The organism is Paraburkholderia sp. RL17-373-BIF-A (genome assembly GCF_046030175.1).
Classification (GTDB): Bacteria; Pseudomonadota; Gammaproteobacteria; order Burkholderiales; family Burkholderiaceae; genus Paraburkholderia.
Genome location: NZ_JARESO010000040.1, coordinates 1 through 56,607, shown reverse-complemented (window position 1 = coordinate 56,607; position 56,607 = coordinate 1). Strand labels below are relative to the sequence as shown.

Below are 56,607 nucleotides of genomic sequence, written 5' to 3'. Positions count from 1 at the left end.
ATAGCCTGGGCAAACCGGTGTTCGCTCCGCACGTGCAGGTGGTCGAAGACCCGCACGTCGCCCGTGCCATGGGCAGCGCGCCGTTCGACGAAGAAGGCGTGCGCACCAAACAGCGTTCGGTGGTGAAGGACGGCGTGGTGGAGGGTTATTTCCTGTCTACCTACTCGGCGCGCAAGCTCGGCATGCAAACCACCGGCAATGCCGGCGGCTCGCACAATCTGTCGCTGCGGAGCTCGAATACGCGTCCGGAAGACGACTTCGAAGAGATGCTGCGCAAGCTCGGTACGGGCCTGTTGCTGACCGAACTGATGGGGCAGGGCGTGAACTACGTGACGGGCGACTATTCGCGCGGCGCGTCGGGCTTCTGGGTCGAGAACGGCAAGATCCAGTATCCGGTCGAGGAGATCACGGTGGCGAGCACGCTGCAGGAGATGTTCCACCACATCGTCGCGATCGGCGCGGATACGATCACGCGCGGCACCAAGCAGACCGGCTCGGTGTTGATCGAGCGGATGACGATCGCGGGGCAATAACAGGGTTCAGCCGCTGTTCGGCGCGCAAGTTGATTGGCCTGCGGGCCCGTAGAAACGAAAACGCCACGCAATTGATTGCGTGGCGTTTTTTTATGTCAGGCGCCTTTGCGCTTGTACGTCACGAACGCGTAGTCGAAATCGTTCGGCGCATCGGCGCGATGCGTTTCATGCGCGACTTCTACCCACTCGTTTTCATCGAGTTCGGGGAATGTGGCGTCGCCTTCGAAGTCGGCGGAAATCTCGGTGATGATCAGCTTGTCCGCCTGCCGCAAACCTTCCGCATACAACTGCGCGCCGCCGATCAGAAACGCTTCCGGCGCCTGATCCTGAGCGGCGAGCTTGAGCGCGTCTTCGAGCGTGGTGGCGGCGTCGCAGCCCTGAAAGCGCCGCGTGGCATCCCGTGTCACGACGATGTTGCGGCGTCCCGGCAACGGCCGGCCGATCGACTCATGCGTCTTGCGGCCCATGATGATGGGCGCGCCCATGGTCGTGCGCTTGAAGAACGCGAGGTCTTCAGGAAGTCGCCAGGGCAACTGGTTGTCGCGGCCGATCACGCCGTTGTTGGCGCGAGCGACGATCAAGGTGAGCGTCGTCATCGAATGGAAAGGGGAACGTAACCGGACTGATTCTACCTGACGCGCGGCCCCGCGCCGCGGCGGCGGGTTTCGGCCCGGCGGCGGCCGGTGCGGCCGCAGCGCAGCCGGCCGGGACGCGCCGTGCAAACCACGCGCGCGCCGCAGCCGGACGCGGCTGCCAGATCACGCGGCTTCACTCAGCTTCACGAGACGCCGCCGGCCATGCCCAGCCCGCGCCGCCTCATTCCTGCGCGCTGTCGTCCGCGGCGAATGCCGCCTTCTCGTCGGCGGCGCTCAATTCGCGCAAGCCGTGCTGACCCATCAGCCGGTACAGCGTCACGCGCGAGATACTCAGATCCATCGCCGCCTCGTTCAACCGGTGACGGTGACGCAGCAGCGCCGCTTCGATCGCGCGCTTCTCGGCGGCCTCGCGGGCTTGCGAGAGCGTCATGGTCTGCTGCGCGGTGAAGTGCGCGAGATCGAGGTCGTCGGCGGAAATCAGCTTGTTCTCCGCCATCACGATCGCGCGGCGCACCCGGTTGATCAGCTCGCGGACGTTGCCGGGCCAGTTGTAGTTGTAGAGCGCCTCGATCGCCGACGGCGTGAAGCCGCGGATCTTGCGCGCGCTGTCGGTCTTGAACTTGTGCAGGATGTGCTGCGCGAGAATCTCGATGTCCTTGCCGCGCGCGCGCAGCGGCGGCTCGTCTACACGCAGCACGCAGAGCCGATGGAACAGGTCGGCGCGGAACTGGCCGTCGCGCATCGCGACTTCCAGATCGACGTGCGTCGCGGAAATGATCCGCACGTCGACCGGAATCGATTCGCGTCCGCCGAGCCGCTCGATCTTGCCTTCCTGCAAAAAGCGCAGCAGGCTCGCCTGGCTCTCGAGCGGCAGGTCGCCGATTTCGTCGAGCAGCAGCGTGCCGCCGTCGGCGGCTTCGACGCGACCGATCTTGCGTTGATTCGCGCCGGTGAACGCGCCGCGTTCATAGCCGAATAATTCGGATTGCAGCAGATGGTGCGGAATCGCGCCGCAATTGATCGCGATGAACGGCGCCTTGCGGCGCGGCGAACGCTCGTGGATCGCGAGCGCGGTCAGCTCCTTGCCGGTGCCCGACTCGCCGGAGATGAACACGCTCGCGTCGGTGTTCGCCACCTTGCGAATGGTGCGAAAGAGTTGCTGCATGGCTTCGCAGGTGCCGACCATTTCCTCGTCGCCCGACTCGCTCACGGGCGGCGCGACTTCGGGATCGCACAGCGTCACCATGCCGAACGCGTGCCCGACCAGATAGTCGACCGTGGTGTGGGCCACCGGCACCTTGACGAAATCGAAGCAGTAGTGGCGCACGAGTCGCCGCACCACGGGATCGTTGAGCCGTTCGTTGGTGGCGAGCGCGATCCAGCCGACTTGCTGCTGGCGCAGGCTCGCTTCGAGTCCGGCGAGGTCGCGCGGCGGAAAGCTCGCCAGATCGACGATGCCCGCGCAAGCCACATCGGGATTCACCAGACGGCCGAGCTCATGCGCCGAGCGCGCCGCCACGACGTGCCAGCCGCGGCTTTTCAGATGGGCAATCAGCGCGCCGTCCGGTGTACGCGCGCGGCAAACGCGCTGCCGGATGCGGCAACGAGAACGGCTGCGGCAATAAGAGTGCGCTTCATGATTCGCTCCGATACTTTAAATGTCATCAGTTAAAAAAAAGTGCCCGCCGGGGGACGGAGCACAAAACTGTTTGCCGTGGCATTACCGGCGCCGGCTGTCTGGTTGATCTGCACGATTCCGCTGACGTTCTTGAATGCATCGCTGGAGATGGTTCCCTCGCGTACGCTATGAACCCCGACTGATTGCCCCAGACCTCCGTTTTTCGGGGCCGTCGCGGATAGCTCCCCATCCGAGACGGTCTCGACTCCGAGCGCCGCAGTGCCCAATTGAGTGCTGTTGCGCTGCAGATTTCCTGCTCCGGCTGACTGGTTCACCAGCACGGCACCGGAAGAATTCGAGAAAGCATTGGCTTCGATCGACGCCCGCGCGTTCGTGACCTTCGCGGCCACCGTGGCGCTTTGCACGCTGGCGTTATCGTTGCCGACCACGCCGCCGGTCGACACCGTGATCTGGTTGGCCTGCGCGTTGTTCAGACCGGCCGTTTCGTTGACGGCGAACGCGCCCGTCACGCCGGCTGCGGCGCCGTTGGCGATGGTCGAGGTGGCGCCGATCGTCGGTACCGACTGCGCGTGGGCGTGGCTCGCCACCAAGGCGGCGCCCATGCAGACGCACAGCGCCGCTTGCAGCGAACGGAGCTTGAGCTGGCTAATGAGCGGATTCACGAGCGGGCTCATTTCAACCCTCCGAGCGCGCCAGTGAGCGTGTTCGACAGCGGTGCCAGCGCGCCCGTCACCGACGAGCTGATGGTCCCGCCGATGCCCGGCGCGGGCAGGCCGATGCCGCCGGAATTGAGCGCCACGTTGTTGCCGGTGGCTTTGCCGCTGAGGATCTGGGTGACCGCCTGCATGCCGGTGCCGCCGAGCACGCCGCCGGCTGCCACTCCGCTGGACCCGTGCGCATTCGTCAGATCGGTATCGCCCACGATCGTGGCGACCGCCGGATTGAATGAGTTGGCCGGGAAAGTGGTGGCGCGCACGGCGACCGGGTCCTGACTCTTCGGCACCGGTACGAATGCATCGCGCGGTGTAATCGTGCGCTCGACGATGATGTCGCCCGGATTGACGGCCTGCTGCGCGATGGCGTCGACGGTAAAAGAGGCGCTGAGCAGGACCAGGACGCTTGCCAGTGCCGCCGGCAACGAGGTGTGCGCCGACACGCGCGACCTGAGTGCGCGCGGCGTCCGGATGGAGGTAGTCATGTCGGTCCTTGCTTGCGTCTTGTGTTTTCTTGTTCGCGGGCGGTGTGTCCGCCACACCGCCACCCCTGTTTTTTGCTTCGTTAATTTGTTCGGCTACTTTCTTTGGTAGTTGGCGACGTTGCCCTGTGCGGCGCGCGCCGCGTCGATCGGAATCGGCAAGGGCGAGGGCGGGGCGATCTCGTCCCACAGCGTCACGCTGTTGCCGCTGCCGCCGTTGCCGCGCATGAGTTGCGGTGTGGTGGCGACCATCACCATGCCGACCGCGCCGCCGCGTTGCCGCGAGAGCACCTGGTCGTCGAGCGAAAAATCGTTCACGGATGCACCATCGGCCGGAATGCTCAGCACGTTGGCGGCAAGCGGGGGGAAAGCGATGGCGGTGCGCGTCGTCGTGTCGGATGAAGAGGGCGCGGCGATCGTGGTGTTCGCGAAGGTGGCGGAGCCTGGGTCGGCGGATTCCGTCAGCGTGGCGGATGGAGCCTCTCCGGCTTCCTGTGCGTTGGCGCCAATGGGCAGCACGATTAGTGCGATGGCGGTGCAGAGTGCCGCGCATGGTGCAACCTTGCCCAGATCGATGCGGAAAGCGAGTCGCATGATGTGTCTCCTTGGTGCATGACATTTAGCGAAACGTGTGCCATCGCTCGCAATCCATTGATGCATCGGCAGGCGAGTCAAAACGCGGGAGTCACAATTGAGAAAACGGACAAAAACGTTTCAGCGTTGAAACGGTGAGCAGGAAATACCTGTAATTCGTTAATCCGGCCGGTACGAACTACCATGGGGTCTACGCCAGGAAAAGCGCTTCCACTAATGATTTATTCGTCGGCTGAATAAGTCTTTATCGCCCGCGCAGCGGCGCTGGGTAAGGAGTGCGCGATTAAATTCGCATAATTGTTTTCCAAGCGGCGCGCGTATAGTAAGCTCTCGAAAAAGAGCTTCAGATTTAAAAAAGCCCGCTAACGGGCCGTCTCAAACACACACGCCGCTTTCTTGGGGATCAGCTGTCCGCACGGAATGGAATGGCCGTTCGGTTTTTGCTATATCGCGAATCCCGAACGAGTCAGCGTGTCTGAACTTGTTTCAGGTGCGTGCGTCATCCTTAACGTTCGTTGACGAGAGGATCTGAATAATGGAACCCGCAACGCGGCAACTGATTTACGTTTCGCGCGATCCGAGCGCGGAGCTGAATACTCGGTTTCACCAGCGCGGCTGGCATGTGGAAGTCGTAGGGTCGGCGCGCGACGTGCGCCGGGCAGTTCGCGCCGGAATGGCGGCTGGCGGCCTGCTTGATCTGTCTAGCGAATTTCAGCCACACGAAATCGCCGCCTTCGAATCCTGCCTGACCATGCCGAACGTCGGCTGGGTCGCGGCCACCATGCCGGGGCAATTGCAGGACGCCGCGTTGCGCCGGCTCGTGCGCGACTATTGTTTCGACTACGTGACGGTGCCGTATTCTGGCGACAGGATCGTCGATTCGGTCGGTCACGCCTACGGCATGATCTCCCTCGGCGAAACGGCTTCCAACGATGCCTCGCAAGGCGCCGAAGGCGAAATGGTCGGCTCGTGCGACGCCATGCTCGCGCTGTTCCGTTCTATCCGCAAAGTGGCGATGACCGACGCACCGGTGTTCATCTCGGGCGAATCGGGCACCGGCAAGGAACTGACAGCGGTCGCGATTCACGAACGCTCGGCGCGGCGCAATGCGCCTTTCGTGCCGATCAACTGCGGCGCGATTCCGCCGCATCTGCTGCAATCCGAACTATTCGGCTACGAACGCGGCGCGTTCACCGGCGCCAATCAGCGCAAGATCGGCCGGGTGGAAGCGGCGAACGGCGGCACGCTCTTTCTCGACGAAATCGGCGACCTGCCGCTCGAAAGCCAGGCGAGCCTGCTGCGCTTCCTGCAGGAGCGCAAGGTGGAGCGGCTGGGCGGGCACGGCGCGATCGACGTCGACGTGCGGATCATCTCAGCCACCCACGTGGATATGACCGCGGCGATGATCGAAGGGCGGTTCCGTTCCGACCTCTACCACCGCCTGTGCGTGTTGCAGATCGACGAACCGCCGCTGCGCGCGCGCGGCAAGGATATCGAACTGCTGGCGCGGCACATGCTGGAACGTTTCAAGAAAGATGCAAGCCGCCGCTTGCGCGGCTTCGCGCCGGACGCGATCGCGGCGCTGCATAACTACGGCTGGCCGGGCAATGTGCGCGAGTTGATCAACCGCGTGCGGCGCGCCATCGTGATGTCGGAAGGGCGCGCGATCACGGCGCGCGATCTCGAACTCGCGGAATACGTGGAGATCGTGCCGGTGTCGCTCGCGCAGGCGCGCGAAGCGGCCGAACGTCAGGCGATCGAACTGGCGCTGTTGCGTCACCGCGGGCGTCTCGGCGACGCCGCGCAGGAACTCGGCATCTCGCGCGTCACGTTGTACCGGCTGCTGTGCTCGCACGGCATGCGCCATATGGAAGGGGAGCCGCTCGCCACGCCGCACGGCGAATTGCCGGCTTCGGTGCCGCATCTGTAAATCGTTTGACGGGCCTCGCGGGTCTCGTGGGCCGGTAAACGATTTCAGTGGTTCGTCCAGCGCGCATCGAGCGGTCCTGTGACTGGCCGCGTGCCGTCCTCTCGCCCCAACCTCGCACTACCTCGCGTCACCTTTTCCCTCGATATTTTCGATGCCGCGCGCCGTGACCGGGCGTCGTCCCGTCGCGCTTGTTAAAATCGGGTTTTCCGCTCAATCTCCGTGGCGCCCGGATCGACCCGGTCAGCGTCTCGTCGAAGGAACCCGAATGAAACAATACCTCGACCTCGTCCGCACGATTCTCGACACCGGCACGTGGCAGGAGAACCGCACTGGCATCCGCACCATCAGCATGCCGGGCGCGATGTTGCGCTTCGACCTTCAGGAAGGTTTTCCCGCGGTCACCACGAAGAAGCTGGCGTTCAAATCGGCGGTGGGCGAACTGGTCGGGTTCCTGCGCGCCTCGCGCAGCGCCGCGGATTTCCGCGACCTCGGCTGCAAGGTGTGGGACGCGAACGCCAACCAGAATCCACAATGGCTCGCGAATCCCTATCGCCAAGGGCCGGACGATCTCGGCGACGTGTATGGCGTGCAGTGGCGCCAGTGGCCGGCCTACAAGGTGCTGGACGCGACCGCGAGCGCGCAGCTTGCCGATGCGACCGCACGCGGCTTCCAGGTGGTGACTGAATTCGATGAAGACGGCAGCCGCAAAGTGCTGTTGTACAAAGCGATCGACCAGCTGCGCCAGTGCCTCGACACGATCATGCAGAACCCGGCCGATCGGCGCATTTTGTTTCATGCGTGGAATCCTGCCGTGCTGGATCAGATCGCGTTGCCGGCTTGCCATCTGCTCTATCAGTTCCTGCCGAACGTGGTGCGCAAGGAAATTTCGCTGTGCCTGTACATTCGCAGCAACGACGTCGGGCTCGGCACGCCGTTCAATCTGACCGAAGGCGCGGCGTTGCTGCATCTGGTCGGTCGCCTGACGGGGTACACGCCGCGCTGGTTCACCTATTTCATCGGCGACGCGCATATCTACGAGAATCAGCTCGACATGTTGCAGCAGCAGCTCAAGCGCGAGCCGTACGAAAGCCCGGCCTTGGCGATCTCGGAGCGCGTGCCGGAGTACGCGAAAACCGGTGTGTACGAGCCGGAATGGCTTGAAAAGATCGAGCCGTCGGATTTCTCGCTGGTCGGCTATCGGCATCACGAGCCGCTCACGGCGCCGATGGCTGTTTGATCGTCGGTCGGGTCGGTAAGCGGCCCGCTCGCACGAAGAAAAACCGCCGCGATGCGAATCGCGGCGGTTTTTTTATGCTCCCTGCCAGTTGGCAGGCGGAAGATGCTCAGCCTTTGTGATGCTCGTCGCGGTTGCCGCCGCCTGAATGCTGTTCGCCGTGCTGCGGCTGCGCTTGAGGGTGTGGCTGCTGCGCCTGCTGCGGACGCGGCTGCTGCTGTTGCGGCTGCGGATGAAACTCCGGCCGAGGTTGTTGCTGCACCTGCTGCTGGCGCGGCTCGGGACGCGGCTGCTGTTGCTGCTGCTGTTGCGGCTGCGGATGAAACTCCGGTCGAGGCTGTTGCTGCGCCTGTTGCTGGCGTGGCTCGGGGCGCGGCTCCTGACGCGGCTGCTGCATCGGTTGCTGCATGGGCTGCGGATGATATTCCTGACGCGGTTGTTGCTGCGCCTGGACTTCCGCCGGACGCGGCGCCTGCGGCTCAGGCTGACGTTGCACCTGGACCTGCGGCTGCTGTGGCGGCCGAATCTCCTGCTGACGCGCCTGCTGCTGTTGTTGCTGGACCGCCGGGTTCTCGACCGGGCGTGGCGCGCCGTGCTGCTGCGCACCGGGTTGTTGCGCAAACTCCGGCCGTCCCGCTTGCGGCTGCGGACCGCTGCGCTGCTGGGCTTGCTGTGCCTGCTGCGCCATCGGCGTATGCGGCTGAGTCCAGGCCGGCTCGTGCCGCCCGTTCACACCTGGCTGCTGACCCGCCTGCTGCGGCATACCGCGCTGCTGCTGCTGTTGCCCCATCGCCGCCGGATTGCCGATGTTCGCTTGCGGCGGACGCGGCACACCGTTCGACGGATGTCCCATCTCACCAGGCTGCGGCCGCTGATTGGCGATTTGCGGCGGCATGCCCGGCCGCGCTTGCGGTTCGCCGCCATGCGGCGCCTCACCCGGCCGCTGTCCGGTCTGCTGTTGCATACCGTTAGGTCCAACAACCGGCGCGCCCGGCGCCATCCCCGGCGCACGTCCGGCGATATGCGACTGCACGACCCGCACGTTCTGCACCGGCAGCGCGCTCGGTCCGCCCGCCATATGCGCCGGCACCGAGGTTCGAACGATAGGCTGACCGGCGCCCGGCACCCGCCCGCCGCTTTGCGCGAAACGCTGCGCGAGACTGTCGTGGTAAGCCGCCGGCATCGCCGGACTACGGGTCGCCACGACCGGACGCGTCATCACCGCCGCGGGTGGGCGGTAATTCGCGTTGCGCAGGCCTGGCCCGAAGCTCTCGCGCACCGGCGCGATTCCCGGCCCGCCCGGGTTGATCTGCGCATTGCGCCATTGCCGCGGATCGACCTTCTGGGCGAAGCGCCCAACCGGCTGGCCGTGCACGAAGGCCGTCGCCGGCACCGCGGTCACGCCGCCCGGCGCGCGGTAGTTGATATACGTGTTGTGAATGTTGGTCACATTCACGTTGCGGTTGTAGTTGTTGACGATCGTCGTCCGGTTGACGCGGTTGTAGTAGCCCGGGCTCCAGTGATCGTGATTGCCCCAGTGCGGATGCCACGGCTCGCCTGGGCCGAGCGGGAACCACGCGACACCGGCCGCCACCGCTCCGCCGATCGCCAGATCCACGCCCCAGTTCACGCCGCCGCCACCGCCGCCCACGAAGGCGACGAGGGCCGGTGCGTAGACGGGCGGCTCGCTGACCGCGACCGGTCCCGGCACCCATGCCCACGTATCGTCGACCTGGGCCCAGCGACCGTAGTGATAGGGCGCGAAGCCCCACGGCGCGTCGTCGACCCAGGTCCAGCCCCACGGCGCCTGCCAGACCCAATGGCCGTCGTGATACGGCGCCCAGCCGGCGGGCGTACCGCGCGGCACCCACACTTCGCCGTACTGCGGCGTGCTTTGCCACGTGCCATTGGCGTCGAGATCCTGGTAGCCGGGAATGTCGCGCGACACGTAGCGTGCCGACACCGAGCGGTCTTCCGCAGCGTCGCGGCTGGCGGCCCACTGATCGAAGCCGTCGAGACCGGGTGCGCCGTTGTCGGCGGCCTGTTGCAGGTTGGTGCCGCCGAAGCGGATCTGCTGGCCGGCCGCGACCGGCACCTGGCCGCTGTCGCCGTACACCGTGGCGCCGCCGCTGCGCACGGTGACGGTCGTGCCGCTGCCGTCCGGCGCGACGTCGACGCGATAGTCGCCGGGGCCGTCCAGGCTGAGCGCGAGATTCGGCGTATCGATCTCATAGGACGAGCCGGGCGCGAGTTCACGCACGCGCGCCGACAACGTGCCCTGCGCGACTTTGAGCTGGGCGCTGTTGTCGTCGAGATTCAGTAGATCGAGGCTGGTGGACGGGCCGAGGCGCACCGCAGTCGAGCCGATGTGCAGCTCCGAGCGCGCGTTCCGATCGTTCCACAACTGGTCGCCGGTGGTGAGCGGCCGGTTGATCTGCGCATACGACCAGTCGGTGGCGCCGGCCGGCTCGGTGGTCACGGCGCCCGCCGTGTAGTTCAGGCGCGCGACGCGGCCGGGCGGATCGGTATTCTGGGTGGCGGCGGCGTTCTGCGGCGCCTCCTGGATTTCCTGAGCGAAGGTGGCCTGGCCTGCAAAGAGGAACGTGGCGGCTGCGATCAGCGTATAGCCGATAACCCGGCGGTTCGAATGGCGGTGTGGGGTGACTGTTCTCATGATTTGGCTCCGACGGACGCGGCATCTTGCGGCATCCGTGCAGTCACTGTACCCGCGGCGTTTGTTTCAAGGCCCGCACTTTTGTAAGGCTGCCTCACCACCGTGTAACAAAAGGTCTCGATAAGGCGATTCGTAAGCTGATTGCCGATTTCGTGTAACCGCGTCAGACAGTCGGGCGTGCCTCACGCAGCGAGAAACGCATCGAAATGGCGGTGACCGGCCGGCGTGATGCGAAGGATTCGCGGCCGTTCGGTGCGCTCGACCCAGCCATGCGACGTCCACGAATCCAGCAGCGCCGCGCCGAGGGCGCCGCCCAGGTGCGGACGCCGCTCGCTCCAGTCGGGGCAGGTGCAGGCAAAGCGGCGGCGCCGGCTTTTCTGCGCCGACATGTCGATGCCCCAGTCGGCGAGGCGGGCGGCGCCCTCGGTGGTGGCTTCGAGCGACGTGCCGTGCAGCGTCAGCAGGCCGCCTTCGACCAGACGCTCGAACACGCGCACCGACAATTCGCCGGCCATATGGTCGTAGCAAGTGCGCGCGTAACGCATGTCGAGCGGCACGGTGCGCACGGGTCGCGGCACGGGACGCTGCGGCGCACTGACTTGCGCGACATTGGCCAGCGCTTCGATCGACGCGGCGATATCCGGCGACGCGATCCGAAAGTAGCGATGCCGGCCGCGAACTTCGAGCGCGAGCAGGCCGCCGTCGGTCAGACGCGCGAGATGGGCGCTGGCCGCCGATGGCGAGAGCCCGGCGATCATCGTCAGTTCGCCGGCCGGGCGGGCGCTGCCGTCCATCAGCGCCCACAGCATGGCGGCGCGGCCGGGGTCGGCGAGCAACGCGCCGATGCGGCTCAAGCCGGGAAAGTGGTTCTGTTCGTCTGCGAGAGTGGCGGGCATTTGACGTCTCCGGAGGGCGGCGCGGTCAAGCGCGCCATGCAGTCCACTGTAGCCGGCTGCGCGATTCGATGTTTCAGCTTAGCGTGAAGTGTTGAATGCAGCAGCTACGAAAACCTGGCAGGCGTCGTGGGAAGGGAAGGTGAGTACGGGCCTCAAATCGCGCTTTGGCGGCGGCGCGGGCCAGCATCGCTGCCGCTATCCAAATCGCGCTCTGGCGGCGCGCAGGACCGCCGTCGGTGCCGCGTGCCGTGCGTCGGGTGCCGGGCACGACCGCCAGGCTAGAATCAAAGTCTGTCCTAGCAGGAAACTCGCTGTCATGAAAACTCTTCTGGCCGTTGTTGCCTCGGCATTGCTGCTCAGTGCATGTGCACAGGGCGGCGGCGGTTCGGGCGCGGGCACCGGCAGCATCACGATGTACGGCACCATCGACGAAGGCATCACGGTCCGCAAATAGGCGGCTGGCGCACGCTTTTCCGGACAATGGTCACGTCTGGCAGAAATTGATGCATCATTGGCATCTCTGCCATCGACGCTCATGTGACGATCAGGTCATCTCACTTCCGCCGCCCGGGACCTTTCGATGCCGCCGTCCGCCGCTTCCGCCGCTTCCGCCGCTTCCGCCGCTTCCGCCGTTCCCACCCATCCGGCCGGCCTGCGCGACTCCGATCCGCACGACCGGCGCGCCGCGCGCGTGCTGGCCGTTTGCCAGGCGCTGTACACGTCATCGGTATCGATCGATCTGACGTTGACCGGTCTGGTCGGCTACACGCTTGCCGACGACAAGGCGCTCGCCACGCTGCCGTTCTCGCTGATCACCGTCGCCGCCGCGCTGACGACGATCTTCGCGTCGTTCCTGATGGCGCGCATCGGCCGGCGCGCGGGCTTCGTGCTCGGCGCGGGGGTCGGCGCGCTCGGCGGGGCGGTTTCGGTGTGGGCGATCTTTCATCACAGTTTCTGGGCCTTCTGCGCCGGCACGGCGACGGTCGGCGTGTTCCAGGCGTTCGCGCAGTATTACCGGCTCGCCGCCGCCGATGCGGTCGGCGTCGAAGACAAAAGCCGCGCGATTTCAACCGTGCTGGCGGGCGGCGTGGTGGCCGCCGTCTGCGGACCGCTGCTTGCCGCGTGGAGCAAGGACTGGCTGGCGCCGGTCGCATTCGCGGGTTCGTATGCGCTGGTGACAGGCTTTGGGCTTTTATCGATTGCCTTGCTGGCGCTCCTGTATCGCGACGCGGCGCCCATCGTGAGCACGACGGCGACTCACGAGGCGGCGCGGCCGCTTGGCGAGATCGTGCGGCAGCCGATCTTCGCGGCGGCGCTCGCCAACAATGCGCTCGGCTACGCCGTGATGATGTTCGTGATGACCGCGACGCCGATCGCCGCGGTCGCCTGCGGGCACACGATCGGCGACGGCGCGGCGATCATCCAGTGGCACCTGGTCGGCATGTTCGCGCCGTCGCTCTTTTCCGCGCGGCTGATCAAACGCTTCGGCGTGCTGCGGGTGATCGGCGCGGGCATTGTGCTGTCGGCGCTGTGCGGTGTGCTCGCGTTGCGTTCGACCGATCTGCCGCATTTCTACGCGGCGCTCGCCTGTCTCGGCGTGGGCTGGAATTTCATGTTCGTCGGCGGCTCGACGTTGCTCGCGCAGTCGTACCGGCCGTCGGAGCGCGCCAAGACGCAAGCGACCAGCGAATTCACGACGTTCGCGTTTTCCGCGCTGGGTTCCCTGTTTGCAGGGCAATTGCTGGCGCGCTTCGGCTGGACGACGATCAATGTCGCGATTTTTCCGCTGCTCGCGGCGGCGGCGCTGGCCACGCTCGGCTATGCGTGGTCGCGTAAGCGGCAGTTGGCCGCGGAGGTGTCCTGATGGCGGCGCGTCATATCGTTTTCGCAGTCGCACCGGATCTGGTGCTGCTCGACGCTTGCGGGCCGCTGGAGGCGTTCTGGCGCGCTGAGTTAACGGTTGCCGGGATAGCGGGAGCGAGTGTCGCCAAAGCCGTGGAAAGCGAGGAGGGAGTCGCCAGCGATGAGGGCCGATCGGGCATATCGATCAGTTCGGCCAGCTCGGGACGCAGCACGCCACAACCCGTGGCCTATCGCACGACGGTCGCGTCGATCGACGGCGGCATATTGCAGACTTTCCCCGGCCTGCCGATCGTCACCGAACGGCTCGATTCACTCGACGACCAGCCGATCGACACGCTCATCATTCCCGGCGTCCCCGTCGACGAACACTGCACGTTGCAACCGGAACTCGTCGCATGGATCCGGCGCCATGCGCCGCGTGCGCGGCGGGTGTGCTCGGTGTGCACCGGCGCGTTCTATCTGGCGGCGGCGGGCCTGCTCGACGGCCGCCGCGCGACCACGCACTGGCGCGACGCCCCGCGGCTCGCGCGCCGTTTTCCCAATGTCCATGTGGATGCCGATCCGATCTTTATCCGCGATGCCGGGCGTCACGAAGGCGATGGCGTCGTCTGGACCTCGGCGGGGGTGACGGCGGGCATCGATCTGGCACTGGCGCTGATCGAGGAGGACGTCGGCCATGCGGTCGCGATGCAGGCGGCGCGGCGCCTGGTGGTTTTCATGAAGCGGCCCGGCGGCCAGTCGCAGTACAGCGCGGCGCTGGCGGCGCAGGCCTCGGCGAATGGGCCGTTCGAGGCCTTGCATAGCTGGATGGCAGCGCATTTACGCGACGACCTGTCAGTCGAACGGCTCGCCGAGCGAACCCGGATGAGCCCGCGCACTTTCGCGCGACGCTATGTCGACGAGGTCGGCCGCACGCCGGCTAAAACCGTCTCGGCGCTGCGGCTGGAAGCGGCGTCGCGCGAGCTCGCCGAATCACGCCGGCCGCTCAAGCGAATCGCCCTCGACTGCGGCTTCGGCAGCGAACAGAACTTGCGGCGGGCGTTTTTGCGGCGTTTCGGCGTGCTACCGCTCGATTATCGCGAGCGCTTCATGTCGGCGGTCGCGCCGCGAAGCGGGGCCATTTCCGAAGTCGCGTCCGAGATTGCCGAGGCGAGCTGAGCTGGCGCACAACGAAAGCTTATCGAAAGCTTAGGCCGCACTCCCACTGGAATTCTTCCGCGCACCGCATCCCACCCACGACGGGCCAATATTGCGCTCGTATAATCGCCTCCTTTCAATGCATCCGATTGACCGGAGTCAAGATGAGCACCCCTCCCGTAGCGCCGCTGGACCGTTCCGAAACCACTTTCCGCTTTCTGGCCGAGCCGAGCTCGGTCAACTTCGGTGGCAAGGTGCACGGCGGCGCGTTGATGAAGTGGATCGACGAGACGGCGTACGCGTGCTCGGCGGTGTGGTCGGGACGCTATTGCGTGACGGTCAGCGTGGGCAATATCCGCTTTCGCCGGCCGATTCTGGTCGGCAACCTGGTCGAGTTGCGCGCCCGGGTCGTGGCCACGGGCCGCACCAGCATGCACATTCATGTTTCGGTGCAGGCAGGCGATCCGAAGGGCGGCGAACTGCTGCAAACCACGGACTGTCTGATCGTGATGGTCGCCGTCAACGAGAACGGCCAGCCAGTGCCCGTGCCGGCCTTCGTGCCGGATACGGACGAACAGAAACGCCTCGCCAGGTACGCGATAGACGTGAAGCAAGCGCTCGACGCGATCGTCGAATTGAAGCCGGAAGAGGTGGCGCAGGGGAAGGTGTAGGCGGCGCCGCAAGTGCCGCTCGCGGGCCGCGCGAAGTCGATATCCGCGCGGCCTGCTGTTGTTTCGAATCACGCTGGAGCGCAGGGAGCGCCTCAGTTCCCGGCCAAGCCGGCACGCCCCCGTGCGTGATCACGCAGTCGATTAACCCGCCGAATTGCCGACCATATCCTTCGGCTGCACCCATTCGTCGAACTGCTGCTCGGTGACAAAGCCGAGCGCGAGCGCCGAGGCCTTCAGCGTGGTGCCTTCCTTGTGCGCCTTCTTCGCGATCTTCGCGGCCTTGTCGTAGCCGATGTGCGGATTGAGCGCCGTCACCAGCATCAGCGATTCGTTGAGCAAGGTGTCGATGCGCTCGTGATTCGGCTCGATGCCGACCGCGCAGTTGTCGTTGAAACTGTGCGCGCCGTCGGCGAGCAGACGCACCGATTGCAGCAGGTTGTGCGCGATCATCGGCCGGAACACGTTCAGTTCGAAGTTGCCGCTCGCGCCGCCGATATTCACCGCGACGTCGTTGCCGAACACTTGCGAGCACAGCATCGTCAACGCTTCGGACTGGGTCGGATTGACCTTGCCCGGCATGATCGAGCTGCCCGGTTCGTTCTCCGGAATCGACAGTTCGCCCAGCCCGCAGCGCGGACCGCTTGCCAGCCAACGGACGTCGTTGGCGATCTTGTTCAGGCTCGCCGCCACCGTCTTCAACGCGCCATGCGCGAACACCAGCGCGTCGGCCGCGGCCATCACTTCGAATTTGTTCGGTGCCGAGACAAACGGCAAACCGGTCAGCTTGCCGATGGCGGCCGCGACCTTGTCAGCGAACTGCGGATGCGCGTTCAAACCGGTGCCGACCGCGGTGCCGCCCTGCGCGAGTTCGTACAGATGCGGCAGCGCCGATTCCACGTGACGAATGCCGTGCTCGAGTTGCGCGACGTAGCCTGAAAACTCCTGGCCGAGCGTGAGCGGCGTGGCGTCCTGCAAGTGCGTGCGGCCGATCTTGACGATGTCGACAAAAGCTTTCGCCTTGCCGTCGAGCGTATCGCGCAGCGTCTTCAGCGCCGGCAGCAGATGCTTGACGATCGCATACGCCGCGGCCACGTGCATGGCGGTCGGAAACACGTCGTTCGACGACTGGCCGCGATTCACGTCGTCGTTCGGATGCACCTTGCGCGCTTCGCCGCGCTCGCCGCCGAGCAGTTCGCTCGCACGATTCGCGATCACCTCGTTGAGGTTCATGTTGGTCTGCGTGCCGGAGCCGGTCTGCCACACGGCGAGCGGAAATTCATCCGGATGCTTGCCGTCGATGATCTCGTCGGCGGCCTGCATGATCGCCTTCGCCTTGCTTTCGTCGAGCACGCCGAGGCCCAGGTTGACTTCGGCGGCGGCGCGCTTGATGACGGCCAGCGCGGTGATCAGTTCAGGCGATTGCTTCTCGGTCGAAATGCGGAAGTTCTGCAGCGAGCGCTGAGTCTGCGCGCCCCATAGACGAGCGTTCGGCACGGCGATCTCGCCGAACGTGTCACGCTCCATTCGTACGTCTTCTGTCATGTTCCACTCCGCTGTTCAAAGTTCTGCGTTGACGGGCAATAGGGAGAATAGACCTGTTAGCGCATTCCGGTACAAACCGGCCTGCGGATCGAATATGTAGGTGCGGCGCATGCCGTTTTCGACGTCGGTCCACACGAGCGGCGAGAGCGGTGCGCCGATCGAGCGCAGGTAAGCGAACTGCGCCTCGTCCGCGAGCGTGACGCGATAGCTTTCCTCGGGTCCGGTGGCGCGACCGAAGATTTGCGCGACCTGTTCGGCGAGCGGCGGGCTGTGGATCACCAGCGCCAGTTCGGTGTTCAGATTGGCCGAACGCGGATCGAGGTTCATCGAGCCGATCACCAGAATCTTGCGATCGATCACATACGTCTTGGCATGCAGACTGGCGCGCGAACGCGAGCCGGCAACGCCCGCGGTCGGCGTGTTCTGCTGCGGCTTGAATTCGTATAACTCGACGCCCTGTTTCAGGAGCGGCACGCGATACGGACTGTAGCCCGCCTGCACGGCGACCGCGTCGGTGGCGGCGAGCGAATTGGTCAGCACGGCGATGCGAACGCCGCGATGCGTCAGTTCGCCGGCCGCCTTGACGCCCGCATCGTGCGGCACGAAGTAGGGCGAAATGATCAGGAAGTCTTTCTGCGCATCGCGCATCAATTCGCCGAGCCGCTGCATCGGCGGACTCACATAATCCGGCGACGGATGCACGATCTTCTCCGGCAAGTCCGCTTTGAACTCGGCCGGCGCCCAGATCAAGCCGAGTTGATCGTTGGCGATCTGCGAGGCGAGCGGAGTGGCGTTCAGCGGTTTTGCGTTGTACGGATCGGCGTTGGTGCGCCAGTGCTGACGCAACTCGTCGCGCGTCTGGTCCAATTCCTTTGCGTCGAACTTCTGCTTGTTCAGCACGCGCAACGGATAGGCGATGCTGCTGTTCCAGTAGTCGTCGAAACTCGCGGAGACGTCGGCGGTGATCGGGCCGGCGGCCAGCACGTCGAGATCGCGGAACTGCAGTGTTTCGCTCGCGCTGAAATATTCGTCGCCGAGATTGCGGCCGCCCACGATCGCCACCTGGTTGTCCGCGATCATCGCCTTGTTATGCATGCGGCGCGTGAAATGGCCGATCTGCGTGAACACGTTGGTGGTGCGTTCGAACACGCCTTCCTGCGCGCTGCCGAACGGATTGAAGACGCGAATCTCGATGTTGTCGTGCGAGTTCAAGCCCGCCATCACGCGGTCGATGTCCTTGAAATTCAGGTCGTCGACCAGCATGCGCACCCGCACGCCGTGATCGGCCGCATAGAGCGCGGCGCCGAGCAGCAGCTTGCCGGTGGTGTCCTCGTTGGCGATGTAGTACTGCATGTCGAGCGTTTTGGTCGCGGCGCGCGCGAGCGCGATGCGCATCTGCAACGCGTCGGTGCCGCTCGCGAGAACCCGGAAGCCGGATTGATCCGGATGTGCCGCTTCGAGCGGCGTGAGCGCCGTGTGCAGCGGAGTCGTTTCCGTGGCGGGGAGTGCGTGAGTGACCTCGCGGTCGAACGCGGTGGCGGGCGGTCTGGTCGCGCAGGCAGTTAAAAATACCGTTGCGCAACACAGCAGGAAGAATTGTCTCGTTGTCCCCCAAGGGGACTTCCTTCGGGGCATGCTAAACGCGCACGTGCGTTTCAGTGCGGCCCAGCTTTGATCTTGATGCGACGGCACGCTTTTCCCCTAGTTTGCAGGCTTCTCATGGCGACAGCGCGTGAGTGGCTCACGCTGTCGAGAAATGCATTCTAAGGGGAATCAGGCCGATGGGCTTTCGTTCTTGCACGCGGTCGCGGCGACGGGACTTTCGCGTTCGACTGCGCGCGTTGCGCGCTCTGCCGATACGTCGTGGACGCACCGGCAGAAGCTGCTATTGAATGCCGATCGTGCACGCTGCACGCGTCGGGGTCGTGAAGCAATCGCGACACGCGCGGCGCGCCTCGCGGCTTGCCGTTACCCGCGTCCGGCGTTCAACACCCGCTCGCCATCCATATGCGTGGAGCCTTTCGCGGGACGTCCCGCCCAGTACCCGGCGAGCAGCGAGCCCGAGAGGTTGTGCCACACCGAAAACAACGCGCCAGGCAAGGCCGCGATCGGCGTGAAATAGAGCTTGCCGAGCGTCGCGGCGAGGCCCGAGTTCTGCATGCCCACTTCGATCGCGAGCGTGCGGCACACGGCTTCGTCGAAACCGAGCAGACGGCCGCCCCAATACCCGCCGAGCAAACCGATGCCGTTATGCAGCACCACGCCCAGCATCACCACGAGGCCGACCGACGCGATGCTCTTCTGTGTGCCGCCCACCACCGCGCCGATGATCAGCACGATCGCGACCATCGAAATCAACGGCAGGATCGGTTCGATCTTGCGCACGATCTTGCCGAACAGATGATTGACGATCAGGCCGACCACGATCGGCAACGCGACGATCTGCAGGATGCTCATCAGCATGCCGTGTACGTCGACGGCGATCGACGCGTCCACATAAAGACGCGTGAGCAGCGGCGTCGCGAAGACGCCGACCAGCGTCGACAGCGCGCTGATCGTCACCGACAACGCAACGTCGCCGCGTGCCAGATAGATCATCACGTTCGACGCCGTGCCGCTTGCCACGCTACCGACCAGCACCATGCCGGCGGTGAGATCCGGCGGCATGCGCAACGCCTTGGCGATCACCCAGGCGGCCAGAGGCATGACGAGATAGTGCAGCACGATGCCGGCGACCACCGGCGCGGGCCGCGTGAAGACACGCTGGAAATCGGCGACGGAGAGCGTGACGCCCATCGCCAGCATGATGATCGTCAGAAGCGTGGTGACGTGCGGCGCGATGCCGGAGAACGAGGCGGGCGAAAAGTACGCGGCAATCGAAACGAGCACGGCCCAGAGCGGGAAAAGACGGGTGACGCGGGCAAGCATGACGTGTGGTCCTTGGTTATGTTTTAGCGCGAGAAGCAGGGTCGGTCGAGCGGCGCGCCACCAGCGGCGGCGCGCTTGCGAGAGTCTGCCGCGTGAGAGCGGCAAGCCTTGATGGCGGGTGATGAGCCTTCGGGCGGCGCTGGCCTTTTTGAGGCGCGCGAGTGGGTTTTCGGGGGCGCGGGTGCGCGTCCATTGGCCGGAACGCTGCATTTTACCGTTCGCGGCGTATTTCCCGTGCGCCGATGGTTGCGCGTGCAACCAGCCGGGCATCGTTCAAACGGAATTGGCGGGCGGTGTGGCGAGCGTGGGTGGACTGCGGCGTTGGTTCAGCTTTGAACGCGTTTGCCCGGCGCCGTGCTGGCCGCAGTGGGATGCGCTACAAGTGCGACTTCAAACCGATGTGGCAGGCGGCGCGCCGCGCATGATGAGACCAGCGGCGCTAGTTCAGCTTTGAACGCGTTTGCCCGGCGGCGTGGCGAATCCGCGCCTCAAGCTCGGCTTCAGGCGGATTTAACCGGCGACACGCCAGAGGTGGCCGGCACGCGCCGCAAGCTCAGTTTATGAAAGCGCAGCGTCATCAGCAGCGCGACGCTCGCGAGGCCGGCCGCGAGTCCCCACCACAAACCGCGCGCGCCGAGGCCGAAGTGAAACGCCAGCGTGTAGCCGGTCGGAAAACCGATCACCCAGTAGCCGAAGGCGGCGGCGATCATCGGTACGCGGGTGTCTTTCAGGCCGCGCAGACAGCCCGAGCCGACCGTCTGCATGCCATCGACGATCTGGAAGATCGCCGCCACGCCGAGCAGCGAACTCGCGAGCGTGACCGTGGCAGCGTTGGCCGGATCGTCGAGATGCAGATAGAGGCCGACGATCCAGTGCGGCGCGGCGATCAGCACGAGGCCCGACAGCGTCATGAAAGCGACGCCGAGCGCGAGCGCGACAAAACCGGCATGGCGCGCGGCGAGCGGCTGGCCGGCGCCGGACCAGAAGCCGACGCGCACGTTGGCCGCCTGGCCGATCGCGAGCGGCACCATGAAGGCCACTGAGGCCACGTTCAACGCAATCTGATGCGCGGCCAGTTGCGACTCGCCTAGCAGGCCGACCATCAGGCCGGTGGCGAGAAAGAGCGTCGACTCTACGCCGTAGGTGATCGCGACCGGCCAGCCGATGCCGAACAGTTCGCCCATCAGCGGCACGTCGGGCCGCGTGGCGACGACGAAATGGCGATAGCGCGGGCGCAAATGCAACAGCGCCATCAACACGAGCGCGCTCAACCAGACGGTGATCGAGGTCGCGGCAGCCGAGCCGAGAAAACCGAGCCGCGGCAGGCCATAAGCGCCGTGGATCAGGCCGTAATTGAGAAAACCGTTCACGCCGACGCTCACCAGCGACACCCACAACAGCCGTTTGGCCGCGCCGATCGCCGGCAGGAAAGAGCGCATCAGGCCGACCCCGATCAGGCTGCCGAGCGCGCCCCAGCGCAGCACCGCCGCATATTCGCCGACGTTGCGCGCGAGCAGCGCAGGTTCGCCGAAAGCGAGCAGGATCGGCGTGGCGAACGAGAGCAGGAAGAACGCCGGCACCGACAGCAGCACGGACAGCACAAAGCCGGTCCAGTAGATGTGCGGCACGCGGCCTTCGTCCTGAGCGCCGCGCGCGTGCGACACGCTCACGCTGACCGAGGTCAGCACGCCTTGCAGCAGCGTGACCACCACGAAAAACAGGTTCGCGCCGAGGCCGCCGGCCGCGAGCGCGTCGGGGCCGAGCGAGCCGAGCAGGATCGTGTCGGTGACGCCCATCGCCATTTGCGAGAGTTGCGCGATGGCGAGCGGCGCGGCGAGCCGCGCGGTGTCCGCCGCGTGGCGGGTCAGGGTCGGCGGCCGGGCGGCCACCCGGGTGATGCCGGATTGAGTCATGGAGCGCTTGGCGGCGGAAGTGGCGACAGCGCGACGGCGGGCGCGACGAGCGCGCGGGCGGAGGCGAGGGCGGCGGCTCGATGAGCCTTGGCGAATGCATGAGGCAGGCGCCAGCCGGGTATGTCAGCCGATTGTTTGTTTGTCGAAACTGACAGCTTATTGCTTGGGCGCGGCGATGTCGATGGAAGAGGCACGATTTTGGTGCGCACGTTGCTCCGAGTTTTCGGACTGCGGGCGACGGGCCGCGTGTCAAGCCTCGTGGACTGCGATCCGCGTATCGCCGAGCAGCACGACCTGACCCGCGCGAATCTTGCAGGTTTTACGCGTTTCGACCCGGCCGTCGACGGTGACCGCACCGTCCGCGACCATCATTTTTGCCGACCCGCCGCTGTCCGCCAGCCCCGTTATCTTCAGGAGATTGTGCAGTTCGACGTAGTCGCCGGTGAGCGTGAAATCGAGGTTGGGCATGGCGTTTGCACCTTCAGGCAAAGGGTTCGCATCATAAGCCAGAAGCTTGCCCTAGAAGAAGTTCGCGGTGCGCGCCGTCGTCGTGTGAGCATCTGCAAGCAGATGTTATGCGATTGTCGGAAAGTGAAACGTTCCGTAACGACGGTCGTAAAACACGAACTTCACTCGTAAAGTGCAGATCAGTAGGGAAAGCCTGCTGGATTTTTATCTGGTAGCAAGCAGACCGGGCGAGGCACGCAGAGCGCGCTCATGCAGTGACTCAAATGCAGCGGCTCAAATGCGCAGCGCCGGACAGCTCGCCCGCGTCACAACAACTTTAGAGAGGATTAGCCATGACCCAGATTCGTACGCTTCTGATCGGTACCGCCCTTACGGCTCTTGCTTCCACGGCCGCGCTTGCGCAGACCGCGCAACCGGCAGCGGGTACGGACGGCCAGCCGCAGGTTCAGATGCAAGGCGCCGATACCGCGACCGCCCCTGCCGCGCAGGGCGTGCAGCCGGTGACGCCGCCGCCGACGCGTCTGACGGCGTCGGGCTCGACCGATCCGCTGGTGCAGAAGCGCGACGCCAATGCGAAGGCTAACGCCGAATATCGCGCGTCGAAAAAGGCATCCAAGGCGGAGCTCAAGGATCAGCAGAAGGCCGCCAAGGTTCAGTACAAGGAACAGGTGCGCGACGCCAAGATCAACCAGAAGGCGGATAAGCAGACCGCCAACAACGAGATGAAGATGAACATGCAAGGCCAGACGGGCGACCAGTCGGACGGCGCCGACGTCAAGCACTAAGGCCGAGTTTTGATCAAGCGGCGTGGCGGCGCGCTTTGCCGCCGCGGCCGCTTTAACGGATTTTCAGGTCCGGGCATCTCGTTTCAACGGAGGTATCGCATGAGCATTACCCAGTCCACGAAGACCACGCTTGTCGCCGCGTTGATCGCGGGTTGCCTGTCGTCGGGTGCGTTCGCGCAGGCTAGCGATCCGGCCGCGGCGCCGGTTACCCATGCCGACAAGAAGGCGGCCAAGGAACAATCGAAGGCGGACAAGAAGGCGTCCGTCGCGCAGGCCAAGGCCGACAAGAAGAAGACCGATGCGCAGGCCGACGCCGACAAGGCCAGCGCCGACGCTAATGTGAAGGACGCGAAGAAGCAATAGCAGGCTTGGCGGCAGCGGCAGCGGCAGCGGCAGCGGCAGACGCGGGGCGCATGAACGTCTCGCGATGTTCTGCCGGCAAAAGATGGCCCGTGCGCATTCGTGCGACGGGCCATTCTTTTTGCGCTGGTCTTCGCCCGTGCGGCCGCTTGAAAATGCAGACAGGGCGTGCGGCTAAAAAAGGGTCGCTTGTCTGCGCTAGTTGTATGGATATACAGTATGCGTCGCCGCTCTGAATCCATCCAACGCCCAAATCAATCGTGCTCTCAGTCGCCGAATCCGCGCCTCCCTCGACGTCCCCGCCGTCCCCGACGTCCCCGACGTCCCCGACGTCCCCGACGTCCCCGACGTCCCCGACGTCCCCGACGTCCGACACCGCCGCCTGGCTGGCGAAGCTCAACGACGCGCAGCGCGAAGCCGTCGACTACGGCGCCGACACGCCCACCGCGCCGCTCGGCGCGCTACTGGTGATCGCGGGCGCCGGTTCCGGCAAGACCAACACGCTCGCGCACCGGGTCGCCAATCTGGTGGTGAAGGGCGCCGATCCGCGCCGCATCCTGCTGCTGACCTTTTCGCGCCGCGCGGCGCTCGAAATGACCCGGCGCGTCACACGCATCGCCGGCGCGGCGCTCGGTTCGCGAGCCGCGTTGGCGCAAGGACTGACGTGGTCGGGCACCTTCCATAGCGTCGGCGCGCGGCTGTTGCGCGAGTACGCGGATCTGATCGGCCTCGCGCCGGCCTTCACGATTAACGACCGCGAGGATTCCGCCGACCTGATGAACCTCGTGCGCCACGAACTCGGCTTGTCGGCGAAAGAGCGGCGTTTCCCGGCCAAGAGCACGTGCTTTGCGATTTACTCGCGCGTCGTGAACACCGGTGCGTCGCTCGGCCAGGTGCTCGACAAGGCGTTCCCGTGGTGCCGTGAATCGGAGGCCGATCTGCGCATGCTGTTCGCGGCCTACGTCGAGGCGAAACAGAAACAGAGCGTGCTCGACTACGACGACCTGCTGCTCTACTGGTCGCACATGGCCGCCGAGCCGGGAATCGCCGCCGACTTGTCGGCGCGCTTCGACCACGTACTGGTCGACGAATATCAGGACACCAACTGCTTGCAGGCGTCGATCCTGCTCGCGTTGAAGCCGGACGGCCGCGGCCTGACCGTGGTCGGCGACGACGCCCAGTCGATCTATTCGTTTCGCGGCGCGACCGTGCGCAACATTCTCGATTTCCCCGCGCACTTCGATCCACCGGCCAAACAGGTCACGCTCGAGCGCAATTACCGCTCGACCGCGCCGATCCTGGCGGCGTCGAACGCGGTGATCGAACTGGCCAGCGAGCGCTACACGAAGAATTTGTGGACCGACAAAGCGTCGGCGCAGCGCCCGCGTCTCGTGACCGTCGCCGACGAAGCCGACCAGGCACGCTACATCGTCGAGCAAGTGCTGGAAGCGCGCGAACAGGGCATGAAGCTCAAGTCGCAGGCGGTGCTGTTCCGCGCCGCGCATCACAGCGCCGCGCTGGAGATCGAACTGACCCGGCGCAACATTCCGTTCGTGAAGTTCGGCGGGTTGAAGTTTCTCGATTCGGTGCACGTGAAAGACGTGCTCGCCGTGCTGCGCTGGGCGGAAAATCCGCGCGACCGCGTGGCCGGCTTCCGCGTCGTGCAGTTGTTGCCGGGCGTCGGGCCGGCCACCGCGGCGAAGGTGCTCGACGAGATCGTCGCGCGCGCGGGCAGCGGCAATCCCGCCGACACCGCCGGCGGCGCATTGGCCGCCTTCACCGCGCCGGCTCGCGCACAAGAAGACTGGCATCCGTTCGTCAGGCTGATGTCGAGCGTGTACGGGCGCCAGACGCCGTGGCCCGCCGAGTTCGAAATGGTGCGGCGCTGGTACGAGCCGCATCTCGAGCGCAATCACGAGGACGCGGCGATCCGTCATGCGGACGTGTTGCAGATGGAGAGCATCGCGGGCACGTATCCATCGCGTGAACGCTTTCTGACCGAGTTGACGCTCGATCCACCCAACGCCACCAGCGACGAATCCGGTGTGCCGCTCATCGACGAAGACTACCTGATCCTCTCCACGATCCATTCGGCGAAGGGGCAGGAGTGGCGCAACGTGTTCGTGCTGAACGGCGTGGACGGCTGCATTCCGTCCGATCTCGGCACCGGCAGCGAAGAGGAAATCGACGAGGAGCGGCGCCTCCTCTACGTGGCGATGACGCGCGCGAAAGAGGACTTGCATATCGTCGTGCCGCAGCGCTTTTACGTGCACAACCAGACGCATATGGGCGATCGTCACGTGTGGGCGTCGCGTACGCGCTTCATTCCCGCGCATCTGATGCCGCTCTTCGACGCCTATGCATGGCCGCGCGTGCTGGTTCCGAGCGCGCCCACGGCGGCCGGGCTGGCCGCGGCGGCGCAGGCGAAGATCGAAATCGGGGCGAAACTCAGGAAGATGTGGGATTAAGAGCGCGACGGCGCGCGCTCCCGTGCGTGACAGCGGTAACGCGATCAACGTCGAGCAACGGACGCGGGTGAAGACCGTTGGCCTGGTCCGTTGGTAGGCGATACGTCTCTTGAGCGGCGGCGGGTCGCCGCCGTTGTAGAGGTTTTCGAGGGTCTTTAGCGTCAGCGCGACTGCCGTTGCTGCTGTTGCTGCGGCGCCGGCCGCGGCGGCACGAAGAAATTACGCAGCCAGGCCGCCATCCGCGAAAACACGTCGTACGGCTCTTCCACGAAAATCTCCGGCTTGAGCAGGCGCAGGAACTCCATGATCTGCTGCGCTTCCTGCTTCTGGAACGAGCCGTGCGAAATGCCGAGCCGCAGCAGCCCGCGCAGTTCGCCGAGCTTTTCGCGCGCGGTGCTACCCACGCTCGTTTCGCACGCCACCTTGGCCTCGTAGACGCGCTGACGCAGCGATTCCACCAGCCGCCACGCCGGCGTCTGCATGACTTCCTCGAGCGCCTGAATGTCCTGCGCCGCGCTCTTGATCTGCGCCGCGAGCGGGTCGATCAGCACGGCGTCGCCTTCCGCTTCCTTGACGATCGCCGCCGCCCAGTCGCGGCACTGCTTGGCGAGTTCTTCCGGCGTCCATTCCGAGCGGGCCGCGAAGCCGAAGCCGAACTCGCCCGCCTGCCGCATCAGAATCGCGACGACATCCGGAAACTCCTTGTCCAGCGTGCGTTTAGCCCAGGCGTACTGGCCGCCCTGCAACATCCGCTGAACCGCGTGTTCGGTCAGCGGCACCATATTGTCGAGCAGCTTGGCGCGCAAAAAATCCTCAAACGACGGCGTCGCGAACTGCGGATCGAGCTTCAGCGATACCCGCAGAAAAGCGTCGAAATCCTTGCGCAGTGTCGCGATGGTCTCGTCTTTGAGCGTGAGGGTGATTTGACCCATGTGTTATCCCGTTTGGTCCTGCCGCGCGGCCTCGCCACGCCGCCCGGCCACGCGGGCCATGGGAGGCGCGGCGTTCGATGCCGGCGCGCTTGATTCCTGCCTGATGCCGCGTAACCAGCGGGACGTATCCCGACGAGCGGACCTCGACTGCATAACGGCGGATTGACGGGAAACTTAAGGGAGCACGGGGCCGGGGGCGCCCGCTTTAGAGGGAAGCGTCGCCGTGCTTGCGCGCGGGTGGCGCGAGCCGGACGACGCCGATGCCGGCATGAAAGCGGCGTGCGCCTATTTGAGCACGACGCATTGCCAGACAAAAAACACGGTCAGGCCGACGGCGATGGTCAGAAGCGGCCGCCGCGTCAACGCGCTGACAACCACCGCAGCCAGCGCGCCGACCAGTTGCGGATTGCGCCACGTCAGCTCGGCGTCGCTGCCGTGCGGCGAAACCGCCATCGGCACGATGATCGCGGTCAGCACGGTGACCGGCACGAAGCCGAGGGCGGTGCGCACGAGCGGCGGAAACACCAACCGGTCGCCGAGCACGAAGACGGCGGCGCGGATCACCCACGTGATGGCCGCCATGCCGAGAATCAGGACGACGTAGTTCATCGCGACGCCTCCGCGGTTTTGCCCGTGCCGCGCAGGTTGGGCCGCGACGTCGAAAGCAGCACGCCGATCGCCACGCCGGCGAACACCGCGCCGAGCAAACCGAGCTTGTATGGCCACGCCTGCCAGAAGAAGGCCAGCGTGCCCGCGGTGACGGCGGCCGCGATATAGCGCAACGCGACGAGTTGCGGCACGACGATCGCGATGAAGGTGGCGACCATGGCGAAATCGAGGCCGAGCGATTGCAGGCCCGGAAAAGCCGCGCCGAACAGCAGGCCGGCGACGGTCCAGAGCTGCCAGTTCAGGTACATGGCCAAGCCGGCGCCGAAGAAGTAGTGCGGGCCGACCGTGCCGGGTTCGCGATGCCGGTAGTGCTCCCACGCGACGGCGAAGACTTCGTCCGTGAGCAGCGCGCCGAGCACCCAGCGCCAGCGTGTGGGCAGATGCGCGACGTGCGGCGCGAGCGTCGCGCTGTACAGCACGTGCCGCAAATTGACGACGAGCGTGGTCGCCCAGATCACGGCGAAACTCGCGTGTCCGGCGATCAGGCCGAGCGCGATGAACTGCGCGGAGCCGGCGAACACGACGAGCGACATCAACTGGCCGTGCCATAAATGGAGCGGGCCGGATGCGACGAGGGTGCCGAAAATGACGCCGAAAGGCGCCGCGCCGACCATCATCGGAATAATGTCGCGCGCGCCGGCGGTGAACTCTTTGAAATGGCCTGCGCTCGTGGGCTGGCCTGCGGTGGAATGGGTCAATCTAGCCTCCTTGATTCGGGAAGCATAGCGGCGGCGGCCGGGCGGGGCTTGTACGTTCTTGCGGATGGGGGTGGTTTGATGCGGGAGCGTGGGCGCCAGGCCGTGTCTTGCGCCGGAATGAGCACGTAGCGTGGCACGCAGAGGTTGCAAACAACCCGTGCGTCAGCACCCCGTCAAACGCCTTGCCAGCGTCCCGGCGGCACGCCGAACATGCGCCGGAAGTGTCGCGTGAAATGGCTCTGGTCGGTGAAGCCGCTGGCGGCGGCGACATCTGTGACGGAAACGCCGGCGCGCAGTGGCGCGAGCGCGCGCTGCAAGCGCACCTGGTTGCGCCACGCGTGGGGCGGCAGACCGGTCGTTTGGGTGAAAAGACGCGCTGCGTGGAACGGCGAGAGTCCCGCCGCCTGGGCCACTTCAGCGAGCGTGACCGGCTCGACGAGGTCGCCCGTCAGGCGCTCCTGCATGATCGCCACGCGAGTGTCGTCGGGGGCGAGGCGCGAATGCGCCGGCTGCGTTTGCGCGTAGCGCACCAGCAGCGTGGACAAGGCGTCGAGCATGGCGGCCTCGGCAGCGAGCGCGTCGTCGCCCGCTTCCAGCAGACGATGCGCGCGCGCCAGCCGCGCGGCCAGATCCGGGTCGCGGATCACGCCGGGCGCGAACCACGGCAAGGCCTGCGGCTTGCCGCTGACTTCGTCGGCGAGGGCGTGGATGAAGTCCACCGGCGCATACATCACGCGATACCGCCAGCCCGCCTCGACCGCCTTCGAGCCGGTGTGCAACTCGCCGGGATTGATGATCGGCACGCTGCCGGCCTCGGCGACATAGTCGGAACCGAGATACCGGTAACCCTCGGCGCCCGCCACGATCACCGGAATCGTGTACGCGTCGTGCCAATGCGGCGTGAACTCGTGATCGTGATATTCGGCCGTGAGCAGGTCCGCGCCGGGCAGAAGCGGCGTGCGCCAGTAGCGGGCGGAATCCTGGAAACGATGGGCGGCGGTCATGGCGAAGGTCCGGCTGGACCGGTCAGTGTAACGCGTCGCGACCGGTGCCGCCTCATGCGCCGATGGGTCGGGCGGCTGCGTTTTGCCGTAGGGCGGCGCCTACTTGACGGGGATCGTTGTTCCGGCCGGCACCGGCACGGCGCTCACGCTGTTCTTCGCGCTGCCGCTGACCACCCGGTCGCTATAGGTGAGATACACCAGCGAGTTGCGTTTCGCGTCGACCACCCGCACCACATGCAGCGACTTGAAGATGAACGACATGCTCACCGAGAACACGTCAGCCTGTTTCTTCACCGGGCCCGTGAAGTGGATTTCGCCCACCTGACGACAGGCGATCGACGCCTCCGTGGGGTCTTCCGCGATGCCGAGCGTACCCTTGACGCCGCCGGTACGCGCCCGCGACACGTAGCAGGTCACGCCTTGAACCACGGGATCGTCATAGGCCTCGACGACCACGCGATCGGAGCCCGTGACGCGAAAATTGGTATTGACGCTGCCGACTTCTTCGCTGTGTGCCGAAGGCAGCAGGAGGGCGGCGGCCGCCGCAAGCGCGATACGCAACAAAGTGGGTTTCATGGGATGGGATTGCCGGAAATTGAGCGCCTGGGTTGGGCGCAAGACGTGCGCCAGGAAATCGCCATCGTATAACGGCCGGTGGGTGAGAGGGCCGATGCTCCCGGGCGACAGGTTCGCTGGAACGGCGCGAGCTTGGTATCGACCACGGTGACATGGCTCGGCACCGTGCGGCGCGCAAAAAGAAAAAGGCCCGCACGGATGCGGGCCTTTCAATTTTTTGGCTCCTCGACCTGGGCTCGAACCAGGGACCTACGGATTAACAGTCCGGCGCTCTACCGACTGAGCTATCGAGGAACAGCAGTGCAGCTTGATTAACTACAACTTGATCTACATAAAAAAGCCCGTCTTGGTTAACGGGCCTTTGCAATTCTTGGCTCCTCGACCTGGGCTCGAACCAGGGACCTACGGATTAACAGTCCGGCGCTCTACCGACTGAGCTATCGAGGAACAGAACAACAACAGCAGAGAAACGAAATTGTAGGAGGAGCTTAAGCGCCTGTCAATACCTTGTGCTCATCTCGATTTCATTCGAATTCGGCTGCGCACGCGGCAGACAGCGAGGCTCAGCGTACGAGCAACTCGAGCTTTTCCTTCACGTCCTTGAACTCGTCGGCTTCCGGCAGCGGCGCCTTGGTCTTGGTGATGCTCGGCCAGTTCTTCGCGAGATCGGCATTCAGCTCGATGAAGTTCTGCTGGTCGCCCGGCACGTCTTCTTCGGCATAAATGGCGTTCACCGGGCACTCGGCCACGCACACGGCGCAGTCGATGCATTCATCGGGGTCGATCGCGAGGAAGTTGGGACCTTCGCGAAAGCAGTCCACCGGGCACACATCGACGCAGTCGGTATAGCGGCACTTGATGCAGCTTTCGGTCACAACGTGAGTCATTCAGGCAGCTCCTGCATGCGGTATCTGGGGAGGCGGAAACGCCAAAAGCGCTATTGTATCGTAACGTCAAGAGGCGCATGCAGCATCGCACAAGACCGTTTATACGTTTTCGTGATTAGTTTATGGCGTCCGCATTGGGACGTCCCTGGGGCGCGCTGCGCGGGCGTCCGCCGGCGCGCTGAACGCCGGCGCATTCGGGTAACATGCGTCAGGTCGGCGCGCACGGGGCGTGCCGTACGCGCATGGGTGAGTCGGGCCTTTCGTGTCAGGCCTTCCGTTTTCCGCAGTCCAGTTCGCACCATCATGATTATTACTTCGCTGCTCGACACCGATCTGTACAAGTTCACGATGATGCAAGTGGTGTTGCATCACTTTCCCGCGGCGAATGTGGAGTATCGCTTCCGCTGCCGTACGCCGAATGTCGATCTCGTGCCGTATATCGGCGAGATTCGCGACGAAGTACGCAAGCTCTGCAAGCTGCGCTTCACCGACGACGAACTCGACTACCTGCGGCGCATGCGCTTCATCAAGGGCGACTTCATCGAGTTTCTGGCGCTGTTCCATCTGAACGAGAAATACATTTCGATCGAATCGTCGCCGAAGGGCAATGGCGAAATCGACATCGAGATCAAGGGTCCGTGGCTGCATACGATCCTGTTCGAGATTCCGATGCTCGCGATCGTCAACGAAGTCTACTTCCGCAACACCCAGCAGAAGCCGGACTACAGCGAAGGACGCGGCCGTCTCGTCGATAAGATCAAGCTGCTCGGCGCGCGTCCGGAATTCGCCGACTGCAAGATCGCCGACTACGGCACGCGCCGGCGCTTCTCGAAGCAATGGCACGAGGAAGTGATCCTCAAGCTCAAAGAAGGCCTCGGCGAGCAGTTCGCCGGCACCAGCAACGTCTTCTACGCGATGAAGCACAGCCTCACGCCGCTCGGCACGATGGCGCACGAATACCTGCAGGCGTGCCAGGCGCTCGGTCCGCGATTGCGCGACTCGCAGATCTTCGGCTTCGAAATGTGGGCCAAGGAATACCGTGGCGACCTGGGTATCGCGCTCTCGGACGTCTACGGCATGGAAGCGTTCCTGCGCGACTTCGACATGTACTTCTGCAAGCTGTTCGACGGCGCGCGCCACGATTCCGGCGATCCGTTCGACTGGGGCGAACGCCTGCTCAAGCACTACGAAGCGAACCGCTGCGACCCGCGCACCAAGATCCTCGTGTTCTCCGACGCGCTCGACATTCCCAAGGTGCTGCAACTGTATGAGCGCTTCCGCGGCCGCTGCAAGCTCGCGTTCGGCGTGGGCACGAATCTGACCAACGACCTCGGCTACAACCCGTTGCAAATCGTCATCAAGATGGTTCGCTGCAATGGTCAGCCGGTGGCGAAGCTGTCGGATTCGCCGGGCAAGAACATGTGCGAAGACAAGGCTTACCTCGCATATCTGCGTCAGGTATTCGGCATTGCGCAGCCCGAGGAAGAGGCGGCGAAGTAACGCGGTTCGTCGCTGGCTATAGCGTAAGGCCCGTGTTTGACACGCGGCAATAGCCCGTTTGGCCAAGGTGTTCGCGCGCAGGGCGGCCGGTATAATTCTCGCCATATCGCACGGCTGTCGACACGAGGATTTCGCACATGGACACATCGATTGCCCGCCGCAACATCCTGGCGCGTATCCGCGCGGCGCAAGGGCGTGAGCCGGAGCCGTCCGCTTCCGAGCGCGAGGCCGCCGCGGACTACCTGGCGCGCCATCCTGCTGGCCCGCGGCCGGAGATGCCGGTCGACCTCGTCGCGCGCTTCATCGAAGAAGCGCAGAAATTGGCCACCACGGTCGACTCGGTGCAAGCACTGAGCGACGTGCCGGCCGCGGCGCATCGCTACCTCGCGCAACATGCGTTGCCGCTGCAGGCCATCGCCTGGCAAACGCTGCAGGATCTGCAATGGGCCGAAGCCGGCCTCATCGTCGAATTTCGCAAGCCGCAAGACGGCGACGTGGTCGGTCTCACCGGCTGCTTTTGTGCGACCGCCGAGACTGGCACGCTAGTGCTGCTGTCCGGGCCGGAAACGTATGCGTCGGCCGGTCTGCTGCCGGAAACGCACATTGCCATTGTGCCGGCTTCGCGCATCGTTTCGGGTCACGAAGAGGCGTTCGCACTAATCCGCAAGGAACGCGGCGAACTGCCGCGCGCAGTCAATTTCGTCTCCGGGCCTTCGCGTACCGGGGATATCGAACAGACCATCGTGCTGGGCGCGCATGGGCCTTATCGGGTGCATGTGATCGTCGTGCAGGGCGCCTGAGCGGCAAGCGCGGCTCGGCGGTGCATCGGGACGCATGCTCCGATGCGCGGCTGCGGGCAATAACAAGGACTTCAATTCTATGAAAGGACGTGCCGTTTGTACTGGCATGGGGCTCGCGGCTGCATTGACGCTGGCCGGCTGGCCGCAATTTGCGTCGGCCGCCACGCTCGACGGCGCGACTTTGTCGGCGTTGTGGGGGCTGCCGTTCGCGGGCGTGCTGCTGTCGATCGCGGTATTTCCGCTGATCGCGCCGGCGTTCTGGCATCACCACTTCGGCAAGATTGCGGCGGCCTGGGCGCTCGTATTTCTCGTGCCGTTCGCGCTCAGCTACGGTAGCGGCGTCGCATTCGGCACGCTCGTTCATGCGCTGCTCGAAGAATACGTTCCGTTCATCGTGTTGCTGATGGCGCTCTACACCGTGGCGGGCGGCATCTGCGTGCGCGGCAATCTGCATGGCACGCCGCGCCTGAACACGGCGATCCTCGCGCTCGGCACGTTGCTCGCGAGCATCATGGGCACGACCGGCGCGGCCATGTTGCTAATCCGCCCGTTGCTGCGTGCCAACGACAATCGCAAGCACGTCGTTCATGTGGTGGTTTTTTTTATCTTCCTGGTGGCCAACGCGGGCGGCTCGCTTTCGCCGCTGGGCGACCCGCCACTCTTTCTCGGCTTTCTGCAGGGTGTGAGTTTCTTCTGGACCACCACGCATCTCGCGCTGCCGATGCTGTTCGTCTGCGGCGTGCTGCTGATCGCGTTCTATGCGCTGGACTCGTACTACTTTCATCGGCGCGAGGAGGAACGCTCGCGCTTTCTCGATCGGACGCCCGACACGCCGCCGCTCGGCATCGATGGCAAGATCAATTTCGTATTGCTCGCCGCCGTGATCGCGCTCGTACTGATGAGCGGGCTGTGGAAACCGGGCGTGGAGTTCGACGTGTTCGGCACGCACGTGGCTTTGCAAAATGCCGTGCGCGATGCCGCGCTGATCGGTGTGACGTTACTCTCGTTGGCGCTCACGCCGCGCGCGGCTCGCGCGGGCAACGACTTCAACTGGGCGCCGATCGAAGAGGTGGCCAAACTGTTCGCCGGCATCTTCGTGACGATCGCGCCGGTCATCACGATTCTGCGCGCCGGCGAGGCGGGTGCGTTCGCGGGCATCGTCCATCTGGTCAACGACGCGTCGGGCCAGCCGCACGATCTGATGTACTTCTGGGCGACCGGGCTGCTATCTTCGTTTCTCGACAACGCGCCGACCTACCTCGTGTTCTTCAACCTGGCCGGCGGCGACGCGCAGACGCTCATGACCACCGGCGCCACCACGCTCGCGGCGATCTCGGCCGGCGCGGTGTTCATGGGCGCGAACACCTATATCGGCAATGCGCCGAACTTCATGGTGAAGGCAATCGCGGAATCGCGCGGCGTTCGCATGCCGGGCTTTTTCGCCTATCTGGGCTGGTCCGCCGTGGTGTTGTTGCCGCTTTTTCTCGTCACCGGCTGGCTCTTTTTTTGACGCCGAGGCAATCGAACTCGACGCGCTATACGGAGAATTGCAATGCAGAAGATCCTCGTCGCCCGTCCGATCTTTCCCGATGTGATCGAACGGCTCAAACAGTATTTCGACGTCGACTGGAATCGGGGCGACGTATTGTCCGCCGACGAACTGACGCGCCGTCTCGCGGATAAGGACGGCGCGTTGACCGCGGGCGACCCGGTCGGCGCGGCCGAACTCGCGGCGGCGCCGCGTCTGCGCGTGGTGGCGAATATGGCGGTGGGCTACAACAACTTCGACATGGCCGCCTTCAACGCGGCTAACGTGCTAGGCACCAATACGCCGGACGTGCTGAACGAATCGACCGCGGACTTCGGCTGGGCGCTGATGATGGCGGCGGCGCGCCGCATCACCGAATCGGAACACTGGCTGCGCGCGGGCCAATGGCAGAAGTGGGCGTATGACGCGTTTCTCGGCAGCGATCTGCACGGCTCGACGCTCGGCGTGATCGGCATGGGCCGCATCGGCCAGGCGCTCGCACGTCGCGCGAAGGGCTTCAACATGCAGGTGATTTATCACAACCGTTCGCGCGTCGCGCCCGAGATCGAGGCCGAGCTGAACGCCGAGTATGCATCGAAGCAGGACCTGTTGCGGCGCGCGGATCACGTCGTGCTCGTTCTGCCGTACACGAAGGAGAACCATCACACGATCGGCGCGGCCGAACTCGCGTTGATGAAGCCGACTGCGACGCTCACGAATATCGCGCGTGGCGGCATCGTCGACGACGTCGCGCTTGTCGAGGCGTTGCGCTCGAAGCAGATTGCAGCGGCCGGTCTCGATGTGTTCGAAGGCGAGCCGAATCTGAATCAGGATCTACTCAGCGTGCCGAATGTCGTGCTGACGCCGCACATTGCCAGCGCGACCGAAGCCACGCGCCGCGCCATGGCGAATCTCGCCGCGGACAATCTGATCGCGGCCCTGGGTGAAGGTCCGCGCGCGGGCCGGCCGCCGAATCCGGTCAACCCCGACGTCATCGGCAAGGCGCGTTCATGACAATGTATCTGGTGGCGGCCGTCGCCGTGCTGGCGGTCGCATTGGTTATCGCTTTGGTTTTGCTGATGCGCGCTCATGGCCGCGCGGAGGACAACGAGCAGTTCGAGTTGCTCAACGAACGCATGGACGCCACGGCCGACGCGCAAGCCCATGCTTACGAACGGCTTGAGCGGCAACTGCGCAACGACATCACCGAGACGGCGCGCGTGTCGCGTACCGAACAGAGCGGCGGCTTCGCGCATTTTCAGCAGACGCTGGCCGCGCAGTTCAGCAGCATGACGACGGTGCAGGGCGGCAAGATCGACGGTTTCGCGCAGCAACTCGACGCCGTGCGTCACAGTCTGCAGGCGCAGGCCCAGCAGGCGCGCGACGAGCAGGGCCGCTCGCTCAAACAGTTCGGCGATACGCTGAGCCTGCAACTGGGGCAACTCACCGAGGCGAACGACCGCCGTTTCGCCGAAGTGCGCGCGACCATCGAACAGCGGCTCAAAGATATCGAGGCGAACAACTCGGTCAAGCTCGACGAAATGCGCCGCACCGTCGACGAAAAGCTGCATGCCACGCTCGAACAGCGGCTGGGCGAATCGTTCAAGCTGGTTTCCGATCGGCTCGAACAGGTGCACCGCGGCCTGGGTGAGATGCAGACGCTGGCGGCCGGCGTCGGCGATCTGAAGAAGGTGCTCACCAACGTGAAGACGCGTGGCACGTGGGGCGAAGTGCAGTTGGAAGCGCTGCTGGAGCAACTGCTCACCGCCGACCAGTACGCGAAGAACATTGCGACAGTGCCGAGAAGCGCGGAGCGCGTCGAGTTTGCGATCAAGCTGCCGGGCCGCGCGGAGCAAGGCGCTGCGGCCACGCCTGTCTGGCTGCCCATCGACGCCAAGTTTCCGCGCGAGGATTACGAGCGTCTGATCGAAGCGCAGGAGCGCGCCGACCCGGTCGCGGTGGAAGAAGCATCACGCGCGCTCGAAGCGCGGATTCGCGCGGAGGCACGCACGATTGCGGAAAAGTACGTGTCGCCGCCGCACACCACGGACTTCGCGCTGCTGTTCCTGCCAACCGAAGGCCTGTACGCGGAAGTGTTGCGCCGGCCGGGGCTGACGGACCTGCTGCAACGCGACTATCGCGTGACGATTGCAGGGCCGACTACGCTCACCGCATTGCTCAATAGCTTGCAGATGGGTTTCCGCACGCTCGCGATCGAGAAGCGGTCGAGCGAGGTGTGGCAGGTGCTCGGCGCGGTGAAAACGGAGTTCGGCAAATTCGGCGATGTGCTGGCGAAGACGAAGGCGCAACTGGAAACCGTCACGCGGTCTATCGAAGCGGCGGAGACGCGCACGCGCGTCATGAGCCGCAGATTGCGCGACGTCGAGGCATTGCCAGGCGAGGAGGCGAGCGGGTTGCTCGGCGATGCGCTGTCGGGCGTGGATCCTGACGAGCAATAACGGGGTGGGGCTTGCGGTTTGGTCGCAGCGCCGATTCAGGCGCTTGCAGCCGCCAACCGTTCAAGCGCTTCACCCGCCAGACGCACCACGCGCCAATCCGGCATGACAGAGGCGCCCATCTTTTCATAGAAGCTGATGGCCTGCTGGTTCCAATCCAGCACGGTCCATTCGAACCGCCCGCATTGCCGTTCCACCGCCAATGCGGCGAGGCGTTGCAACAGCGCGGTGCCGAGACCGCTACCCCGTTGCGAGGGTTGCACATAGACGTCTTCGAGATACAGCCCGCGCTTGCCGACGAAACTCGAGTAATTGTGGAAGAACAGCGCATAGCCGACGATGCGTCCTTCGTTCTCCGCTACCAGTGCCTCGATCGAAGGCCGTGCGCCGAACAGCGCGTCGCGCAAGCCGTCTTCGGTCGCGACGAAGACATGCGTGAGGCTTTCGAATTGCGCGAGTTCGTACGTCAGCGCAAAGATGGCGCCGGTGTCCGCGGGCGCGGCGGCGCGGATCGTCGCGGGCATTACGCCTCTTCCGGCGCGTCGGTCAATTGGATTTCAATGCCGCCGAAGCGCGACGCCACCCAGTTGTACGCATGACATGCGATCCACAGCAGGATGAAACCGAGAATCGCGTTCAGCAGCAGCGCGCTGAACACCGTGCTCAGTTCCACCGAACCATAGCGCACGAACGCGACCAGTACGCCCAGCAGCACGATCGGCACCGAAAACGTCAGGTACACAAGGATCAGTGCTTTGGCCGTCTGTCCCGGTGCAATGAACGAGATCTGTTTTTTCATGTAAGTCAAACCCGTGTGTCGTAGTGGTAATGGGTAAAGCTGCAAATCAACGCCGGCGGGTACGTTGCCTCAGCCGTGCGTCAGCCGTCAGATGAGACCGTCGAACAGCATGATAGCGACGCGCTCTCCTTCGGCGATCTCGCCTTCATCGTGCCGGAGCACGATGAAGCAATTCGCTTCGCTCATCGAACTCAGCACGCCGGAGCTTTGCGATCCGGTCGGCGTGACGTGCCACTGTCCGTGCGCGTCCTGTTGGGCTACGCCGCGCTGGAATTCGGTGCGCCCGGCGCGTTTGCGGATGGCCCGGCGGCTCATGGCGTGAATGACCGGCAGCGGTTGCGGCGTGGCGCCCGACATCAGCAGCAGCACTTCTCGCACGATCTGATAGAACGCCACCATCACGGCGACCGGATTGCCCGGCAACCCGAAGAATAACGCGGGAAGCCCGACACCCGGCCGCTCGCCGGACCAGACGCGGCCGAATGCAAGCGGGCGGCCCGGGCGCATGGCGAGACTCCAGAACGCGACGTCGCCGAAAGTTTGCAGCAGTTGCTTGGTGAAGTCCGCCTCGCCGACCGAGACGCCGCCCGAGGTCAGCACCACGTCCGCGCTCGCCGCGGCGCTGCGCAAGGCGGCTTCCATCGCGGCGGGCTCGTCCCGCACCACGCCGAGGTCGAGCGTGTCGATGTTCAGGCGCCGCAGCATGGCAAACAGCGTGTAGCGGTTGCTGTCGTACACGCAACCCGGATCGAGCGGTTCGCCGAGCGAGCGCAATTCGTCGCCGGTCGAGAAGAAGGCGACGCGCAAACGCCGCCTGACATTGACTTCGCCGATGCCGAGCGATGCCAGCAAGCCGAGGTCCGACGCGCGCATGATGCGGCCCGCCCGCAGCGCGGCATGACCGCGCGCGAGGTCTTCGCCGGCGAGGCGCCGGTTTGCGCCGCCCGCCACGGCGTTGGCCGCGAAGCGGATCGAAACGGAATCGGCGCCGCGCTCGACGAGTTCCTGCGGCACGACCGTGTCGCAGTCGGCCGGCATGCAGGCGCCGGTCATGACACGCGCGCATTGCGTGGCCTCGACGCGGCCCGCGAACGGATGCCCGGCCAGCGCCTTGCCGACGACCGCCAGTTCGACGGTGGTCGCGCCGGTGGCGAGTGCCGCGCGGTTGAACGCGTAGCCGTCCATGGCGGAGTTGTCGTGCGAAGGGACGTCGATCGGCGACACGATATCGGCCGCGAGCACGCGGTCGAGCGCGTCGCGCAAGGCCACGCGTTCAACGGCCGTGACCGGCGCGGCCCACTGACGAACAATCGCCTGAGCGGCCGGCACAGGGAGCGCGTGAGGATCGTACTGCGCGACGCAGCGGGAAAATTCGTTAAGCGTGGTCATGAAGGGCTGGGCGTCGCGACCGAAGGCGGGAGCGGCGGTTGCCGTGCGGCCGGAGCGGGATTTCAACCGGGGCCTCAATCACGCTGGAGGTCGGCGAGTTCTTGTAGCGAATTGATATTGTAAAACGCGCGCTCGTCGGTAAAGACGACTTCCACCGTCTTGTGGCGCGCGTACCACGCGCGAACTTTACGCTCGCCGGCTTCCAGGAAAGCCGAGAGATCGTCCGCGAGACTCGTGCGCAAGAGCGCGAAGACGGGATGCAGGGACGTTTGGCCGTGCGCGTCGGTGGTGGTGACCGTGGCGATATCGGCCCCGTTCGAGTCCAGCGCGTGCGCGAGGCGCTCGGCGAGGTCGTCAGGCAGCCACGGCGAGTCGCAGGGTGCACTGAGTACATAGGCGGTGCCGGCTGCGCGCAACCCGGTGAGCAGGCCCGCCAGCGGGCCCGGAAATCCGGCCAGGGTGTCCGCCACCACCGTGGCGCCGAACGGCGCGCCGAGTGCGCTGTAAGCCTCAGGGTGACGATTGGCGCTGATCAGGAGGGCGCCGGTTTGTGGCGCGAGGCGCTTGAGCACGTGGGCGGCGAGCGGCTCATCGTGCAGCAGTTGCAGGCCCTTGTCGGCGCCGCCCATGCGGACGCCGCGCCCGCCCGCGAGCAACAAACCGGTGATGTGTTCGCGCGTCGGCTTCATGCGCCGCCGCTCAGCCGCCGATGTACGACATTTCGACGCGGCGGCCATCCCGCGCGCCCGAATCGGCCGAGGCGCTGCCGCGCAATTGCGAATAGCGGTCGCCGCGGTCCTGCCAGATCTCGGCGATGGCGGTGGCGATGTCGGCGTCGCTCGCGCCGTTGCGCACCAGCGCGCGCAGATCGTGACCCGACGACGCGAACAGGCACAAGTAGAGCTTGCCTTCGGTCGACAGACGCGCTCGCGTGCAACTGCCGCAAAACGCGCGCGTCACGCTCGAAATCACGCCGATCTCGCCGCTGCCGTCCGCGTAACCCCAGCGCTGCGCGGTCTCGGCGGCGCTGTGCGCTTCGAGCGGCGCGAGCGGGAAGTGCTCGGCGATGCGCGTGACGACGTCGGCGGACGGCAGCACTTCAGTCATGTTCCAGCCGTTCGACGTGCCGACGTCCATGTATTCGATAAAGCGCAGCACCGCGCCCGAGCCTTTGAAATGACGCGCCATCGGCACGATTTCGCTGTCGTTGGTGCCGCGCTTGACGACCATGTTGACCTTGACCGGCGCGAGGCCCACCGCGTGCGCCGCGGCAATGCCGTCCAGCACGTCGCCGACGGCGAAGTCGGCGTCGTTCATGCGGCGAAACAGCGTGTCGTCGAGCGCATCGAGACTTACCGTGACGCGGCTCAAACCGGCGTCTTTCAGGCTGCGCGCCTTGCGTTCCAGCAGCGAACCGTTGGTGGTCAGCGTCAGATCGAGCGGGCGGCCCGCCGGCGTGGTCAGTTGCGCGAGCCGTTCGATCAGGAATTCCAGATTTTTGCGTAACAGCGGTTCGCCGCCCGTCAGACGGATTTTTTCGACGCCATGTGCGACGAACAGCCGCGCCAGCCGTTCGATTTCCTCGAAGCTCAGCAAGGCGCTATGCGGCAAAAACGTGTAGTCCTTGTCGAACACCGCGCGAGGCATGCAGTACACGCACCGGAAATTGCAGCGATCCGTGACCGAAATGCGCAGGTCGCGCAGCGGGCGCGCAAGCGTGTCGTGCAGCGCGCCGCTGGGCGTCTGCACGGGGCCGGCGATGACCGGCACAGCACTGAGATCGGCAACAGGGATGATGCGTCGGGACATGAATTGCTTCGATGAATTGCGTCGGTTAGTGCTTGAAATTAAAGCTAGATATTCATTCTATCGGAAATGCTTCCGGGGGCAGCGGCACCCCTGGCCGTGTCGGGGTATACGGGGAGTGGCATAGCGCTGTGAGTTTGGGCTGCAGCACGGCCCATGAAAGCAAAAAGCCCGCCGGTGAGGGCGGGCTTTTCGAGTGCGGCAGGACGGCTTACTGCGGGTGCCGGCCTGTTTCCACCTGTTGCATCGGCGCGCTGTCGGAAGGCGGCAGCGGTTTGCGTTCGCGCACCACGCGAGCCGGCTTGACGGTCTGCGCAGCAGCTTCCTGAGCCGCGCGCAGCTTGTCGGCGTCGGTATTCACCCAGACGAGACCGGCTTGTTCCAGTACCGGCTTCAGGGCTTCCGCCGACGCGCCGCTATGACGGGGCGCTTGTTGCGGTGCTTGCGGCGCAACGGCGACAGGCGCCGGTTCGATCGCTGCCGGCTCGGCTGCCGGTGCCACCGCTGCCACGACCGGCTGCGGTTCGACGATCTCAGCTTGCGGTGCAGGCTGAACGGCCGGCGCTTCGACCACCGTAGCCGGAGCCACGGTTTCGACCGGAGCCGGCACAGCGGCTTGCGCTTCGACAACAGGCGCAACTGCCGGTGCCTCGACGTGCGCTTGAGCCGGGGCCTCAACATGTGCGACCGGTTCAACCAGCGAAACCGTTTCGCTAGCGGCCGGCGCGGCTTGCGCTGCTTCGACCGGCTCGACAGCGGCTTGCGTCACCGGCGTTTCGGCGACCGGTTCGACGGCTGCCGGCGCAACCGGCGCTTCCGCGACCGGTACCACCGTTTCCGTCTTTGCAGCCTTTTCGACGGCCAGTGCCGGTGTTTCGGTTGCGGCGTGCAGTTCGGTCACCACGGCGGTTTCAGTCGCGACAGCAGCGACGACCACTTCCACCGGCGTCACGTCCTTCACCTCGGCGACTTCCGGCTTGCGCTCGACCGGCTGATGCGCCGTGCGCACCGGCGCTTCGTCGGTTGCGCTCGCGTTGTCGCCTTCGGCTTCCGCGACGTCCGCTGCCAGGTTGCCGTTCACGTCCTCTTCACGCTCACGACGGCCACCACGACGGCCGCGACGGCGACGACGACGCTCTTCACCTTCACGCGCCACCGCTTCCTGATCGATCGGCGCGCCGTTTTCGCCCAAGGCGGTCTGGTTTTGCACCAGTTCTTCCGCCGTTTGCGCTTCGCTTTGCGTCAGTGCATCCGCGGTTTCTGCTTGCGGCTTGCGGCGTTCGCCACGTTCCGAACGATCGCCACGTTCACGGCGCTCGCCGCGTTCCTGACGTTCGCCACGCGGTGCGGCCTCCGCCGTTTCCGCGCGCTCGGCACCGCGATTGTCGCGGTCACGGGTTTCGCGACCCTCGCGCGGCTCACGGGCCTCGCGCGGTTCACGGCCTTCGCGTGCTTCACGCGGCTCGCGAGTGCCACGCGGTTCGCGCGCCTCACGTGCTTCGCGCGGCTCGCGGCCTTCGCGTGCTTCACGCACCTCACGGCCTTCACGCGGCTCGCGTTCCTCGCGGCGTTGCGACGGTTGCTGGCCTTGGGCTTGACGGCCGCCGGTCGTGCCTTCGCCACGGCCCGCTGCATCGCGAGTGCCCGTGCCGCTACGGCGATTACGGTTGCGATCGCCGCCGCGTTCGCCGGTGCGCTCACCGCGTTCCGTGCGTTCGCCGCGTTGCGGACGCGTCTGCTTTTCGGTCGTGGCCGGCGCGGCAGGCGCCGGAGCGGCCGGCTGCATGCCGAACAGATTCTTCAACCAGCCGATGAAGCCACCGCTCGCCGGTGTGACCGCGACCGGAGCCGGCGTGACGACCGGGCGCACCGGTGCGCTCGGCGCCGGCTTTTCAGGCGTGATGCCCTTGACCGCCGCTTCCTGCTTCGGCTTCACTTCCTCGGCACGCTTGCTGTAGCCGGTTTCCGATTCCAGTTCGCGGGCTGCTTCCTCGGCCATCTTCCACGAAGCACGCGGCTCGTCGAGGCGCGCGTCGTCGTGACGCAGACGCTCGAGCTTGTAATGCGGCGTGTCGAGGTGCTTGTTCGGGATCAGAACGACATTGACCTTGAAACGCGATTCGATCTTGTTGATCTCGGCGCGCTTTTCGTTCAACAGGAAGGCAGTCACTTCGACCGGCACCTGGCAATGAATTGCCGCGGTGTTTTCCTTCATCGCTTCTTCCTGAATGATCCGCAGCACTTGCAGCGCGGACGACTCGGTATCGCGGATGTGACCCGTGCCGTTACAGCGCGGGCAGGTCACGTGGCTGCCTTCCGACAGGGCCGGACGCAGACGCTGACGCGACAGTTCCATCAGGCCGAAGCGCGAGATCTTGCCCATCTGGACGCGCGCACGGTCGTGCTTGAGGGCGTCTTTCAGGCGCTGTTCGACTTCGCGCTGGCTCTTGGCCGATTCCATGTCGATGAAGTCGATCACGATCAGGCCGCCCAGGTCACGCAGGCGCAACTGGCGGGCGACTTCGTCGGCGGCTTCGAGGTTGGTGCGCGCGGCCGTTTCCTCGATGTCGGCGCCCTTGGTGGCGCGTGCCGAGTTCACGTCGATCGCAACCAGCGCTTCGGTGTGATCGATCACGATTGCGCCGCCCGAGGGCAGCGGCACCGTGCGCGAGTACGCCGTTTCGATCTGGTGTTCGATCTGGAAGCGCGAGAAGAGCGGTACGTCGTCGTGATACCGCTTCACCTTGCTGACATTATCCGGCATCACGATATCCATGAAGGCGCGTGCCTGGTCATGAATTTCGGTGGTGTCGATCAGAATTTCGCCGATGTCCGGCTGGAAATAATCGCGAATCGCGCGGATGACGAGGCTCGATTCGAGATAGATCAGCATCGGCTGGCCGCTCGAGCCGCTTTGCGACGCGGCTTCGATCGCGCGCCACAGTTGCATCAGGTAGTTCAGGTCCCACTGCAGTTCTTCGGCGCTGCGGCCAATGCCGGCCGTGCGCGCGATGATGCTCATGCCTTCCGGCAGTTGCAGCTGCGCCATGGTTTCGCGCAGTTCCTGACGGTCGTCGCCTTCGATCCGGCGCGACACGCCGCCGCCGCGCGGGTTGTTCGGCATCAGGACCAGATAGCGGCCGGCGAGCGAGATGAACGTGGTAAGGGCCGCGCCCTTGTTGCCGCGTTCTTCTTTTTCGACCTGAACGATCAGTTCCTGGCCTTCGCGCAGCGCGTCCTGGATGCGCGCGGAGCGCATGTCGACGCCGTCGCGGAAGTACTGGCGGGCGACTTCCTTGAACGGCAGGAAGCCGTGGCGGTCTTCGCCGTAGTTGACGAAGCAGGCTTCGAGCGACGGCTCGATGCGAGTAATGATGCCCTTGTAAATATTGCCTTTGCGCTGTTCGCGCCCGGCGGTTTCGATGTCGATATCGATGAGTTTTTGCCCATCGACGATGGCGACGCGCAGTTCTTCCTGCTGCGTCGCGTTGAACAACATTCGTTTCATTGAACGGCTCCAGAGCGGCTTAGCCTGCCCCTTCACTGCGCGGTTGTCAGTCGCGAGAGCGAAGCGGGCAGCGGCATGCCGCGCCTTATTGTGTTTTCACAAGCACGCTGGAGCGGGAAAGCTGGTGGGAGAATTGCCTGGGAGGGCCCGGCCCCATTAAACAATGGGCACGGTGCCGCAGGGCACATGCGAACACGGCTTCAAATAACGACCCGACACGCCGCGGGTTATGCCGGCCGACCTTCATAAGCCTTCGTCCACTCGCGCCGGTGCGCCAACTGGACGCGTGACCGGAGGGTCGAAGGCTGCGGTCGTGCCGCAGCGGGAAGTTCGCGCAGTCGGCGCGTCTTTTCCTGCTGGGGGTGTCTCGCCTCATTTTGACGTCGCCATGTCTTGTACTTTCTACAAGACGCCTCGGGCGCACGCCGTATTTTCGCAACTCGCAGCTTCGTACAGCAGGGCGTCAGACCGCCCGATACCGAAGCTGAAAGTTAAATTCTTTTTTACCAAAATTCCGTTACCGTCGAAGCCGACCTTGACCGAACGCGCCTGTGGGCGCCGTCCCTGCCGGGCACTGACTTCGTGCGTGCAACTTGTTGCATCTCATTTTCAGGGTGAGCAACCAGACCCCGGCGCAAGTAAAATAATGGTTTATCGCTTGCACCTGCGCAATCCGCCCGAATTCCGGACACTGCGCCGGCCGCCGCAGACTGCTGGGCAAATTATATTCAGAATGAAAGAGTTAGGCAAAATATCCCAGAAATCGGTCGCAAGCGACCAGGTCTCGATGATCGAGATCGATGACAGTGCGGCCGGACAGCGCATCGACAACTTCTTGTTACGCGTCTGTAAAGGCGTGCCGAAAAGCCATATTTATCGCATCCTGCGCAGCGGGGAAGTGCGTGTGAATAAGGGCCGGATAGACGCGCAGTACCGTCTCGAGCTTGGCGATCTGGTGCGCGTGCCGCCCATTCGCGTCGCTCAACAGAACGAAGCAGCCGCCCAGACGCCGGTGCCGGCCGCCCATTTCAAGATTATTTTTGAAGACGAGCACATGCTCGTGATCGACAAACCGGCCGGCGTGGCGGTGCACGGCGGCAGCGGCGTCGCGTTCGGCGTGATCGAGCAGATGCGCGAGGCGCGTCCGCAGGCGAAATTCCTCGAATTGGTGCATCGGCTGGATCGTGAGACGTCCGGCATTCTGATGCTCGCCAAGAAGCGCTCGGCGCTCGTCAATCTGCATGAGCAGATTCGCGAGAACAAGATGGATAAGCGCTACTATGCTTGCGTTCACGGCGACTGGGCGAGCGACTGGGGCCGCCGCCGCGCGGTCAAGGAGCCGCTGCACAAGTATTTGACGGCCGACGGCGAGCGTCGCGTGCGCGTTCAGCCGGACGGACTCGCGTCGCACACGGTGTTCAATCTGATCGACCGCTGGCCGGAGTACGCGCTGCTCGAGGCGGAACTGAAGACGGGCCGCACGCATCAGATTCGCGTCCACTTGCAGCATCTGGAACTGCCGATCGTCGGCGACGCCAAATACGGCGACTTCGCGCTGAACAAGGCGTTGGCGCGCGCCAACGCCAAGCCTGGCCTGAAGCGCATGTTCCTGCACGCTTACCGGCTGAAGCTCACGCACCCGGCAACCGGCGCGCCGCTGCAGTTCGAGGCGCCGTTGCCGGCCGAATGCCGCAGCTTCATCGCACAGCTCAACGAATTACGAAATGGGTCACACCCGGAGACGACACCGCATGGCTAGAGAGCAATTTGATCTGATCGTCTTCGACTGGGACGGGACGCTGATGGATTCGACCGCGCACATCACGCGCAGCATCCAGTCGGCGTGCCGCGATCTCGGTTTGCCGGTTCCCGCGGACGAGGCGGCCAGCTTTGTGATCGGCCTCGGGTTGCGCGACGCGCTACAGATTGCCGCGCCCACGCTCGATCCTTCGGATTATCCGCGACTGGCCGAGCGCTATCGCTTCCATTATCTGGTGAAGGATCAGACCACCGAGTTGTTCGTCGGTGTGCGCGAAATGTTGCAGGAATTGCGCGATCAGGGCTATCTATTGGCCGTGGCGACGGGCAAGAGCCGCGTCGGGCTGAATCGAGCTTTGGATCAGTCGCGCCTGACGAGCCTGTTCGACGGCACCCGCTGCGCCGACGAGACGTTCTCGAAGCCGCACCCGGCGATGCTGCACGAATTGACGCGCGAACTGGGGCAGGACAACGCACGTACAGTGATGGTCGGCGACACAACACACGATCTGCAAATGGCGATCAATGCGGGCGTCGCGGGCATTGGCGTCACATATGGGGCGCATCCTGCGGATTCGTTGAGCGCGTTGTCGCCGAAATTCGTTGCGTCGAGCGTCAGTGTGCTGTCCGGCTGGCTGCGAGAGAACGCATGAGCACCGCTGCCACGCAAGCGCCGGCAGAGGCGGTTCGCGTCTGCGCATCGGACGAATTGGTCGACGGCGGCGCGGGCGTGCGCCACGCGGCGAAGCTCGGTGGCGGCGACGTGGTCGTTTTTTTTGTTCGCTATGATGGCCGCGCATACGGCTACCTGAACCGCTGCGCCCACGTGCCGATGGAGCTGGATTGGGCCGAAGGGCAGTTCTTCGAATCGTCCGGTTTATACTTGATGTGCGCTACACATGGCGCGATTTACGCGCCGGATACGGGCAAATGCGTCGGTGGTCCGTGCCGCGGCGGCCGATTGCGGCCAGTTCAGGTGGACGAACGCGATACGCCGGAAGGCCGTGCCGTATTCTGGCTGCCCGACGGCGAACTTCGCCCGGCCACACTCTGATTTTTCTCCCTTCCGACCTTTCCACTGCACCGCATGTCCGACAATTTGACTCCCGAGCCGAAGGAACCGTCCCTGACAGGCCGCCCCCGCACGCCTGCCGATGAGCCGGGCTGGGAACGCGCCGCGCTCGAGCGTATCGCGCTCGCGGCGATCAACGAGCAGCGCGCGGCGCGGCGATGGAGGATCTTTTTCCGCTTCGTTTTTCTGATCGTAGTGTTGCTGGCAATTTGGGCTGCCATCGACTTCTCCGGCGACAAGGTCGTCGCCACAGGCCGTCACACGGCCATGGTGACGCTTGACGGCGAGATATCGGCGGATACGAACGCGAACGCGGAAGATGTCAACGCGGCGCTGCAAAGCGCGTTCGACGACGCGGGCACCGCCGGCGTGATCCTGCGCTGCAATAGCCCGGGCGGCAGCCCGGTGCAGGCGGGCATCATCTATAGCGAAATTCGCCGCTTGCGCGCCAAATATCCGTCGATTCCCCTGTATGTGGTCGTCGGCGACATGTGCGCGTCCGGCGGCTATTACGCGGCCGCGGCGGCTGACAAGATTTATGTCGATAGGGCGAGCATCGTCGGTTCGATCGGCGTGTTGATGGATAGCTTCGGTTTTACCGGGTTGATGGATAAGCTCGGGATTCAGCGGCGTCTGCACACATCGGGTGAGAACAAGGGCTTTTTCGATCCGTTCTCGCCGGAAACGCCGAAGATGGACGAACATGCTCAGGATATGCTCGATCAGATCCACGCGCAGTTCATCGACGCGGTACGCCAAGGGCGCGGCAAACGTCTGCATGAAACACCGGACATGTTCTCGGGCCTTTTCTGGACGGGCCAGAAGAGCGTCGAACTCGGGCTTGCCGACGGTTTCGGCGACGCGGATTACGTGGCGCGCGATCTGTTCAAGGCACCGGATATCGTCGATTACACGGTGAAAGAGAGCATTACGGACCGCGTTGCGCGCAAATTCGGCGCGGCGGTCGGCAGTGGCGCGGTTCACGCCATGGCGCTCGGTGGGAAGATGAATCTGCGTTGATCTGCTGTCGGTATTAACAAAGCCCCGCGTGATCGGAATTCGATGATCGCGCGGGGCTTTTTGTTTTCCGCTTGGTTTTTCTATGTGGCTTGGGTCAAACGGCCAGGATCAGAAAAATTGCCGGTCGTTTGTGCAGATCGATCGCCGGCTTTTTCTTCCAGTCAGTCACGGTGCGGCTGGCGATAGTCTCCGTTTCCAGCGTCAGATCGACCGCTACGCAAACGAGCGTGGACGGCGCGCACGTCGCCAGCAGCGTGTCGAGCAACGCGCGATTCCGATAGGGCGTTTCGATAAAGATCTGCGTTTGCTTGCTTTTGCGCGACTGTTGCTCCAGGTCTCGCAGACGCTTGGCGCGTTCCGCGGCGTCGACGGGCAGATAGCCGTGGAACGCAAAGCTCTGCCCGTTGAGCCCGGAAGCCATCAACGCCAACAGAATCGAACTCGGGCCGACAAACGGCACGACCTTCACGCCGCGCTCATGCGCGCGGCGCACCAGCAGCGCGCCGGGGTCGGCGACCGCCGGGCAGCCCGCTTCGGAAACAAGACCCGCGTCCGTGCCGCCGAGAAGCGGCGCGAGCAGCTTGTCGATCTCGCCGGCCGGCGTATTCACATTCAGTTCGCGAATCTCGATTTCCTGGATCGGCCGTTCCGTGCCGACCTTCTTGAGGAAAGCGCGCGTGGTTTTCGCGTTTTCGCCAATGTAATAGTGAAGCGAGGCGGCGCGGGCGCGTACCGGCGCGGGCAGAACGGCGTCGAGCGCCTCGGCGTCGCCTTCGCCCAGCGTGTTCGGAATCAGATAGAGCGTGCCGCTCATTGAGCCCCCAATAGTGGATAACCCACCGCGAGCAGCATGCGCGACAGCGCGATCAACGGCAGGCCGACGAGCGCGGTCGGGTCGTCGGAATGGATGGCATCGAGCAAGGCGATGCCGAGCCCTTCGGATTTGGCGCTACCCGCGACGTCGTACGGCGTTTCGGCTAGCAGGTAGGCTTCCAGCGTCGAGTCCGGGAGGTCGCGGAAATGGACGCGGGTAATCACGTCGACGGCTTGTACGTTTCCCGAGCGACTGTCGAACAGACACAGTGCACTATGAAACAGCACTTCGCGGCCGCGCATCGCCTGCAACTGGGCGAGCGCCGTGTCGTGCGATCCCGGCTTGCCGATCTGCAGACCGTCGTAAGTGGCGACCTGGTCGGAGCCGATCACGAGCGCCGCTTCACCGGCGCCGAGTCCGCCGGCTACCGCGCGAGCCTTGGCTTGCGCGAGCCGCAGCGCGGTGACTTCGGGCGTTTCGTCGGCGAGCGGCGTCTCGTCGATCGCGGGCACGACGACATCGAACGGCACGCGCAGACGTTCAAGCAGTTCGCGACGATACGGCGAACTCGACGCCAGAATCAGGCGTGGCGGGCGATTGGGGGAATCTGGCATGGGCAATCAGCGGCTAGAGTGGCGGGGTGTATGGGGTTGCGCGAAGCTCGCGCGCGTACGGGCTTAAGTGTTTGACTCGAAAAGACAAAACGGATATGATTTTGGGCTTTTCATCGGTATGCTTGCGCTAAGCGGGTCTCGGCGTGTGTCAACTGCGGTGCTAACTGCAGGCAACACATGGGTCTCGCGGACTGTCTTGCAAATCAGTTATCAGTTATACCTCGCGGTTTATACCCGGCGAAATCTTTGCCGACGCAGGAGCGCACATGACTCAACATCCTGGCAACCCTGCAGGTCTGTCCGACCCGCACGATATCGATCTGTTCGAATTTGCGCGGAGTGGGCGTCAGGCCGCGGGTGTCGTGCGCGTCTCGCAACTGCCGCGCATGTTAAACGAAGTCCCGGCAGAAGCGCCAGACCGCGATACCGCGTTCACCTGGCAAGCCGAAGGCACGACGCAGCCGGAATTGCAGGACGACGGCACCGAGGGTCCCCAGCCTTATTTGAGGATGGCGATTCACGGCGCTGCATGGCTCGAATGTCAGCGGTGCATGACACCGTACTTGCAGGCATTCAACGTCGATGCGACTTACCGGATCGTCAACACTGAGGCGGAAGCCGAAGAGTTTCCGCTCGACGAGGATGAAGTCGAAGTGATCGTGGGTTCGAACCATTTCGATCTCATCGACTTGATCGAAGAAGAGTTGCTGCTTTCCTTGCCGCTTGTGCCCAAGCACGAGGTCTGCCCCGAAGTGCACGAGAGTCTCGTCTCTGGTGTGGCCGGTGCCGAAGGCGAGGGCGACGAGGGCGCACTGGACGAAGCTGGCGAGGGCGGCGAGCCCGAACGGCCCAATCCGTTTGCGGCGCTCCAGAGTCTGAAGCGCGGAGAGCCGGACGACAAGAAGCACTGAACAGTTGCATGGGAGCGCGATGCGGGCGCATTGGCCATTCGGCCAGTGGCGGAGACCGGATCGGGCTGTGTTAGAATTCGGAAAATTTTTAGGAGTTAGTCATGGCAGTTCAACAAAATAAGAAGTCGCCGTCGAAGCGCGGCATGCACCGTTCGCACGATTTCCTGACGGCAGCGCCGCTGGCCGTGGAACCGAGCACGGGCGAAGTGCATCTGCGTCACCACGTTAGCCCGAACGGCTACTATCGCGGCAAGAAAGTCGTCAAGACGAAGAACGATTAATCGTTTCACTGCGCGTTTCACTGCGTGTCGCCCTGTGGCGTTTCGCGTGGCGATCGGCTCGCTTGACATTTTCCCGGCTCGGCAAAAAGGCGGCATTCAATTGCCGCTTTTTTATGTCGATCGCAGTTGGCGCTTTGGCGCTTGCTATGATCCCATGCAGGGCGTCTGAAATTCGTCGCACTCCATGACAGTAAAGCTCACGATAGATTGCATGGGAGGCGACCACGGCCCGTCCGTGACCGTTCCCGCTGCCGTCAACTTCGTTCGTTCGCATCCCGACGCGCAATTGCTGCTCGTTGGCATTGAAAGTGCGATTCGTGCGCAGCTGAAAAAGTTGAAGGCTCAGGACCTGCCGGCGCTGACCGTCGTATCCGCTTCCGAGATCGTCGCCATGGACGATCCGGTCGAAGTCGCGCTGCGCAAGAAAAAAGATTCGTCCATGCGCGTGGCGCTGAACCGCGTCAAGGAAGGCGAGGCGCAAGCCTGCATTTCCGCCGGCAATACCGGCGCGCTGATGGCGGTCTCGCGCTATGTGCTGAAAACGCTGTCGGGCATCGAACGCCCGGCCATTGCGTCGGCGCTGCCCAATCCCAATGGCTACACGATGATGCTCGACCTGGGCGCCAACGTCGACTGCGAGCCGCAGCATCTGCTGCAATTCGCGGAGATGGGGCATGCGCTCGTGTCCGCGCTCGAGGGTAAGGATCGGCCCACCATCGGCCTGCTGAACATCGGCGAAGAAGTCATCAAGGGCAACGACACCATCAAACGTGCCGGCGAACTGCTGCGCGCGAGTACACTTAACTTTCACGGTAACGTTGAAGGTAACGATATCTTCAAGGGCACGGTCGACGTGATCGTCTGCGACGGTTTTGTCGGCAATGTCGCCCTGAAGACGTCGGAAGGCCTCGCGCAGATGCTGTCCAACATCATCAAGGAAGAGTTCGGCCGTTCGTGGCTCACCAAAGTGATGGCGGTGCTCGCCTTGCCGGTATTGATGCGCTTCAAGAAACGCGTCGATCATCGGCAATACAATGGCGCCGCGTTGCTCGGCCTGCGCGGGCTGGTGATCAAAAGCCACGGTTCGGCAGATGCTTACGGGTTTGAGTGGGCTATCAAACGCGGGTATGATGCCGTCAAAAACGGCGTGCTGGAACGCCTTGCGCGAGCGATGGAAGAGAATGCGGGTTCTCTCGAACAGGCGGCGCGCGACGCGAGCGGTGCGGGTCACGCAAGCCCGATCGCAGGCCAGCCCGCCGAGCCCTACGCTGCGCAATCCTCGAAGGCATAATGGCTCAATCGACAATTTATTCCCGCGTGCTGGGCACCGGCAGCTATCTGCCGTCCCAACGCGTCACCAATCAGGATCTGGCCGAACGTCTCGCCAAGCAGGGCGTCGAGACGAGCGACGAGTGGATCGTCGCCCGCACGGGCATTCATGCGCGCCACTTCGCGGACCCTGATGTCACGACCAGCGATCTGGCGCTCATCGCTTCGCAACGCGCGATCGAAGCCGCGGATATCGACCCGCAGTCCATCGATCTGATCATCGTCGCCACCTCCACGCCGGACTTCGTGTTCCCGAGCACGGCGTGCCTGTTGCAAAACAAGCTCGGCATCAAGAATCACGGCGCGGCATTCGACGTGCAGGCCGTCTGTTCCGGGTTTGCTTATGCGGTCGCCACGGCGGACAGCTTCATTCGCAGCGGTCAGCATCGCACGGCGCTCGTGATCGGTGCGGAAACCTTCTCACGCATTCTCGACTTCAACGACCGCACCACGTGCGTGCTGTTCGGCGACGGCGCGGGCGCGGTGATCCTGCAGGCGTCCGAAGAACCGGGCGTGCTGGCAAGCGCGTTGCACGCGGATGGCAGCCATTCGAACATTCTCTGCACGCCGGGCAACGTGAATGGCGGTGTGGTGGCCGGTAGCGCGTTCCTGCATATGGACGGGCAGGCCGTGTTCAAGCTCGCCGTCAACGTGCTCGAAAAGGTCGCGGTCGAAGCGCTCGAGAAAGCCAATCTGTCGGCGGAACAGGTCGACTGGCTGATTCCGCATCAGGCGAATATCCGCATCATGCAAAGCACCTGCCGCAAGCTCGGCTTGCCGCAGGAACGCATGGTCGTCACGGTGGGCGAGCACGGCAACACGTCGGCTGCGTCCATTCCGCTCGCATTCGACGTCGCGGTGCGCGACGGCCGCATCAAGCGCGGCCAGAACGTGCTGATCGAAGGTGTCGGCGGCGGCTTCACGTGGGGCGCGTCGGTTATCCGCTACTGATAGCGGCGACGTTATGGCGAGCGCGCTTCGCGGCGCTCGACTACGCTTGAGCGCGCTCGCCGTCAACTGGGCGCGCCACCCACATCTGACTAAATCGATTTTGGGGACGATATGAAATTTGCGTTCGTTTTTCCTGGGCAAGGTTCGCAGTCGGTCGGCATGCTCAACGCATTCGCCGATCACGCGGTCGTGCGTGAAACGGTTCAGGAAGCCTCCGATGCGCTCAATCAGGACCTCGGCAAGCTGATCGCCGAAGGCCCCACCGAAGATCTGAACCTCACGACCAACACCCAGCCGGTCATGCTGACCGCCGCTTACGCGATGTATCGCGCTTGGCTGCAGGCTGGCGGCCCGAAGCCGGCGCTCGTCGCGGGCCACAGCCTCGGCGAATACACGGCGCTGGTCGCGGCGGGCGCGATCGCGTTTCGCGATGCCGTGCCGCTCGTGCGTTTTCGCGCGCAAGCCATGCAAACGGCCGTGCCGGTCGGTGAAGGCGGCATGGCCGCAATTCTCGGTCTCGACGACGACACGGTGCGCGCGGTGTGTGCCGAAGCGTCGGTCGTGGGCGTCGTCGAAGCGGTGAATTTCAATGCGCCGGCGCAGGTTGTGATCGCGGGCCATAAAGCCGCGGTCGAAAAGGCTTGCGAAGTCGCCAAGGCGAAGGGCGCAAAGCGCGCGTTGCCGCTGCCGGTCTCGGCGCCGTTTCACTCGTCGCTGCTCAAGCCGGCCTCGGATCAGTTGCGTGAGTATCTGGCAAGTGTCGACGTGCAGGTGCCGGCGATTCCGGTGATCAACAACGTCGACGTCGCCGTGGTCAACGAGCCGGCCGGGATCAAGGACGCATTGGTGCGCCAGGCGGCCGGCGCGGTGCGTTGGGTCGAAAGCGTGCAGGCCATGTCGGCTCAAGGCGTCACGCATGTGATCGAATGCGGTCCGGGCAAGGTCCTTGCGGGTCTGACCAAGCGCATCGACGGCAACCTGGTTGGTGCGTCGATTTTCGATCCGGCTTCGCTCGAAGAAACGCTCAAACTCGTGAAGGCAGGCTGAACGCAACGTCGCGCGGCACCTGGCAGCAGGCGCTTCGCGACGGCATCAGGGCTGCGCATCAAGAATCAATCAGCCCTCCGAAGGGCATCCGGACTGACAGATGGAAAAGACTCTCGACAAGCAGATCGCAATCGTCACCGGCGCGTCGCGCGGCATTGGCCGTGCGATCGCCATGGAACTGGCGCGCCAGGGCGCGACGGTGATCGGCACGGCGACCAGCGAAAGCGGCGCGGCCGCCATCAGCGAAGCGTTTAACGCGGCCGGCGTGAACGGCCGCGGCGCGGTGCTCAACGTGAACGACGCGGCTGCGGCGGAAGCGCTGATCGACGGCACGGTAAAGGAATTCGGCGCACTGCACGTGCTGGTGAACAACGCCGGCATCACGCAGGATCAACTCGCGATGCGCATGAAGGACGACGATTGGGACGCGGTGGTCGACACCAACCTCAAGTCGGTGTTCCGTCTGTCGCGCGCGGTGCTGCGTCCCATGATGAAGGCGAAGGGCGGCCGCATCATCAACATCACGTCGGTGGTCGGCTCGGCCGGCAACCCTGGGCAGATCAATTACGCGGCCGCGAAAGCGGGCGTGGCGGGCATGACCCGCGCGCTCGCACGCGAGATCGGCAGCCGCGGCATAACGGTGAATTGCGTGGCGCCGGGCTTCATCGATACCGACATGACCAAGACTCTGCCGGAAGAGCAGCAAGCGGCGCTGAAAACGCAGATTCCGCTGGGCCGCCTCGGCAGCCCGGAAGATATTGCGCACGCCGTGGCGTTTCTGGCATCGCCGCAAGCCGGGTATATCACCGGCACGACACTGCATGTGAACGGCGGAATGTACATGGCGTAACCAAATTCGGTTACTATCCGCGCCTTGATGCGTTTGTAAATGCGTAAGGCGCATGCCTTGACAGCAACCCGATGCGCCGCTTTTTTGCCGGGTCAAACCTGATAAAATGCGCGCACCTGTATTTTTGAACTTCTTTTCCCTTGGAGGGGTAATGGACAATATCGAACAGCGCGTCAAGAAAATTGTCGCAGAACAACTGGGCGTTGCAGAAGCTGAGATCAAGAACGAAGCTTCGTTCGTGAACGACCTCGGCGCCGACTCGCTCGACACCGTTGAGCTCGTGATGGCCCTCGAAGACGAATTCGGCATGGAAATTCCGGATGAAGAAGCCGAGAAGATCACCACCGTTCAGCAAGCGATCGACTACGCTCGCGCGAACGTCAAGGCCTAAGGTCATTCGCGCCCGCGTTTCTGCGTTGGCGGCGTATGACGCCCTGCCGTGTCGGTTGCCGACGCCAGCAGGGTTGGCGTTTTTTGCCGCGCGTTTTGCCAAGCAGGAGCCAGCGATGTTGACTGCGCAATTTTTCGCGCGATTGCCGAGTTAAACAGCCACAGGGCATACAGGGCAAGTTCCTGTGGCCGCTGTGGCTTTTGCTTTTGTCATCTATGAAAAAGGGGTTACCGTGAGCCGCCGTCGTGTTGTTGTTACAGGCCTGGGGCTGATTTCGCCTGTTGGCAATAATGTTGCCGACGGCTGGGCCAATCTGGTCGCCGGCAAGTCGGGTATTGCCAATATCACGAAGTTCGATGCGTCGAACTTTTCGACTCGTTTCGCCGGCGAGGTGAAGGGCTTCAATATCGAGGACTACATCCCCGGTAAGGAAGCGCGCCACATGGATACGTTCATCCACTACGGCGTGGCTGCAGGCATCCAGGCGATGCAGGACAGTGGCCTCGAAGTCACCGACGAGAATTCGGAGCGTATCGGCGTGGTGGTCGGTTCGGGCATCGGCGGTCTGCCGATGATCGAAGTGACGCAAACCGAACTGCTCAATCGCGGCCCGCGCCGGATTTCGCCGTTCTTCGTGCCGGCGTCGATCATCAACATGATCTCCGGCCATCTGTCGATCAAGTTCGGCATCAAAGGCCCGAATCTGGCGATCGTCACCGCCTGTACCACCGGCCTGCACTGTATCGGCGAGGCTTCGCGTCTGATCGAATACGGCGACGCCGACGTGATGATCGCGGGCGGTGCGGAATCGACCGTGTCGCCGCTCGGTATCGGCGGCTTTGCGGCGGCGCGCGCGCTGTCGCAACGCAATGACGATCCGGCAACGGCGAGCCGTCCGTGGGACAAGGATCGCGACGGTTTCGTGCTGGGCGAGGGCGCCGGCGTGATGGTGCTCGAAGAGTATGAACACGCGAAGGCGCGCGGCGCGAAGATTTACGCCGAAGTCAGCGGCTATGGGATGAGCGGCGACGCCTATCACATGACCGCGCCGCTGGAAGACGGCGACGGCGCCCGCCGCTGTATGCTGGCTGCGTTGAAGAACGCGGGCATCAACACGGATCAGGTGAACTACCTGAACGCGCACGGCACGTCCACGCCGCTTGGCGACCTGGCCGAAACAACCGGCATTAAGCGCGCTTTCGGCGACCACGCCAAAGACATGGTCGTGAACTCGACCAAGTCGATGACGGGTCACCTGCTGGGCGGCGCCGGCGGTCTGGAGTCGGTGTTCACCGTGCTGGCCGTGCATCATCAGGTGTCGCCGCCGACGATCAACATCTTCAACCAGGATCCCGAGTGCGACCTGGACTACTGCGCCAACACCGCGCGGGAGATGAAGATCGACGTCGCGCTGAAGAACTCGTTCGGGTTCGGCGGCACGAACGGCACGCTGGTCTTCAAGCGCGCCTGATCGCCTGGTCGTTGGTGATGCGCCAGTCGACGGCGCCGGCTCGCCCGGCGCTTTCCCCTGAATCGGCCACGCCCGACGGAGCGCCGCAGCGGATTGCGCTGCGGCGCGCCCTCGCCCTCT

At 64.4% G+C, this 56,607-nt stretch carries 54 protein-coding genes and 2 tRNA genes (1 of these 56 only partly in view); 28 read left to right on the top strand and 28 right to left on the bottom strand.

All coding sequences use genetic code 11. The annotated features are described in order from the left end of the window. Positions 1–533, top strand: the final stretch of a protein-coding gene (gene pmbA / locus P0D80_RS34560) for a metalloprotease PmbA (RefSeq protein WP_132373533.1). Its footprint begins 838 nt before the window's first position; only the last 533 of its 1,371 coding nucleotides appear in the window; its start codon lies beyond the left edge, outside the window; it ends in the stop codon at positions 531–533. A gap of 95 nt (positions 534–628) precedes the next feature. Here the strand turns inward: pmbA and P0D80_RS34555 are convergent, their stop codons facing one another. The 5 genes from P0D80_RS34555 to P0D80_RS34535 form a co-directional block, all read right to left on the bottom strand. Then, positions 629–1,129 (bottom strand): dihydrofolate reductase, encoded by a 501-nt coding sequence (locus tag P0D80_RS34555; RefSeq protein ID WP_132373534.1) that lies wholly within the window; start codon positions 1,127–1,129, stop codon positions 629–631. A gap of 220 nt (positions 1,130–1,349) precedes the next feature. Beyond that, complete coding sequence (locus P0D80_RS34550) at positions 1,350–2,726, bottom strand: sigma-54 dependent transcriptional regulator (protein ID WP_408290558.1); 1,377 nt, start codon at positions 2,724–2,726, stop codon at positions 1,350–1,352. Positions 2,727–2,797: 71 nt separating this feature from the next. After that, the gene (locus tag P0D80_RS34545) at positions 2,798–3,442 is read right to left on the bottom strand and encodes a FapB/FapC family functional amyloid domain-containing protein (protein ID WP_408181080.1); all 645 of its coding nucleotides are present in this window, start codon (positions 3,440–3,442) and stop codon (positions 2,798–2,800) included. Next, positions 3,439–3,966, bottom strand: a complete 528-nt coding sequence (locus P0D80_RS34540) for a FapA family amyloid fibril periplasmic chaperone (RefSeq protein ID WP_408181079.1) — start codon at positions 3,964–3,966, stop codon at positions 3,439–3,441. The genes P0D80_RS34545 and P0D80_RS34540 overlap by 4 nt, the downstream gene beginning before the upstream one ends. Positions 3,967–4,059: 93 nt before the next feature. Further along, positions 4,060–4,557, bottom strand: a complete 498-nt coding sequence (locus P0D80_RS34535; RefSeq protein WP_408181078.1) for a hypothetical protein — start codon at positions 4,555–4,557, stop codon at positions 4,060–4,062. Between the two features lie 535 nt (positions 4,558–5,092). Here P0D80_RS34535 and P0D80_RS34530 point away from each other — a divergent pair. Both P0D80_RS34530 and P0D80_RS34525 read left to right on the top strand, forming a co-directional pair. Continuing rightward, the gene (locus tag P0D80_RS34530; protein ID WP_106283797.1) at positions 5,093–6,487 is read left to right on the top strand and encodes a sigma-54 dependent transcriptional regulator; all 1,395 of its coding nucleotides are present in this window, start codon (positions 5,093–5,095) and stop codon (positions 6,485–6,487) included. A 265-nt stretch (positions 6,488–6,752) separates the two neighbouring features. After that, a complete protein-coding gene (locus P0D80_RS34525; RefSeq protein ID WP_408290534.1) occupies positions 6,753–7,724 on the top strand; it encodes a thymidylate synthase in 972 nt (323 codons plus the stop codon). Positions 7,725–7,830: 106 nt separating this feature from the next. Here P0D80_RS34525 and P0D80_RS34520 read toward each other — a convergent pair whose 3' ends face one another. Then, on the bottom strand, positions 7,831–10,395 hold the full coding sequence (locus P0D80_RS34520) for a DUF6600 domain-containing protein (protein ID WP_408290532.1): 2,565 nt from the start codon (positions 10,393–10,395) through the stop codon (positions 7,831–7,833). A 182-nt stretch (positions 10,396–10,577) separates the two neighbouring features. After that, entirely contained in the window at positions 10,578–11,291 is a 714-nt protein-coding gene (locus P0D80_RS34515) for an ArsR/SmtB family transcription factor (RefSeq protein WP_408181075.1), read from the bottom strand. A gap of 316 nt (positions 11,292–11,607) precedes the next feature. Between P0D80_RS34515 and P0D80_RS34510 the strand changes: the two genes are divergently transcribed. The 4 genes from P0D80_RS34510 (at position 11,608) to P0D80_RS34495 (ending at position 14,962) form a co-directional block, all read left to right on the top strand. Next, complete coding sequence (locus P0D80_RS34510; protein WP_408290530.1) at positions 11,608–11,745, top strand: hypothetical protein; 138 nt, start codon at positions 11,608–11,610, stop codon at positions 11,743–11,745. Positions 11,746–11,871: 126 nt separating this feature from the next. Beyond that, on the top strand, positions 11,872–13,155 hold the full coding sequence (locus tag P0D80_RS34505) for an MFS transporter (protein WP_408290528.1): 1,284 nt from the start codon (positions 11,872–11,874) through the stop codon (positions 13,153–13,155). Continuing rightward, positions 13,155–14,312, top strand: coding sequence for a GlxA family transcriptional regulator (locus P0D80_RS34500; RefSeq protein WP_408290526.1), 1,158 nt, complete (start codon positions 13,155–13,157; stop codon positions 14,310–14,312). Before P0D80_RS34505 ends, P0D80_RS34500 begins: the two co-directional genes overlap by 1 nt. A 143-nt stretch (positions 14,313–14,455) precedes the next feature. Further along, the gene (locus tag P0D80_RS34495) at positions 14,456–14,962 is read left to right on the top strand and encodes an acyl-CoA thioesterase (protein WP_408290524.1); all 507 of its coding nucleotides are present in this window, start codon (positions 14,456–14,458) and stop codon (positions 14,960–14,962) included. Positions 14,963–15,103: 141 nt separating this feature from the next. On the opposite strand, the gene fumC is transcribed toward P0D80_RS34495, so the two are convergent. From fumC to P0D80_RS34470, 5 genes are all read right to left on the bottom strand, one after another. Continuing rightward, a complete protein-coding gene (fumC, locus tag P0D80_RS34490; RefSeq protein ID WP_132373542.1) occupies positions 15,104–16,504 on the bottom strand; it encodes a class II fumarate hydratase in 1,401 nt (466 codons plus the stop codon). Between the two features lie 15 nt (positions 16,505–16,519). Continuing rightward, positions 16,520–18,139 (bottom strand): phospholipase D family protein, encoded by a 1,620-nt coding sequence (locus P0D80_RS34485; protein WP_408290522.1) that lies wholly within the window; start codon positions 18,137–18,139, stop codon positions 16,520–16,522. Positions 18,140–18,472: 333 nt separating this feature from the next. After that, positions 18,473–19,432: a ketopantoate/pantoate/pantothenate transporter PanS gene (gene panS / locus P0D80_RS34480; RefSeq protein ID WP_408290520.1), complete on the bottom strand. Its 960-nt coding sequence runs from the start codon at positions 19,430–19,432 to the stop codon at positions 18,473–18,475. 500 nt (positions 19,433–19,932) lie between these two features. Continuing rightward, a complete protein-coding gene (locus P0D80_RS34475) occupies positions 19,933–21,345 on the bottom strand; it encodes an MATE family efflux transporter (protein ID WP_408181068.1) in 1,413 nt (470 codons plus the stop codon). A gap of 249 nt (positions 21,346–21,594) precedes the next feature. After that, a complete protein-coding gene (locus P0D80_RS34470; protein WP_011489423.1) occupies positions 21,595–21,813 on the bottom strand; it encodes an RNA-binding S4 domain-containing protein in 219 nt (72 codons plus the stop codon). A 332-nt stretch (positions 21,814–22,145) separates the two neighbouring features. Between P0D80_RS34470 and P0D80_RS34465 the strand changes: the two genes are divergently transcribed. From P0D80_RS34465 to P0D80_RS34455, 3 genes are all read left to right on the top strand, one after another. After that, a complete protein-coding gene (locus P0D80_RS34465; protein ID WP_132373546.1) occupies positions 22,146–22,598 on the top strand; it encodes a hypothetical protein in 453 nt (150 codons plus the stop codon). A 99-nt stretch (positions 22,599–22,697) separates the two neighbouring features. Further along, positions 22,698–22,961, top strand: coding sequence for a hypothetical protein (locus P0D80_RS34460; protein WP_408290517.1), 264 nt, complete (start codon positions 22,698–22,700; stop codon positions 22,959–22,961). Positions 22,962–23,344: 383 nt separating this feature from the next. Further along, complete coding sequence (locus P0D80_RS34455; RefSeq protein ID WP_408290556.1) at positions 23,345–25,426, top strand: ATP-dependent helicase; 2,082 nt, start codon at positions 23,345–23,347, stop codon at positions 25,424–25,426. A 161-nt stretch (positions 25,427–25,587) separates the two neighbouring features. On the opposite strand, the gene P0D80_RS34450 is transcribed toward P0D80_RS34455, so the two are convergent. The 8 genes from P0D80_RS34450 to fdxA all read right to left on the bottom strand — a co-directional run bounded on the left by P0D80_RS34450 (position 25,588) and on the right by fdxA (position 30,192). Further along, on the bottom strand, positions 25,588–26,358 hold the full coding sequence (locus P0D80_RS34450) for a DUF4088 family protein (protein WP_132373549.1): 771 nt from the start codon (positions 26,356–26,358) through the stop codon (positions 25,588–25,590). A gap of 285 nt (positions 26,359–26,643) precedes the next feature. After that, the gene (locus P0D80_RS34445) at positions 26,644–26,967 is read right to left on the bottom strand and encodes an AzlD domain-containing protein (protein WP_408257139.1); all 324 of its coding nucleotides are present in this window, start codon (positions 26,965–26,967) and stop codon (positions 26,644–26,646) included. After that, a complete protein-coding gene (locus P0D80_RS34440; protein ID WP_408290515.1) occupies positions 26,964–27,725 on the bottom strand; it encodes an AzlC family ABC transporter permease in 762 nt (253 codons plus the stop codon). The genes P0D80_RS34445 and P0D80_RS34440 overlap by 4 nt, the downstream gene beginning before the upstream one ends. Before the next feature lie 173 nt (positions 27,726–27,898). Continuing rightward, complete coding sequence (locus P0D80_RS34435; RefSeq protein ID WP_408181063.1) at positions 27,899–28,729, bottom strand: helix-turn-helix transcriptional regulator; 831 nt, start codon at positions 28,727–28,729, stop codon at positions 27,899–27,901. A gap of 99 nt (positions 28,730–28,828) precedes the next feature. Then, positions 28,829–29,305, bottom strand: coding sequence for a CreA family protein (locus tag P0D80_RS34430; protein WP_132373553.1), 477 nt, complete (start codon positions 29,303–29,305; stop codon positions 28,829–28,831). 218 nt (positions 29,306–29,523) lie between these two features. After that, positions 29,524–29,599: transfer RNA gene (locus P0D80_RS34425), tRNA-Asn, on the bottom strand. A 77-nt stretch (positions 29,600–29,676) separates the two neighbouring features. Continuing rightward, positions 29,677–29,752 (bottom strand) — tRNA-Asn (locus P0D80_RS34420). Positions 29,753–29,868: 116 nt separating this feature from the next. Next, complete coding sequence (gene fdxA / locus P0D80_RS34415; protein ID WP_064268471.1) at positions 29,869–30,192, bottom strand: ferredoxin FdxA; 324 nt, start codon at positions 30,190–30,192, stop codon at positions 29,869–29,871. 303 nt (positions 30,193–30,495) lie between these two features. On the opposite strand from fdxA, the gene pncB reads away from it, so the two are divergent. The 5 genes from pncB to P0D80_RS34390 all read left to right on the top strand — a co-directional run bounded on the left by pncB (position 30,496) and on the right by P0D80_RS34390 (position 36,479). Further along, positions 30,496–31,692 (top strand): nicotinate phosphoribosyltransferase, encoded by a 1,197-nt coding sequence (gene pncB / locus P0D80_RS34410; protein WP_408290512.1) that lies wholly within the window; start codon positions 30,496–30,498, stop codon positions 31,690–31,692. A gap of 137 nt (positions 31,693–31,829) precedes the next feature. Then, positions 31,830–32,492 carry a LutC/YkgG family protein gene (locus P0D80_RS34405; protein WP_408181061.1) on the top strand — a complete coding sequence of 221 codons (663 nt, stop codon included), beginning with the start codon at positions 31,830–31,832 and terminating at the stop codon, positions 32,490–32,492. Between the two features lie 79 nt (positions 32,493–32,571). Next, complete coding sequence (locus tag P0D80_RS34400) at positions 32,572–34,002, top strand: sodium:proton antiporter (RefSeq protein WP_408181060.1); 1,431 nt, start codon at positions 32,572–32,574, stop codon at positions 34,000–34,002. Between the two features lie 42 nt (positions 34,003–34,044). Then, positions 34,045–35,034, top strand: a complete 990-nt coding sequence (locus P0D80_RS34395; RefSeq protein ID WP_408290509.1) for a 2-hydroxyacid dehydrogenase — start codon at positions 34,045–34,047, stop codon at positions 35,032–35,034. Continuing rightward, positions 35,031–36,479 carry a DNA recombination protein RmuC gene (locus tag P0D80_RS34390; protein WP_408290507.1) on the top strand — a complete coding sequence of 483 codons (1,449 nt, stop codon included), beginning with the start codon at positions 35,031–35,033 and terminating at the stop codon, positions 36,477–36,479. Before P0D80_RS34395 ends, P0D80_RS34390 begins: the two co-directional genes overlap by 4 nt. 35 nt (positions 36,480–36,514) lie before the next feature. On the opposite strand, the gene P0D80_RS34385 is transcribed toward P0D80_RS34390, so the two are convergent. The 6 genes from P0D80_RS34385 to P0D80_RS34360 form a co-directional block, all read right to left on the bottom strand. Continuing rightward, positions 36,515–37,000 (bottom strand): GNAT family N-acetyltransferase, encoded by a 486-nt coding sequence (locus P0D80_RS34385; RefSeq protein WP_408181057.1) that lies wholly within the window; start codon positions 36,998–37,000, stop codon positions 36,515–36,517. Then, the gene (locus tag P0D80_RS34380; protein ID WP_006053283.1) at positions 37,000–37,275 is read right to left on the bottom strand and encodes a hypothetical protein; all 276 of its coding nucleotides are present in this window, start codon (positions 37,273–37,275) and stop codon (positions 37,000–37,002) included. Before P0D80_RS34380 ends, P0D80_RS34385 begins: the two co-directional genes overlap by 1 nt. An 87-nt stretch (positions 37,276–37,362) precedes the next feature. Next, positions 37,363–38,664, bottom strand: a complete 1,302-nt coding sequence (gene moeA / locus P0D80_RS34375) for a molybdopterin molybdotransferase MoeA (RefSeq protein ID WP_408290504.1) — start codon at positions 38,662–38,664, stop codon at positions 37,363–37,365. A 74-nt stretch (positions 38,665–38,738) separates the two neighbouring features. Further along, entirely contained in the window at positions 38,739–39,353 is a 615-nt protein-coding gene (gene mobA, locus P0D80_RS34370) for a molybdenum cofactor guanylyltransferase MobA (RefSeq protein ID WP_408290502.1), read from the bottom strand. Between the two features lie 10 nt (positions 39,354–39,363). Beyond that, the gene (gene moaA, locus P0D80_RS34365; protein ID WP_408181054.1) at positions 39,364–40,473 is read right to left on the bottom strand and encodes a GTP 3',8-cyclase MoaA; all 1,110 of its coding nucleotides are present in this window, start codon (positions 40,471–40,473) and stop codon (positions 39,364–39,366) included. 208 nt (positions 40,474–40,681) lie between these two features. Then, a complete protein-coding gene (locus P0D80_RS34360; protein WP_408290500.1) occupies positions 40,682–43,978 on the bottom strand; it encodes an Rne/Rng family ribonuclease in 3,297 nt (1,098 codons plus the stop codon). 733 nt (positions 43,979–44,711) lie between these two features. On the opposite strand from P0D80_RS34360, the gene P0D80_RS34355 reads away from it, so the two are divergent. Genes P0D80_RS34355 through P0D80_RS34340 form a run of 4 tightly spaced genes read left to right on the top strand, consistent with a single transcriptional unit; the run spans position 44,712 to position 47,828 of the window. Further along, positions 44,712–45,737, top strand: coding sequence for an RluA family pseudouridine synthase (locus tag P0D80_RS34355; RefSeq protein ID WP_132373563.1), 1,026 nt, complete (start codon positions 44,712–44,714; stop codon positions 45,735–45,737). Then, the gene (locus P0D80_RS34350; protein WP_408290498.1) at positions 45,730–46,389 is read left to right on the top strand and encodes an HAD-IA family hydrolase; all 660 of its coding nucleotides are present in this window, start codon (positions 45,730–45,732) and stop codon (positions 46,387–46,389) included. Before P0D80_RS34355 ends, P0D80_RS34350 begins: the two co-directional genes overlap by 8 nt. Beyond that, positions 46,386–46,790, top strand: coding sequence for a Rieske (2Fe-2S) protein (locus tag P0D80_RS34345; RefSeq protein ID WP_132373564.1), 405 nt, complete (start codon positions 46,386–46,388; stop codon positions 46,788–46,790). The genes P0D80_RS34350 and P0D80_RS34345 overlap by 4 nt, the downstream gene beginning before the upstream one ends. Positions 46,791–46,823: 33 nt before the next feature. Then, complete coding sequence (locus P0D80_RS34340) at positions 46,824–47,828, top strand: S49 family peptidase (RefSeq protein ID WP_408290495.1); 1,005 nt, start codon at positions 46,824–46,826, stop codon at positions 47,826–47,828. A 94-nt stretch (positions 47,829–47,922) separates the two neighbouring features. Here the strand turns inward: P0D80_RS34340 and P0D80_RS34335 are convergent, their stop codons facing one another. Both P0D80_RS34335 and P0D80_RS34330 read right to left on the bottom strand, forming a co-directional pair. Further along, entirely contained in the window at positions 47,923–48,642 is a 720-nt protein-coding gene (locus P0D80_RS34335; RefSeq protein ID WP_408290493.1) for an SAM-dependent methyltransferase, read from the bottom strand. Next, entirely contained in the window at positions 48,639–49,256 is a 618-nt protein-coding gene (locus P0D80_RS34330) for a Maf-like protein (protein ID WP_408290491.1), read from the bottom strand. The genes P0D80_RS34335 and P0D80_RS34330 overlap by 4 nt, the downstream gene beginning before the upstream one ends. Positions 49,257–49,522: 266 nt before the next feature. Between P0D80_RS34330 and P0D80_RS34325 the strand changes: the two genes are divergently transcribed. The 9 genes from P0D80_RS34325 (at position 49,523) to fabF (ending at position 56,487) form a co-directional block, all read left to right on the top strand. Further along, positions 49,523–50,167 carry a DUF177 domain-containing protein gene (locus tag P0D80_RS34325; RefSeq protein ID WP_132373568.1) on the top strand — a complete coding sequence of 215 codons (645 nt, stop codon included), beginning with the start codon at positions 49,523–49,525 and terminating at the stop codon, positions 50,165–50,167. A 101-nt stretch (positions 50,168–50,268) separates the two neighbouring features. After that, positions 50,269–50,448 (top strand): 50S ribosomal protein L32, encoded by a 180-nt coding sequence (gene rpmF, locus P0D80_RS34320; RefSeq protein WP_006051932.1) that lies wholly within the window; start codon positions 50,269–50,271, stop codon positions 50,446–50,448. 46 nt (positions 50,449–50,494) lie between these two features. Beyond that, positions 50,495–50,617 (top strand): hypothetical protein, encoded by a 123-nt coding sequence (locus P0D80_RS34315; RefSeq protein ID WP_279388554.1) that lies wholly within the window; start codon positions 50,495–50,497, stop codon positions 50,615–50,617. Positions 50,618–50,632: 15 nt separating this feature from the next. Beyond that, positions 50,633–51,739 (top strand): phosphate acyltransferase PlsX, encoded by a 1,107-nt coding sequence (plsX, locus tag P0D80_RS34310; protein WP_408181047.1) that lies wholly within the window; start codon positions 50,633–50,635, stop codon positions 51,737–51,739. Next, positions 51,739–52,728 (top strand): beta-ketoacyl-ACP synthase III, encoded by a 990-nt coding sequence (locus P0D80_RS34305; protein WP_132373571.1) that lies wholly within the window; start codon positions 51,739–51,741, stop codon positions 52,726–52,728. The genes plsX and P0D80_RS34305 overlap by 1 nt, the downstream gene beginning before the upstream one ends. 111 nt (positions 52,729–52,839) lie before the next feature. After that, positions 52,840–53,775 (top strand): ACP S-malonyltransferase, encoded by a 936-nt coding sequence (fabD, locus tag P0D80_RS34300; RefSeq protein ID WP_408181046.1) that lies wholly within the window; start codon positions 52,840–52,842, stop codon positions 53,773–53,775. Between the two features lie 100 nt (positions 53,776–53,875). Then, a complete protein-coding gene (gene fabG / locus P0D80_RS34295; RefSeq protein ID WP_132373573.1) occupies positions 53,876–54,625 on the top strand; it encodes a 3-oxoacyl-ACP reductase FabG in 750 nt (249 codons plus the stop codon). Positions 54,626–54,776: 151 nt separating this feature from the next. Beyond that, positions 54,777–55,016 (top strand): acyl carrier protein, encoded by a 240-nt coding sequence (gene acpP, locus P0D80_RS34290; protein WP_004197638.1) that lies wholly within the window; start codon positions 54,777–54,779, stop codon positions 55,014–55,016. 232 nt (positions 55,017–55,248) lie between these two features. Next, entirely contained in the window at positions 55,249–56,487 is a 1,239-nt protein-coding gene (gene fabF, locus P0D80_RS34285) for a beta-ketoacyl-ACP synthase II (protein ID WP_132373574.1), read from the top strand. Positions 56,488–56,607: the final 120 nt, after the last annotated feature.

Coding starts and splice junctions, on each gene's coding strand:
- P0D80_RS34390 (WP_408290507.1), top strand. CDS start 35,031: ATGACAATGTATCTGGTGGCGGCCGTCGCCGTGCTGGCGGTCGCATTG.
- P0D80_RS34505 (WP_408290528.1), top strand. CDS start 11,872: ATGCCGCCGTCCGCCGCTTCCGCCGCTTCCGCCGCTTCCGCCGCTTCC.
- acpP (WP_004197638.1), top strand. CDS start 54,777: ATGGACAATATCGAACAGCGCGTCAAGAAAATTGTCGCAGAACAACTG.
- rpmF (WP_006051932.1), top strand. CDS start 50,269: ATGGCAGTTCAACAAAATAAGAAGTCGCCGTCGAAGCGCGGCATGCAC.
- P0D80_RS34525 (WP_408290534.1), top strand. CDS start 6,753: ATGAAACAATACCTCGACCTCGTCCGCACGATTCTCGACACCGGCACG.
- P0D80_RS34520 (WP_408290532.1), bottom strand. CDS start 10,395: ATGAGAACAGTCACCCCACACCGCCATTCGAACCGCCGGGTTATCGGC.
- P0D80_RS34395 (WP_408290509.1), top strand. CDS start 34,045: ATGCAGAAGATCCTCGTCGCCCGTCCGATCTTTCCCGATGTGATCGAA.
- panS (WP_408290520.1), bottom strand. CDS start 19,432: ATGCTTGCCCGCGTCACCCGTCTTTTCCCGCTCTGGGCCGTGCTCGTT.
- P0D80_RS34435 (WP_408181063.1), bottom strand. CDS start 28,729: ATGACCGCCGCCCATCGTTTCCAGGATTCCGCCCGCTACTGGCGCACG.
- P0D80_RS34530 (WP_106283797.1), top strand. CDS start 5,093: ATGGAACCCGCAACGCGGCAACTGATTTACGTTTCGCGCGATCCGAGC.
- P0D80_RS34405 (WP_408181061.1), top strand. CDS start 31,830: ATGGACACATCGATTGCCCGCCGCAACATCCTGGCGCGTATCCGCGCG.
- fabD (WP_408181046.1), top strand. CDS start 52,840: ATGAAATTTGCGTTCGTTTTTCCTGGGCAAGGTTCGCAGTCGGTCGGC.
- P0D80_RS34340 (WP_408290495.1), top strand. CDS start 46,824: ATGTCCGACAATTTGACTCCCGAGCCGAAGGAACCGTCCCTGACAGGC.
- P0D80_RS34385 (WP_408181057.1), bottom strand. CDS start 37,000: ATGCCCGCGACGATCCGCGCCGCCGCGCCCGCGGACACCGGCGCCATC.
- P0D80_RS34360 (WP_408290500.1), bottom strand. CDS start 43,978: ATGAAACGAATGTTGTTCAACGCGACGCAGCAGGAAGAACTGCGCGTC.
- P0D80_RS34540 (WP_408181079.1), bottom strand. CDS start 3,966: ATGACTACCTCCATCCGGACGCCGCGCGCACTCAGGTCGCGCGTGTCG.
- fabG (WP_132373573.1), top strand. CDS start 53,876: ATGGAAAAGACTCTCGACAAGCAGATCGCAATCGTCACCGGCGCGTCG.
- P0D80_RS34515 (WP_408181075.1), bottom strand. CDS start 11,291: ATGCCCGCCACTCTCGCAGACGAACAGAACCACTTTCCCGGCTTGAGC.
- P0D80_RS34485 (WP_408290522.1), bottom strand. CDS start 18,139: ATGCCCCGAAGGAAGTCCCCTTGGGGGACAACGAGACAATTCTTCCTG.
- P0D80_RS34335 (WP_408290493.1), bottom strand. CDS start 48,642: ATGAGCGGCACGCTCTATCTGATTCCGAACACGCTGGGCGAAGGCGAC.
- mobA (WP_408290502.1), bottom strand. CDS start 39,353: ATGAAGCCGACGCGCGAACACATCACCGGTTTGTTGCTCGCGGGCGGG.
- P0D80_RS34545 (WP_408181080.1), bottom strand. CDS start 3,442: ATGAGCCCGCTCGTGAATCCGCTCATTAGCCAGCTCAAGCTCCGTTCG.
- P0D80_RS34465 (WP_132373546.1), top strand. CDS start 22,146: ATGACCCAGATTCGTACGCTTCTGATCGGTACCGCCCTTACGGCTCTT.
- plsX (WP_408181047.1), top strand. CDS start 50,633: ATGACAGTAAAGCTCACGATAGATTGCATGGGAGGCGACCACGGCCCG.
- P0D80_RS34460 (WP_408290517.1), top strand. CDS start 22,698: ATGAGCATTACCCAGTCCACGAAGACCACGCTTGTCGCCGCGTTGATC.
- P0D80_RS34350 (WP_408290498.1), top strand. CDS start 45,730: ATGGCTAGAGAGCAATTTGATCTGATCGTCTTCGACTGGGACGGGACG.
- fumC (WP_132373542.1), bottom strand. CDS start 16,504: ATGACAGAAGACGTACGAATGGAGCGTGACACGTTCGGCGAGATCGCC.
- P0D80_RS34500 (WP_408290526.1), top strand. CDS start 13,155: ATGGCGGCGCGTCATATCGTTTTCGCAGTCGCACCGGATCTGGTGCTG.
- P0D80_RS34355 (WP_132373563.1), top strand. CDS start 44,712: ATGAAAGAGTTAGGCAAAATATCCCAGAAATCGGTCGCAAGCGACCAG.
- P0D80_RS34445 (WP_408257139.1), bottom strand. CDS start 26,967: ATGAACTACGTCGTCCTGATTCTCGGCATGGCGGCCATCACGTGGGTG.
- fdxA (WP_064268471.1), bottom strand. CDS start 30,192: ATGACTCACGTTGTGACCGAAAGCTGCATCAAGTGCCGCTATACCGAC.
- P0D80_RS34430 (WP_132373553.1), bottom strand. CDS start 29,305: ATGAAACCCACTTTGTTGCGTATCGCGCTTGCGGCGGCCGCCGCCCTC.
- P0D80_RS34535 (WP_408181078.1), bottom strand. CDS start 4,557: ATGCGACTCGCTTTCCGCATCGATCTGGGCAAGGTTGCACCATGCGCG.
- moeA (WP_408290504.1), bottom strand. CDS start 38,664: ATGACCACGCTTAACGAATTTTCCCGCTGCGTCGCGCAGTACGATCCT.
- pncB (WP_408290512.1), top strand. CDS start 30,496: ATGATTATTACTTCGCTGCTCGACACCGATCTGTACAAGTTCACGATG.
- P0D80_RS34495 (WP_408290524.1), top strand. CDS start 14,456: ATGAGCACCCCTCCCGTAGCGCCGCTGGACCGTTCCGAAACCACTTTC.
- P0D80_RS34400 (WP_408181060.1), top strand. CDS start 32,572: ATGAAAGGACGTGCCGTTTGTACTGGCATGGGGCTCGCGGCTGCATTG.
- P0D80_RS34345 (WP_132373564.1), top strand. CDS start 46,386: ATGAGCACCGCTGCCACGCAAGCGCCGGCAGAGGCGGTTCGCGTCTGC.
- P0D80_RS34510 (WP_408290530.1), top strand. CDS start 11,608: ATGAAAACTCTTCTGGCCGTTGTTGCCTCGGCATTGCTGCTCAGTGCA.
- moaA (WP_408181054.1), bottom strand. CDS start 40,473: ATGTCCCGACGCATCATCCCTGTTGCCGATCTCAGTGCTGTGCCGGTC.
- P0D80_RS34555 (WP_132373534.1), bottom strand. CDS start 1,129: ATGACGACGCTCACCTTGATCGTCGCTCGCGCCAACAACGGCGTGATC.
- P0D80_RS34470 (WP_011489423.1), bottom strand. CDS start 21,813: ATGCCCAACCTCGATTTCACGCTCACCGGCGACTACGTCGAACTGCAC.
- P0D80_RS34380 (WP_006053283.1), bottom strand. CDS start 37,275: ATGAAAAAACAGATCTCGTTCATTGCACCGGGACAGACGGCCAAAGCA.
- P0D80_RS34450 (WP_132373549.1), bottom strand. CDS start 26,358: ATGGGTCAAATCACCCTCACGCTCAAAGACGAGACCATCGCGACACTG.
- P0D80_RS34475 (WP_408181068.1), bottom strand. CDS start 21,345: ATGACTCAATCCGGCATCACCCGGGTGGCCGCCCGGCCGCCGACCCTG.
- P0D80_RS34325 (WP_132373568.1), top strand. CDS start 49,523: ATGACTCAACATCCTGGCAACCCTGCAGGTCTGTCCGACCCGCACGAT.
- P0D80_RS34305 (WP_132373571.1), top strand. CDS start 51,739: ATGGCTCAATCGACAATTTATTCCCGCGTGCTGGGCACCGGCAGCTAT.
- P0D80_RS34330 (WP_408290491.1), bottom strand. CDS start 49,256: ATGCCAGATTCCCCCAATCGCCCGCCACGCCTGATTCTGGCGTCGAGT.